This is a genomic window from Rhizobium sp. G21 (assembly GCF_014158035.1).
Classification (GTDB): Bacteria; Pseudomonadota; Alphaproteobacteria; order Rhizobiales; family Rhizobiaceae; genus Rhizobium_E.
The window spans coordinates 1,757,399-1,815,069 of record NZ_JACFXW010000001.1; the positions used below are offsets into that span (position 1 = coordinate 1,757,399).

The window sequence follows — 57,671 nt, forward strand, 5'->3', positions numbered from 1 at the left end:
GTGCTGCCGGTCCTTCTCCGGCGCAACCTCGTCGGCGCGCGGAGCGACACGACGGAGGATCTCGGCCGGCTGGTGCTGATGGTTCGGCGCGGATCGATCTTCGGGGTCATGCTGCTCGGTTATCTCTATTACCGGGCGGCGGGCGCCTCCAACGACCTCGCCTCGATCGGCCTCATCGCTTTCGCCGCGATCGGGCAGATGGCGCCGGCGATGCTGGGCGGGCTGTTCTGGCGGCGCGCCAATGCGCGCGGCGCCATCGCCGGCATCACTTCGGGCTTCATGGTCTGGACCTGGCTCTTGTTCATCCCGTCGCTCGGCGGCACCGACACCTCGCCCGACGCCGGGCTCATTCTCGACGCGATCCTGCCCTCGTCGAAATTCTTTTCAGGACATGGCAGCGATCCCTTCATCAATTCGGTGCTGCTCAGCCTGATCGTCAACACCGCCTGTTTCGTGATCGGCTCCTTGAGCCGCAACGCCAAGCTGATCGAGCGACAACAGGCGGCGGTTTATATTCCACAATCTGAGAATCCACGCCTGTTGATGCGCAGCTGGCGCACGGGGCTGACGGTCGGCGATCTGAAGACCGTCACGGCCGCTATCTCGGCGAGGAGCGGATGCAGCGCTCCTTCGCCAATTTCGAGGCCCGGCGCGGCAAACCGCTCGATCCGCGCCAGGTGGCGGACGCCGATCTCCTGAACTTTTCCGAACAATTGCTGGGCTCGGCGATCGGCTCGTCCTCGGCGCGGCTGGTGATGACGCTGACCATGCGCCGCCACGACGCCCAGCCCGACGACACCGCGCTTCTGCTCGACCAGGCCTCGGAGGCCATCGAGTATAATCAGGGCGTGCTGCAGACCGCGCTCGCGCAGATGGACCAGGGTGTGGCGGTGTTCGACGGCGAAAACCGCCTGTCGATCTGGAACCGGCGGTTCCGGGCGCTCCTCGATCTGCCCGAAAGCGTAGGCCAGGTGGGCTTTCCGCTCTCGGCCATCGTCGCACAACTCGCCGAGCGCGGCGATATCGCCATAGGCAGCGAAGTCGACGTGATGGAGACGATCCTGACGCCCGAGACGAGCTTCGTGCTGCATCTCGATCAGGGCGCTCGCATCGTCGAGCTGCGCTCCAACGCCATGCCGGATCGCGGCATCGTCACCACCGTCACCGACATAACGGCGCAAGTGAAGGCGGCGCGCGAACTCGAAGTCGCCAACGAGACGCTGGAGGCGCGGGTCAGCGCCCGCACCCAGGAACTGACCACGGTCAACCAGCAGCTCGCCGAAGCGCGCGCCGCCGCCGAAGAGGCCAATCTCGGCAAGACCCGTTTCTTCGCCGCTGCGGGCCACGATATCCTGCAGCCCTTGAACGCCGCGCGCCTCTATTCCTCGACGCTGGTGGAGCGGCTCGGCCATTCGCCCAACAGCGACCTCGTGCTCAACATCGATTCCGCGCTGGAATCGGTGGAATCCATTTTGGGCGCGGTGCTCGACATTTCCCGGCTCGACACCGGCGCGATGAAGCCGCGCATGACCGCGCTGCCGCTCGCGCCTTTCCTGAAGCGCATCGAAACGGATTATCAGCCGCTGGCCCAGGCGCGGGCTGACACTCACCTTCATGCCGACTTCGCTGAAAGTGACGTCGGACGGCATGCTGCTGCGCCGGCTTGTGCAGAACCTCGTCTCCAACGCCATCAAGTACACGGTGACCGGTCGCGTTCTGGTGGGCGCGCGCAAGCGTGGTCAGGAAGTGTGGATCGAGGTGCATGACACCGGGATCGGCATTCCCAAATCGAAATTCCGCACCGTGTTCAAGGAATTCGCCCGGCTCGACGAAGGCGCCCGGACGGCGTCCGGGCTGGGTTTGGGCCTGTCGATCGTCGACCGCATCGGTCGCGTGCTCAACCATCCGGTCGAACTCCAGTCCACGCCCGGCAAGGGAACCGTGTTCCGGGTGCGGCTGCCGCTGAGCGAGCAGCTTCCCGACGCGAAAAGGACGGACGCCGGCGACGGCCCGAAGCCGGGTCTGGCGCGGCTCGACCATCTCGCCATTCTCTGCATCGACAACGAGCCGGCCATCCTCGACGGCATGGGGCTGCTTCTGGAGGGCTGGGGCGCGCGCGTGGCCAAGGCCTCGGGCCGGACCGAGGCGGAAGAGCTTCTCGCGCGGCCCGGCGCCGGCGTCGATCTGGTCATCGCCGATTATCATCTCGACGACTCCACCGGCATCGAAGCCATCGAGGCGGTGCGGGCTCGATTGCCGGATCTGCCCGCCATCCTGGTGACCGCCGACCGGACGGCCGAGGTGCGGGCGGCGGCGGACCGGCTGGGCGCGGTCCTGCTCAACAAGCCGGTGAAGCCGGCAGCCCTGCGCGCCAATCTGATGCGCATCCCCATCCGGCAAAAAGACGCGGCCGAGTAGGATTTTGCTTTCGCGGGAGCCGCGAATCCGGGAAAAGGGGCCATGACCATCAAGCTCCTGCCAGAAACGCTGATCAACCAGATCGCCGCCGGCGAGGTGATCGAACGCCCCGCCAGCGCCGCCAAGGAATTGATCGAAAACGCCATCGACGCCGGCGCGACCCGGATCGAGATCGCCACCAGCGGCGGCGGCAAGTCGCTGCTCAGGATCGTCGACAACGGCTCGGGCATGGGGCCGGAGGATCTGGCGCTAGCCGTCAGGCGGCATTGCACCTCAAGCTCGAGCGGGGGCTCGAGGATATCCGCACGCTCGGCTTTCGCGGGGAAGCGTTACCGTCGATCGGCTCGGTGGCCAAGCTGTCGATCGTCTCGCGGCTCAAGGATGCGAGCGACGCGTTCGAGGTCACGGTTCATGGCGGCAGGATGTCGGACATCCGCCCCAAGGCCGCCAATGCCGGCACTGTGGTGGAGGTGCGCGACCTGTTTTTCGCCACGCCGGCGCGTCTGAAGTTCCTGAAGAGCGAGAAAGCCGAGGCCGGCGCGATCACCGAAGTGGTCAGGCGGATGGCCATCGCCTTCCCGCATATCCGCTTCACCCTGTCGGGCACGGACAGGTCTCTCCTCGAGTTTTCCGCGACGCCCGGCGACAAACTGGCGCGCATCGCCCAGGTGATCGGAAAGGATTTCGAGGACAATTCCATTGAAATCGACGCCGAGCGCGAAGGCGTGCGCCTATCGGGTTACGCCGGCGTGCCGACCTTCCATCGCGGCAACAGCGCCCATCAATTCGCCTTCGTCAATGGCCGTCCGGTCAATGACAAGCTGATCATCTCGGCGCTGCGCGGCGCCTATGCCGAAACCGTGCCCTCGGGCCGCTACCCGGCTGCGGTGCTCGACATCGAGCTCGATCCGGCGCTGGTCGACGTCAATGTGCATCCGGCGAAATCCGACGTCCGCTTCCGCGATCCGGGCCTGGTGCGCGGGCTGATCGTCGGGGCGATCCGGCAGGCGCTGCTGCGGGAGGGAGACCGCTCCTCGACGACAGCGACGCGATCGATGATGGACGCATTCCATCCCGGCTTTTCCGGCTATCGCGCGCCGCCCGCGCAGAACTGGACGGCGGCGCAATCGCCCTCACGGCCCTTCGAGCCCATGGGCTTTGCGGAACAGCCAACGGCCTCCCCGTTTCGCCAACAGGGTTTTGCCGACTTCGCCGCGCCGTCCGCCCGCACCGACGCCCCTGTTATGGCTGCAGCCGAGACCGCCCAACCGGACCTGACGCGCCATCCGCTCGGCGCGGCGCGGGCGCAATTGCATGAAAATTATATCGTGGCGCAGACGGAGACTGGCGTCGTCATCGTCGACCAGCACGCCGCCCATGAGCGGCTGGTGTTCGAAGACATGCGAAAGGCGTTGCGCGACCGCGACCTGCCGACCCAGGCGCTGCTGATCCCCGAGATCGTCGATCTGCCCGAAGAGGATTGCGACCGGCTGATGGAGCATGCGGAGGATCTGAAAAGGCTCGGCCTCGTTTATGAACGGTTCGGGCCCGGCGCGATCCTGATCCGCGAGACGCCGGCCATGCTCGGCGAAACCGACATTCAAGGCTTGGTGAAGGATCTCGTCGACGAGATCGGCGAATGGGACACGTCGCGCGGCCTGCATGCGCGGCTCGAACATGTGGCGGCGACGATGGCCTGCCACGGCTCGGTGCGTTCGGGGCGCCGCCTCAGGGTGGAGGAAATGAACGCGCTGCTGCGACAGATGGAGGCGACGCCGGGTTCCGGCCAATGCAATCACGGCCGCCCGACCTATATCGAACTGAAGCTCACCGACATCGAACGGCTGTTCGGCCGAAGCTGATTTTTGTGGCGAAAAGCGGCGCGCCTCTGTATATCGGCGCGACACGGATAATCAGCAGGGTTGCATATGAACCGGTTTGAAGGCAGCGGAAGCCGCGAAGCCAAAATTCGCTATCTCGACGGCGATTTCCAGATCCTGCTGCCGGGCGGCTATGTGGTCTGCGCGGTGACCGGCCGGCAGATTCCTCTCGACGAACTGAAATACTGGAGCGTCGACCGCCAGGAGGCCTATGCGGACGCCGCCGCGTCCCTGGACGCGGAAAAGCGCGCGGGACACATCGCGCAAAACTGAGGCCAATCCCTCATCGCATCCGGAAGCCACGGACGTTCAGGCCAGGATCGCCGTCGCTCCGGTCACCAGCAGTATGGCGACCCCCAAAGCCGCGATGACGACCTTCTTGCTCTTCGCCAGGGCGGCGGTCGCCAGAAGCGCGTAGTAGGACAGGTTGAGACCTGACCAGATCACGATATTCGACAGCGGCCAGCCGTCCGTCACCATCGATATCGCCGGCGGTATCTGGGTCATCAGATTGCTGGCGAGCACGCAGAAGCCTACCTCGCGCCGATGGATCATGATGTGATCGTCGAGCGTATCCGTCTCGCCCGCGCTCGGAAACACCTGTGTCGCAGCGAAATAGTAGAGCAAGGCGACGATCGCCACGGCGAAAGCGACGGCGTAGTTGATCTTTTCCAAGTCGCGATACGCCCAGGCATTCATCCAGAACGTGATGAGATCGACGAGAAGCAGCGCGCCGAACATCGGGGCGACGACCCCGAGCCGCCTGATGCGCCTGTTGGCGTAGGCGCGTGAGAAGCCGGAGGCGATTTCGGCGACGGCCAGGCCGAGCAGGAGCCCGTAAAAGGCGAACATGAATGCGAAGGCGTCACTCATCGCCGGATCCTCGAACGGTCCGGCGCGCCGGGCGCGCCATGCTCGAAAAAGATCCGCGGAGACGGCAGAAGATCGAATTGAATGTCATTATAGCGCGCTCGATTAAATCCAATCCTTGCTTGCCGTAAACGGCTCTGGCTGCAACAGGAGATTTTCCGGCCGTCCAAAAAGCGCCGCGGCGTTGCAAATTTACACGACTGGTTTTGGTCTGACGGCCGACCGCCTTCGTCGCGCAGCCTCAACCGTTTCGCGAATGATCAGCGCCGGCGCTTGGGGATTGTCGAAAGCCATATCGACATCGATCACGCGCAGGCGCTGCGCCAGATGCTCCGCGCGGCCGTGATGGCCGATCAGGCGAACGGCGTCCTTGGCGGTCGTGACGATCAGCAACTGCTCCGCCTCCGCCGTCGACAGGATGTCGTCGATCTCGTCGTCCGTGAGATGCTGGTGGTCGCCGAAGGACCGGGTGGCGACGGGATCGGCGCCGATCTCACGGACGGTGCGGAAGAATTTCTCGGGATCGGCGATGCCGGCGAAGGCCAGCACGCGCTTGCCGGCGAGGTCGTCCGCCTGGCGCGGCGCGATCTTCGCCTCCATCACCGGTTTGCCGATCCGGGCTGCGAGCCGGATGAAGGGATCGGCGGCGGCGCCGTCGCCGACTTTCAGGAGCGCGGTCGCATATTTGAGTTGCAGCGACGTGGGCGCGCGCACCGGGCCGGATGGGACGATCCGGCCGTTGCCGATGCCGCGACGGGCGTCGATCACCATCAGCGCGTAGTCAAAATTGAGGCGCGCGCTCTGGAAGCCGTCGTCCATGATGATGAGATCTACGCCTTCTGCGATCAGGCGGTTCGCGCCGTCGAGGCGTTTGCGGGCGATCACCGTCAGGGCTTCACGCGCAATCAGCAGCGGTTCGTCGCCGACATCGCGGGCGCGATGGTGATGCGGATCGACGACGGTGGTCCTGTCGATGCTGCCGCCATAGCCGCGGCTGAGCACGCCGGGTTTCAGACCAAGCGACGTCGCGGCTTTTGCGAGCGCGATGACCGTCGGCGTCTTGCCGGCTCCGCCGACGGTGAAATTGCCCACGCAGACAACGGGAACAGGAAGAGGCGCGCGCGCGCCGCGACGCAGGTTTCGCGCCGCCACGGCTCCATAGATCCAGGAGATCGGCGCAAGCGCCAAGGCCTCCCATCCGGTCTTCCGCCACCAGAAGGGCGGTGAATCCGATACCATCGCTTCCGTCCCGCGTCGTCGCGAGACCCTGTCTTTCGCGTTGAAGGTGATAAGCGACATCAGAGAACGCGAAAAATTCAGGAAAAGCAAGGATAAGCGGCGCGGTCGAGACGATCTCCGGCATCAGATGCGATCGAGCAGCGCTTCCAGTTCGTCGATGCTCGCCAGGACATGGTCCGCATCGGGCGCGAGCGCGTCGCGACCGCTGGTGCCGGTCAACACGCCCACGGCGAGACCGGCCTTGGCGTTCTGCGCCATATGCAGGTCATGGGTGTTGTCGCCGACCATGACGATCTCGGAAGCGGGAACACCCGCGTGTCGCGCGAAACCCTCGATCATGCCGGGGCCGGGCTTGACGCCGTGGCCGCTGTCATAGCCGGCGATATAGTCGAGCAGATCGATGACGCCCAACCGTTCCGCCATCAGGCGAATGGAGGCTTCATTGTCGGAGGAGGCGACGCCGAGCTTGAGCCCCCTGCCCTTCAGTCGCGCAAACAGCGCGGGAAGATCGGTGACCGGAACGGAATTCGCGGCGCCTTCGAGAAAGAAGCGATCGAGATGACCGGTGAGTTCGTCCGCCTCATAGGGAGAGCCGCCCTGCGCCATGGCGGCGGCGATTTCGCTCGGAGCGGCGGCGGCGAACAGGCTGCCGGCCGAGACCTTGCCGGTCTTGGGGTCCATGCCGCAGATGATCATCAAACGATCCGCCAGCACCGGGTCGCCATCGGCGGCGAACAGGCTGGCGCGCCGGTTGATCGGCTCCCAGGTCTTGTCGAAGTCGAGGAGAGTGCCGTCCTTGTCGAACAGGATCGCTGAAAATCGGGTCATGATGTCATCCGCCATTGGCGCTGGCCCGCGGCATCAGCCGGGCTTTCATGGTCAAGGGATTGATGTATGGCTCGAGCCCGCGCAGCGTCGCCGAGAGCGCGCCGCGCATCTGATGCACCGTCTGCAGGCCGGCATCGATCATCTGGTGCCGCGCCGGCTCGTTGGTGATCAGATAATAGACGCCTTTCGCCAGCATTTCCGTATCCCGCACCATCCGCGCCGAACCGTTGCGCGCCAGCATCTGGTAGCTTTCCCGGAAATTTCCGACATGGCCGCCCGAGAGCACCGCGCAGCCCATCATCGCCGGCTCTAGCGGGTTCTGACCGCCTTCCGCCGTCAGCGAGCGTCCCACGAACGCCACTTCGGTCAATTGCAGATAGAGGCTCATTTCGCCGATCGTATCGCCGAGATACACATCCGTGTCCGCGCCGATCTGTTCGCCGCGGCTTCGTCGGGCCACCGTCAGGCCCTGTTCCTTGAACAGCGCTTCGATGTCGTCGCCGCGTTCCGGATGGCGCGGGACGACGATGCTGAGAAGATCCAGCCGCGGCTTCAGCACCTTGTGCACGTGACCCGCCGCCTTCTCTTCGCCGTCGAAGGTGGAGATGGCCGCCCAGGTCGGGCGCGCGCCGATCTGCTGGCGCAGACGCATCAGCGCCGTGGCGTCCGCCTCGGGCATGTCGCTGTCCGCCTTGAGATTGCCGGACACCAGCACAGGCAGGGCGCCGAGATCCTGAAAACGCGTGGCGTCGAGTTCGGACTGGGCAATCACCAAAGCGAGATTTTCGAACAGCGCCGAAGCGACGTTCGGAAAAGACGACCAACGCCGGAAGGATCGGTCCGACATGCGCGCATTGACGAGGATCTGCGGGATATGACGCTTGCCGAGCGCCATGATCGTATTCGGCCAGATCTCGGATTCGGCGAACAGCGCCAGATCCGGCTGCCAATAATCGAGAAAACGCTCGACCACGGTTTTGAGGTCGAGCGGCACATATTGGTGGATGACATATCCGCCGAGACGGGCGTTCGCCACGCTGGCCGAGGTGACGGTGCCCGTGGTCAGGAGCACCGTGATGCCGCGCCGAGAAATTTCCTTGATCAGCGGAACCATGGCGTTGGTTTCGCCCACGCTCGCGGCATGGACCCAGACCACCGGCCCCTCCGGACGGGCCGCGCTTGGATATCCGTAGCGCTCGGACCGGCGCGCCCGCTCTTCCTTGCCGCGCGCCGAGCGAATGGCCACGAGCGTGTTGATCGCCGGATAGGCCGCCACGCCCGCCCAGCGGTAGGCCCAGAGGGCTGCCCGGGCGCGGAGGCTGCTCATTCGCCTGTTCCCTTGATCATCCCGTCAGCCCTGGGACGGCTCGAGAAGGCGATGCAGATGCACGATGAAATAGCGCATATGCGCATTGTCGACCGTCTGCTGCGCCTTCGATTTCCACGCCGTCAATGCCGAAGCATAATTCGGATAGATGCCGACAATGTCGAGCTCGTCGAGGTTCTTGAACTCTGTCGCGCCAAGCGTGGTGAGTTCGCCGCCGAAAACCAGATGAAGGAGTTGCTTGTTTCCCGCTGCGTCGGACATGGATGCTTCCTTTTTCTTATTGAGTTTTTAAGGACCAAATGGATGCGCACGTGGACATGGAATTGCGGCAATCCGATGCAAAGTCAATGGATGCGCGCCGGGATTTGCGCTCCATCCCACATTGTCTCCGTCAGGAAAGAGAGAGGCGACCACCTGCCGATGCAAATCGACCCGCGCCGCGACCAGCAGATCGTGGCTGGGGTCAGGCCTGTTGTAGACGATGGCGGCTCCCTCGGCGTCGCTCAGCACGCCCCCGCATTGACGAGAATGAGTTCCGCGGCCGCCAGATCCCAGTCATGGGCATGGGGCTTCACCAGGGTCGCATCGAGACGGCCATCTGCGATCATGGCCAGGCGATAGGCGAGCGAGGGAATGCGCCCCACCTTGTCCAGGCGGGCTCGGACATCCGCATCGAGACGCGCCATGGCGTCGTCGGCGGCGCTGATCGTGAAGCGGCCCGCCGGATCGCTCCCGCCGACGCGCAGCGCCGCGCCGTTTTCTCGACGCGACCGCCGGCATCGGCGAGATAGAGTTCATTCAGCGCGGGGGCGAACAGGACGCCGGCCACGGGTCGTCCCGCTTCCACCACCGCCGCGCTCACGGCCCAGGTCTCGCGCCCGGTCATGAAGGCGCGGGTTCCGTCGATCGGATCGATGACGAAGACGCGGGATGCGCCGAGGCGCGATACATCGTCCTCGCTCTCCTCCGACAGCCAGCCGTAATCGGGCCGGGCGGCGAGAAGGCGCGCCTTCAGCACGTCATTGGCCGCATGGTCGGCCGCGGTGACCGGCGAGGCGCCGTCATTCTTCCAGAACACTTCGACATCGTTGCGGAAGAAGCCGAGCGCGACACGGCCGGCGGCAATCGCCGCCTCGCGCAGAAGCTCCAGATCGTCTGCGTGGGAAAATGTCAAAGGACCTTCGCTTTCACTTGCCCGCGATCGTCATGTTCTCGATCAGCACGGTCGGAGCGGCCACGCCATATTTGCGGTCGATATCACTGGCCGGGACCATCGAAAGGAACATGTCCTTCATGTTCGAGGCGATGGTCACTTCCGAGACCGGATATGTCAGTTCGCCATTCTCGATCCAGAACCCGGAGGCGCCGCGCGAATATTCGCCGGTCACCAGATTGGCGCCATGGCCGATCATCTCGGTCACATAGAAACCGGATGCCACGCCCTTGATCAGGTCTTCAGGTGAGACATCGCCGGGCTCGAGCGCCAGATTGGTGGAGGACGGCGAGACCGAGTTGCCGCCGCGCACGCCGCGGCCATTGGTCTTGAGGCCGAGCTCCCGGGCAGCCGAGGTGGCCAGGAACCAATGCTGGAGCACGCCGTCTTCGACCATGACCATGGCGTCGCCGCGCACGCCCTCGCCATCGAAGGGTCGCGACGACGTTCCCTTGTGGATGAGCGGATTGTCGGTGATGTTGAGGCCGCGGGCCAGGATCTGCTGGCCCATCTTGTCCTTGAGGAACGACGTCTTGCGGGCGATCGCCGCGCCGTTGATGGCGGAGGCGATGTGGCCGACGAGACCGCGCGACACGCGTGGATCGTAGATGACGGTGAGCCCGGAACCCGTATCGGCCTTACGCGGATTGAGACGGCGCACCGCCCGCTCGCCGGCCTTGCGGCCGATCTCTTCCGCATCGTCAAGATCGGCGAAATGCAGGCGGCTGTCGCCTTCGTAATCGCGCTGCATGTTGACGCCCTCGCCGGCGATGGCGCTCACGCCCCGGCCGAAGCGGGTGGCCATGTAAGAGCCGGAAAAGCCGTGCGAGGTGACCAGCACCAGCCCGCCCATCGAAGCGGAGGCGCCGGCGCCGCTGGAATTGGTGACGCCGGGGACAGCCAACGCGGCCGCCTCGGCGGCGAGCGCCGCATCGGTCAACGCGGCGGATTCCACCTCGGTCGGATCGAACAGGCCGAGATCCAGCGCGTCATGGGCCAAATCAGCCTCGTCGGCCAAGCAGGCGAAGGGATCCTCGGGCGAGGCCTTGGCCATCGCCACCGCCCGCTCGGCGAGCGTCCTCAGGTCGAAGCCGGGATTGGCCGAGACGCTGGCCACGCGCTTTCCGAGGAAGACGCGCAGGGAGAAATCGTCGCTCTCGGAGGATTCGACGCCCTCGACCTTGCCGAGGCGGACCGAAACCGACCGGGAGCGGGAGCGAACAACCACGGCGTCGGCGGCGTCGGCGCCGGCTTTGCGGGCGAGATCGACGAGCTCCGAAGCGCGTTCGAGTAGATGACGGGAATCAATGGGCTCTTGCATGATCGGCCTTTCTGCTCCGACCCATTTATGGCTGTCGGGCGAAATCATCAAGGGCGGGCAGGCTTATCTTGACGGGGAAGCGCCCAGCCCGGCTATATGGCGGCAACGAATCCCGAACTGGACCCAGTCTTCATGAGCCAATCCCACGCCGTCATCAGCGAAGCGCTTCTGCTCCTCGGCGCCGCCGTCGTCTCCGCACCGCTGTTCAAACGGCTCGGCCTCGGCACCGTGCTCGGCTATCTCGCGGCGGGCGTGCTGATCGGCCCCGTTCTCAACCACATCACCGATGGCGAGGAGATCCTGTCCTTCGCCGAGCTCGGCGTGGTGTTCCTGTTGTTCATCATCGGGTTGGAATTGAAGCCGACACGCCTATGGCAGATGCGGCGAGACATCTTCGGCCTGGGCAGCGCGCAGGTGCTGATTTCCGGCGCGATCCTGAGTTCGCTCGTTCATTGGGCCGGCCTCCTTGGCTGGCAGGGCGCCATCGTCGCCGGCTTCGGCCTGGCCCTATCCTCGACGGCTTTCGCTTTGCAGATTCTGGAAGAGCGCAGCGACCTCAACACCGCGCATGGGCAACGCGCCTTTTCCATTCTGTTGTTCCAGGATATCGCCATCGTGCCGCTTCTGGCGCTGACCAGCTTCATCGCGCCCGACAGCGGCGAAAGCTTCACCTGGACCGGCGCGGCGATCGCCATCGGCGCGGTTGCGGCGCTCATTCTCGCCGGCCGCTATCTCCTGACGCCGCTCTTCCAGATCATCGGCCGCACCGGCGCGCGCGAGGCGATGATCGCGGCCGCTCTCTTCGTCGTTCTCGGCGCCGGCGCTCTCATGGAAATGGCGGGGCTCTCCATGGCCATGGGCGCCTTCCTCGCCGGGCTGATGCTGGCGGAATCCTCTTTCCGGCACGAGCTCGAGGCGGATATCGAACCCTTCCGCGGCATCCTGCTCGGCCTGTTCTTCATGGCGGTCGGCCTGTCGCTCGACCTGAAAGTGGTGCTGGACAACTGGCTGATCATCCTCATCAGCGTGCCGGTGATCATGAGCGTGAAGACGGCGACGATCTATGCGCTCTGCCGTATCGGCCGCTCCTCCTATAATGATAGCGCCAAGATCGGGTTTTTGCTCTCCCAAGGCGGCGAATTCGGCTTCGTGCTGTTTACGACCGCTGCCGGCGCGGCGGTGTTTCCGCAAAGCTCGGCCTCGCTGCTCATCGCCATCGTCACCGTCACCATGGCGCTGACGCCGCTGGTCGCCGCTTTGCCGAAGCTTTTGCCAAAGGGCGAGCGGCGGGAGGAACTGGAAGAAGATTTCGAAGGCGCCGGCGCGGAAGTGTTCATCGTCGGCTTCTCCCGCTTCGCCCAGATCGCCGCGCAGATCCTGCTCGCCGCCGGTCGCGAGGTGACGATCATCGATCATTCCGCCGACCGCATCCGCCAGGCGTCGCGCTTCGGTTTCCGGATCTATTTCGGCGACGGCACGCGCAAGGACGTGCTGGTGTCGGCCGGCATCGCCAAGGCCAAGATCATCGCCATCTGCACGCACAACCGCGAACTCACGGACCGTATCGTCGATCTCGTGCAATCGGAATATCCGGACGCCAAGATCTTCGTGCGCTCCTACGATCGCGGCCACAGCCTGTCGCTGCTCGCCAAAGGCGTCGACTATGAACTGCGCGAGACCCTGGAGTCCGGCCTGCTGTTCGGTCAGAAGACCCTCGAAGCCCTGGGCATGACGGAAGCGGACGCCTCGGCCATCAAGGACGACATCCGCAAGCGCGACGAAATGCGGCTCGCCATCCAGGCGCAGGACGGCATTTCGGCCGGCCGCGAGATGCTGTACTCGAACCAGCCGGTTCAGCCGGAGCCGCTCATCAAGCCCAGGCAGGAAGCGGCCGAATGAGCCGCAAGCCGATAAGCGCATGAATTTTTTTTTGCTTTTTTGTAAGCGCGTTCAATTCGATTAAACTCGAATTAATCTTCATGTGACATTCGTTCAGGTCTTGAAATGATCATGGGCGTCGGCGAAAGCCGATGCGGCGCAGGTTCTGACCGCCAGCTGGGGCGATCGAAGGAGAGTCTGTGCAGAGCCCGTTCAGGCGTCGCCAGCATGCATCGATGACACCGCCGCCAGCGGGAGCCTGACATGGACGATGCCGCGTCCTTCGACGCCCTTTTGCAATGCAATCTGCTCGAGATTTTCTGCGAGGGCCTCGGCGCGGCCTTGTTCGTAACGGACAGGCTCGACAATATCGCTTTCGCCAGCGTTCGCCTGCTGCATTATTTTCCGATGCCGGAAAGCGTGATCCGGCCCGGCTCGAGGGTGCGAGATTTCTACGCCGCCCTATACGACGCCGGATGCCGTTTCGGCGCCCAACACAGCGTCAAGGATGTTCACAAGGAAGACTGGGTGAGCGATCGGGTCGCCACCGGCTGGAAGGAGCGCGTGGACAAGATCGAACATGGGCCCGGCGACCGTTGGTTCCATGTCGTCAGCCGCCGCTTTTCCTCCGGCCTGGGACTAACGGCGCTTCAAGACGTGACTGACCACAAGAAAAAGAACGCATCTGGAACGCGGACAAGGAACGCATGCGGCTGACCGAGGAAATCCTCGACGCCCTGCCGATCGGGGTCGCCGTGAAGGATCGCAACCTGAACTATGCCGCGATCAACAAGCGATTTTCGGAACTGTTCGACCTCAGACCGGAGCGACTGATAGGACGATCCGTGTGGGACGTTTTCGAGCCCGGCATAGCAGGCGCTCTCGAAGAGGCGAACTGGAAACTCCTCAGCAGCGGCGAAGATCAAAAGACGCTCGTCGAAATTCGCGGCGAGGACGAGGCCTTCACCCGTATCCTGCATCGTTCCAGGCGCATCGGGCGTCCCGGAGCGCATTACATCGTCATGACGTTCGAGACGACGACGGAGCCGGAGGTCGATCCGGCGATGATCGCCGATGCGAGCGCCGTTCTCGATCGCGCGCGCGACATGACCGATCTCGGGTCGGCGAAAGGCGATCAACTGCTGCGGGTCGCCCTGGCGACCACGCGCTCTGTCGACGAAAGACGGCTGGTCGCTGGAGCCTCGGATATCGGCGTGGAGCTCTGCGTCATCCGGTCGCCGACCGAACTCGACAAATTCCTGCCGGCGCTGGATGAAGCGGGCGTCCAACTCGACCTCATTCTGCTGGACGAAAGCGCGGTTCAATTCGCCCCGATCGCGGCCAAGGGAAAGACGCCGGTGCGGGTCCTGTCTTCCGTGAGCGCGCTGCTGAGCGACCTCGCGCTGTTCATTGCGGCGCGCGAAAGGCGCCAGGACGAGGAGCAAGGCGACGTGACGGCGCAGGGTCTGCTGGACCAGCCGGTGGATGTGCTCGCGCTCGAAGATCGAGAGGTCAACCGCTTGGCGCTGGCGCAGATCCTGGACAGCCTGGGGCTGACCTATGTTCTGGCGGAAACGGGCCAAGCCGCACTCGACCTCTTGGCGCAGCGCAAGATCCGGGCTGGTTCTCGCAGACATCACGCTGCCCGACATGAGCGCTGCGGACTTCATGAAAAGGGCGCGCGCGCTTCAGGGCGAAACACCGTTTCTCGCCATGACGCCGCCGTCGTCGGGGAGACCGTCGACGAGTTGCTCGCGGCGGGCTTTCTCGACATGGCGGTCAAGCCGATCAGCTCCGAGAGCATCGGCCTTTTGTTGCAAAGACACTATTCGCCGCGCATTTGGCCGGAAAAGGAGCCGGCCAAGACGCCCATCCACGCGAGATCGACGGGATAAGGCTTCCTTTATCGCTGGAAGGCGAAAATCAACGGAAAGCCGGAGGTGTTTGTTAACATTTCGGCGGCAGTCTTAAAGCAACAAGGGCGCATCGAAGTAGGACACACTAATGACCGTTGCTGACACGGGTGATTTGCCAGCCAATCAGAGCGATTTACACCGCTTCGCCTTCACCGACGCCCTGACGGGACTTGGAAACAAGTACAGACTGAGAGAAAAGCTGCGACAACTGATCATGGAGCGCGCTTCGGACCCGGCGCCCTTCACAGTCGGCATCGCCAATCTCGACGGCTTCAAACCCATCAACGACTTGTTCGGCCCCTCGGCCGGCGACCAGATTCTATGTCAGGTGGCCCATCGGCTGAAAGCCTGCATTCCCGACGGCGCGACGGTGGTGCGTTACGAAGGCGACGAATTCGCACTCTTGCTGCCTCTCGTGTTCGAACGTCGAAGCGCCGAGAAAATGGGCTCGATGCTGAAAGAGGTGCTGTCGGCGCCCTATGATCTCGGCGAACGCAATGTCAGGCTTTCCGCTTCGTTCGGTTTCGCCATCCATCCCTTCGCAGGAGCCGAATTCGAGAATCTGCTGAAGAGCGCCGAGACGGCGCTGTATCGATCGAAACGACGCGGACGCGGTCAGATCACCGTCTATTCGACGGAGATGGCCGAACAGATGAAACGGGCGACGCAAATCGAGCAGGCGCTTCGCAACGCCATCATCGCCGACGACGTCGATGTCCACTTCCAGCCCATCGTATCGCTGAAAGACGATTCGGTGCTCGGCTTCGAAGCTTTGGCGCGCTGGCAGGACAAAGATCTCGGCTTCGTGTCGCCGGCGGTGTTCGTGCCGCTCGCGGAAGAACGCGGATTCATCGATTCGCTGTCGGAAACGCTGCTCCGCAAGGCTGCCGAAGCCGCGCTGTCCTGGCCGAAGGAATTGTTCCTGTCCTTCAACTTGTCTTCGGCTCAGCTTCTCGATCCCGCCACCGCGTTCAACATACTCGCCGTCATCAACCGAACCGGCCTCGATCTTCGTCGGCTGGAACTGGAAATCACCGAAACGGCGGTGATGTCCGATCCCGAAACCGCCGACAAGATCATCTCCGAACTCCGGGCCGCCGGCGTGCGCATTTCGCTCGACGATTTCGGGACGGGACAATCGAGTCTCAGCCGGCTCTGCGATTTCCGGTTCGACAAGGTAAAGATCGACCGCGCCTTCGTGTCGCGCATGCTGACCGATTCCGCGTCGGAACACATCGTCAAGGCGATCGTCACGATGTGCCATGGACTGGAATTGACGGTCGTCGCCGAAGGTATCGAGGACTTTGCCGAGGCGCTGAAATTGAAGGGCCTCGGCTGCGACATGGGCCAGGGCTATTTCTACGGCAAGCCCGCCCCTGCGCGCGCGACGCTGGATTACATCAGCCAACGCTACGACGGCGAAGATGGCGTCGAACGCCGTCGCGTCAGCGGGGACTAGGCCCGCCGCTGTCGAGCAGCCAATCCCTGACGCGCCGCGCCGATGCGCCAAGTTCGACGCCGCGCGGCCAGACGACGTAAAAAGCCTGCCCCGTTTCAAGCACGTGCTCGCCCACAGGAACGAGAGCGCCCGAACGGATCTGGGGATCGATGAGGTGGCTCCAGCCCAGGGCGATCCCCTCCCCCGCCAGCACGGCCTGGATGACCAGCACATAGTCATTGATGATCAGCGGACGATAGGGCTTGGCGTAGTCGATGCCGGCGCTCCGGAACCACTCGCGCCAGTCGCAGGCCTCGCGGACCGGCTCTTCGAGATGGATCAGCCTCAGGCTGGGCATGTCGGAGAGCGCCGGCGGCCCGCCGATGGAGTCGACATAGACGGGGCTCGCGACGGCATTCACCACTTCCGGCGCCAGCACGGCCGCATGGTAGGCGGGCCATTGTGACGGATGACCGCCGCGAATCCCCAAAGGAGTTCCTTCTTCCTCGAGATCGAGATCCCGCACCGATGTCTGTATGCGCAGATCGATGTCGGGAAGATCGTCGCGAAGCCGGTTGATCCGCGGCAGCATCCACATCGAAGCGAAGGCGGTGGAGGCGGCGAGAGTGACATTGGCTTCACGACCCTTGGCGCGCACCTGTTCCGCCGATTTCTGGATACGCGCCAGCCCCGCTGAGACATCGGCGTGAAAGCGGGCGCCTGTTTCGCTCAGGCTCACGGCGCGGTGACTGCGGCTGAACAGGGCGACGCCAAGCTGGGTCTCCAGCGTTCGCACCGCATAGGACACGGCGGCCTGCGTCATGCCCAACTCCTCGGCCGCCCGGGTGAAATTCTCATGCCGACCGGCCGCTTCGAACACGATCAGGGCATTGGCCGACGGCAACAGGCGCTTGAGGTTTTGCATAAGGAGATTTTATATCAAGCCCCGAAATTTGGGAAGGATACAATTACGCTGACTGGGCTTAGGCTCGTCTCACACATAAAGGGAACAGACGCATGAGCCAGACCGACGCCGTCCTCGATCAGGAACCCAAAACCAGGCGCGAGCGCGGCAAGCGCCGAGATCCCGCCGCGCGGCCGCTCGGCGTTCCCTACATCGTCAGGAACATCCCGACCTATGACATCCTCGGCGAGGAATCGCTGCTCCGCATCGAGGCGACAGGCCAACGCATTCTCGCCGAGATCGGGATCGAATTCCGCGACGATCCAGACGCGCTGGAGCTCTGGAGAAAGGCAGGCGCCAAGATAGACGGGTTGCGCGTCACATTCGAACCCGGCATGCTGCTGGAAATCGTCTCTTCGGCGCCGTCGTCCTTCACACAGCATGCGCGCAACCCGGCGCGCAATGTCGAGATCGGCGGCCGCAACGTCGTGTTTTCACCCGCGTATGGCTCGCCTTTCGTGATGGATCTCGATCGCGGCCGGCGCTACGGCACGATCGAGGACTTCCGCAACTTCATCAAACTGGCTTATTCCAGTCCCTGGCTGCATCATTCCGGCGGCACGATCTGCGAACCGGTAGACCTGCCGGTCAACAAGCGCCATCTCGACATGGTCTACAGCCATATCAAATATTCCGACCGCGCCTTCATGGGCTCGGTCACGGCGGAATCGCGCGCAGAGGAATCCATCGACATGGCGCGGATCGTGTTCGGCCGCGACTTCGTCGACCAGCATTGCGTGATCCTCGGCAATGTCAACGTCAACTCGCCGCTGGTCTGGGACGGAACCATGACCAAGGCGTTGCGCGCCTATGCCCGCGCCAACCAGGCCGCCGTCATCGTGCCCTTCATTCTCGGCGGCGCGATGGGCCCCGTCACCAATGCCGGCGCGATCGCCCAGGCCTGGGCGGAGACGCTGGCGGGTTGCGCATTGACCCAGCTCGAACGCCCCGGCGCGCCGGTGATCTTCGGCAACTTCCTGTCGTCGATGTCGCTGCGCTCGGGCTCGCCCACCTTCGGCACGCCGGAGCCGGCGATCGGCTCGATGGTGGTGGGACAATTGGCGCGCAGGCTGAAACTGCCGCTGCGCTGCGCCGGCAATTTCTCCAATTCCAAACTGCCGGACGCGCAGGCGATGCAGGAGGGCGTGATGTCGATGATGTCCGCCGTCCATTGCGGCGCAAATTTCATCCTGCATTCCGCCGGCTTCCTCGACGGGCTCCTGTCGATGTCCTATGAGAAATTCGTCATGGACATGGATTTTTGCGGCGCGCTGCACGCCTATCTCAAGGGCGTGGAGGTGGACGACAATGCGCTGGCGATGGACGCCTTCCAGGAAGTCGGACCGGGCAGCCACTTTCTCGGCAGCGGCCATACATTGCGCAACTACCAGACCGCCTTTTGGGACACCGACGTTTCCGACAACGAGCCGTTCGAGAAGTGGTCGGAGGAAGGCGGCTCCACCGATATGGCGACGCGGGCCAACAAGCGCTGGAAGCGCATGCTCGATGAATACCAGGCTCCGCCGCTCGATCAAGCCGTGGACGAGGAACTGCTCGACTTCATGGCGCGCAAGAAGACCGACACGCCCGACGCCTGGCATTGATTTGCAGGTCGGCAGAGGTCACGCAGCCTTTGCCGACCCGTCACCGGCGCTGAAGCTCCGTTCAACAATTCTCATGAGATTTGCATGGCAAATCGGGCTATGAGGGCTGACCCAATGGAGCCTACCTCATGTCCCTGCTTGGAAGCCTGTCGCCGCAATCGCTCGCAGCCCCGGAAAGCGGTATCGTCGAAATCGTCAATTACGCCCGTATGCGAGACAATCTTATCCCGCTCTGGGTGGGTGAAGGCGATAGCCCGACACCACAGTTCATCGCGGACGCGGCCATCGCCTCGCTGAACGCCGGACAGACCTTCTACACCTATCAGCGCGGCATTCCGGAATTGCGCCGGGCGCTGTCGGATTACTACGCCCGGCATTTCAACACGCGGCTGCCGGCCGAGCATTTCTATGTGGTCGGCTCGGGCATGCAGGCGATCAAGCTGGCCATCGAGGCGGTGGTGAAGCCCGGCGACGAAGCGATCTATCTGTCTCCGGCTTGGCCGAATTTCGCCGCAGCCCTTGAAATCTCCGGCGGCAAGGCAGTTCCGGCGGTGCTCGATTTCGTCGACGGCGCCTGGAGCCTCGACATCGCCACGGTCGAGCAGGCGATTACGCCGAAAACGAGGGCGCTGTTCATCAACACGCCGTCCAACCCCTGCGGATGGACGGCGACGCGCGCCGATCTCGAAGCTCTGCTCTCCCTCGCCCGCGCCCATGATCTCTGGATCATCGCCGACGAGATCTATGCGCTCTATTCCTTCTCCGCCGCCCGCGCGCCGTCCTTTCTCGATGTGATGACCGAGAGCGACAAGATCCTGTTCGTCAATTCATTCTCGAAGAACTGGTCGATGACCGGCTGGCGGATCGGCTGGATCGTCGCGCCGCCGGAGACTGGCCAGGTGTTCGAAAATCTGGTGCAATATGCGACCTCGGGCGTCGCCGAATTCGTCCAGCGTGGCGCGGTGATTGCGCTCGACGAGGGTGACCACGTCATCAAAGCAAATTACGAGAAGGCGAAGAGATCGCGAGACATTCTCTGCGACGCCCTGATCGCCACCAATCGCGTCGCAACTCTCAAGCCTGACGGGGCGCTCTACACGTTCCTGAAAATCGATGGGGTGACGGATTCCAGAAAGGCGGCTTTCGACATCGTCGACAAGGCCGGTGTGGGTCTGGCTCCGGGCGCGGCCTTCGGCCCCGGCGGCGAGAGCTTCCTGCGCGCCTGCTTCCTGCGCGATCCCGCCATCGTCGCGCAGGCGGCCGACCGCCTGTCGCGCTATATCCGCAGCCTCTGATCACGACGCCGTCCGCGGGCGCCTTCATACGACTTCGGCATATTCTCTCTTGTGTTCCGCGCCTCATTTTGCGATTTGGGGCGCGGTCGTATTTTCTGGAGAATTGCATGGCAGAGCGCATCGAGTCCCTCCGAGACATCGTCTCGCATTACGACGTGATCCTCTGCGACGTCTGGGGCGTTCTGCACAATGGCGTCAGCCCCTTCCCGGAAGCGCCTTTGGCGCTGAAAGCCGCGCGCGACGCGGGCGCAACGGTGGTGCTGATCACCAATTCGCCGCGTCCCGGCAAGGATGTCGTCGTCCAGCTCGACGCCATCGGCGTGGCGCGCGACGCCTATGACCGGATCGTCAGCTCCGGCGACGTCACCCGCAAGTTGATCTCCGAGGGACCGAAGAACATCGCCTTTATCGGCGCCGAACGCGATACGCCGCTTCTCGATGGCCTCGACGTCAATGTCGTGGCTGATGAAGAGGGCGAAATCGTCGTCTGCAGCGGCTTCAAGGACGACGAAACCGAGACGCCCGACATGTATCGCGACCGGCTTGCGGCGCTCGCCGCGCGCGGGTTGACGATGATCTGCGCCAACCCCGATCTGGTGGTCGAGCGCGGCCACAGGCTCATTCCCTGCGCCGGCGCGCTCGCAGCGCTCTACGCCGACCTCGGCGGCGCCACCAGCATCGCCGGCAAACCCTATGCGCCGATCTACGCCGCATCGCTCGCGGAAGCCGAGGCCGTGCGTGGCGCGGTTGATCGGACCCGCGTGCTGGCTGTCGGCGACGGCATGCCGACCGACGTCAAAGGCGCGATCGGCCAGGGTCTCGATCTGCTCTACATCTCCGCCGGCATCCATGCCCGCGATTACATGACCGGCGATGTGACCGATGTCGACCGGATGAACGCCTTCCTCGCCGCTCACCAGGCCGCACCGCGCTGGTGGATGCCGCGCCTCGCCTGAGAGGGATACGCCGCGCATGACCGTGTTTCACCGAAACGAAAATCGCGGCGAACTGCCCGAATCGCTCGAAGGCGGCGTGCTGGCGATCGGCAATTTCGACGGCGTGCATCGCGGCCATCAGGCTGTGTTGTCGCGCGCGATGGAGATCGCCGGAGCGGATGGCGCGCCGACGCTTGCGCTGACCTTCGAGCCGCATCCGCGCACGGTCTTCAATCCTGACAAGCCTGTCTTCCGGCTCACGCCCGCGCCTCTCAAGGCGCGGCTTCTCGAAGCCATGGGATTCAACGCCGTGCTCGAATACCCCTTCGACCGCGCTTTTTCCGGCCGTTCGGCTGAGGAGTTCATCCAGTCCATCCTCAAGGACTGGATCGGTGTGCGGCATGTCGTGACCGGCTTTGATTTTCATTTCGGCAAGGGGCGCGAAGGCGGCCCGGCGTTTCTGCTGAAGCGGGCGGACGCCACGGTTTCGGCGTGACTTTGGTCGACGCTTTTCGCGACGAGAATACGGAAGTCGTCTCCTCGAGCCGCATCCGGGCGCTGATCGGCGACGGCGACGTCTCCCAGGCGGCGGGGCTTCTCGGCTATCGCTATACGGTCGAGGCGCCGATCATTCATGGCAAGAAGCTCGGCCGGACCATCGGCTTTCCGACCGCCAATATGGCGTTGCCGCCGGAATGCGGCTTGCGGCCGGGCGTCTACGCGGTGCGCTTCCGAAAGGCCGATGGCGTGATCCATGACGGCGTCGCCAGCTTCGGCTATCGCCCGACGGTAACAGACCATGGCGCGGCGCTGCTCGAAACCATGCTGTTCGATTTCTCCGGCGATCTCTATGGGCAGAACTGTTCGGTGTCCTTGTTCGGATTCCTGCGCCCGGAAGAAAAATATGACGGACTCGATCCGCTCATCGCCCAGATGAATCGCGACGTCGAAGAGGCGCGTGCGCTGCTCGCCCGCGTTCAGCCGCTCGGCGACCTCGATCGCGTAACGGCTTTCTGAAGTTTCGGTCCGGCGTCAAGGCTCATGCAAGCCTGCTGAAAAAGCCTAAGCTTCGCTCAAGATAGAGGCCGTACCAACAGCGTCATGGACAGCCGCCACGGCCACAAGCCGCGCGGGAGATGCGAACCGCCTTCGCATCTCTCCAAGGCTGGTCTGTCCTACTTCTTTTTCTGGAGCAGGTTTTGGCCACACTTTCGCTGATCATTCCGGTGGAAACCCGCGACGAAAGTCCGGCCGAACTGCTGTCGTCACTGGCTGAAAACAAAGGCGCGGATCTCGAAATCCTGCTGGCGGCGCCCGATCGGGAGACTGCGATCGCGCTCGACCTCGATGCGCTCGCCGCACAGGACCCGCGGGTGCGTATCTTCACCCCGGCTTCCGCGCCGACCTCTTCGCTGGCGCTCTGGACTTGCGCCGTCGAGGCGACCAAAGGCGCGTGGATCTCGCTGGTCAAGCCGCGTGACGGCTTCGAAGCCGAAGCCGGGCGGATCGCCGATGCGGTGAAGGCCAAAATCGGCAAGGTGGATGCGCTCGCCTGGAACGCCATCCCGATCAGCGCCGACGCAGACTCGTCACGCGAAGAGTCCATCGGCCTGCCGACGGGCTTCGACCCCTTCCCCTATGAGAAAACCAATCTCCTCAAGGCGTTCTTTCTCTGGGAAGGCAGCCTCTCGACGCCGAAGGCGCCGTTCGGCCTCTATCACGGCATCCTGTCGCGCGAGCTTGCGATGAACATCGCCGCGACGATCCGCACGGCCGGACGCGATCATGACCTGCCGCAATGGGAATGGGCGGCGCGCGTCATGCTGATCGGCGAGAGTTTCGTGTTCGGGCCGCGACCGCTCTCGATCGTCGACCAGCGCCCCTATGCGCCTCCGGCCACTTTCACACAGCGTCCCGACTTTCCGTTTCATGCCGGTCTCGGCGTGACGGGAGGGATCATCGAGATCCAGAGCGCGCTGTTCACCGAGATGGGCGCCGCCTGGAGCGGGGCGCCGGAGCATGTGATCCGGGCGATCCTGATCGATTGCGTCGGCGAGACCGACCCTGTCCGCTTCGAGGCCAAATGCGCCGCGTACCGCCAGGCGCTCGCGGCATGGGAGGGCGGACGGCATGCGCATCTTTTCCAGCCCAAGTTCACGGGTCCTCGCCCGCTGGAGCGCCGCCGCGGCCTGCACGGCACGACCCTGATGGTTGATCGCCATATCGGCGGGGCGCGCAACGCCATCGAATTCTATCGGGTGATCCGCAATTTCCTCGCGCCCATCGGCTTGATGTGCGGCGGTGTCGCCGTCTGAGACGCTTCAGCCGACCAGATCGTTCCAGCAGGGATGATCGGGAAAAGCGGCGCGAAAATGGGTGAGCGTGCCCTTCGCAGCGCGTTCGGAGCCCAAGGTTGCGACCGATCCTGCGCCGTGCGTGCTGCGCAGCCAGTCGAGCGGCATCCTGCCAATGATCGCGGCAAAGTCCGGCTTCCGTTTGTCTTCCTCGGCAACGTCGGACCAGAGACGGATAAGCGCATCCGCCGATTTCTCCGGCGCAAAATCACGCGCTCGCTGCGCGGCGGCGCGGCCGAGGTCGTCGCATCGGTCGGGATCGTCCAACAGAGCATCCAGCATGGTCGCGCAATCCTCAATGGCTGCTGCAACGAGGCCATCCTCGCCATGGCTGACGATCGCCTGTTCGGCCGGATTGGCCAGCACGACGGGAGCGAGACCCAGCGACATCGCCTCGATCAGGGCATTCTCGGCGGTGCCATAGTGATCAGGCTGCAGAGGATAGAAGAAGATACGCGAGGCTGTTAGCGCCGCCCGGGGATTGTCGGTCTGGCCCATGAAGACGACCCGATCGGAATGGCGCATGGCGCGGGCGCGGGCCATGACCTCGCCTTGCGGATCGGCAGCGCCCCAGACCGCGACTTGCACGTCATGGCGCATCGCGTCGATCGCATCGAAGAAGCCGGGATGCATCTTCACGAAATCGGCCGTGCCGAGATAGCAGATGGGCGCGCCGCCTGGTGTGGGCTCAGCGCCGGCCGCGAAGCCGAAGCCGCTGCCGATGGCCGAAAGCCGCGCTTTCACATTGTCCGGAAGTCCCTTGCCGAGCGCCAGTGAGGCTGGCGTCGTAAACACGAAGCGATGGGCGGCGGCGAATAGGCGGGGGTCGATCACCGGACGAAACAGGCCTGACACATGCGACCAGAAGACGGACCGCATCAGGGGCAAATGCTCCGACGCCAGGCATTCGTAGAGACGCGGATGATTCCAGAATTCGAACTGGACGATGTCGGCGCCTGCCGCCTGCGCCGCGACATCCTCCATCCCTGTGGCAAAACGCACCTCGGCGCCGCTTTCGGCGATGGCATCCGCATAGCGCCTGTCTCGCGGCTCTTCCAGAAGCAGATAGGTCCGGCGGAGAGACGTCGGCATGGCGGCGCTCAAGGCGGCGTGCGCCTTGCCGACGCCGCCGCCCAGATGGGCCGTTACATGCAGGATGTTCATTCAGCGGCGACGGGCGTCGGCATGTTCAAGCCGCCCGGAGCGGGAACCGCCGGATTGATCGTGACCTTGGCGCGGAAGCGTTCGAGCAGCATTTCGCGGTGATCGTCGATATTGTCCGGCAGGCAGTGGGTGAGTTGGCCGCAGGAGCCGCAGACCTTGTTCTCGCAGCGGCGGCCTTCCAGATGCTGCAGTCGGAGCGCATTCATCTTGTCCGACATCCAGATCTTGGACAGCGGCTCGGTGCGGACATCGCCGATGATCAGCTTGCGGCCCCAATCGAGGAAGCAGGACGATACGAGGCCATCGGCGTTCACGCTCATGGCGTAGAAGATATAGGGGCAGGTGTCGGTGGGGCGCAGCTGCTGCTGATAGATGCCGACATCGCCGATCTTGATGCCGGAGCGTTCCTCGACATTGAACTCGGGCCAGCAAGGCGCGAAATTCTCGATGAAGATGCGGTCGCAATAATCGCCGAACGTGTCGAAGAACTCCTGGCGCTGCGCCTCGGTGATCAGCTCGCCCGGGATCTTGATTGACACTTCCATGTCGCCCTTGTTGTCATAGAGCCATTTCACGCCCTCGACGAATTTCGGGAAATCGAAATTGAAGCCGGTGAACTTCTGATAGGTGTCATTGGTCATGCCGTCGACGGAGATGTTGATCTTGTCGAGGCCGGCCTCGATGACCGGCGCGAGCCGCTCGGGCGTGAGGAAAGTGCCGTTGGTGGTGGTGTCGATATAATCGACATAACCGGACTGCTTGGCGTAACGGATCATGTCGGCGAGGCGCTTGTTCAGGAAGGGCTCGCCATCCTTATACATGCGCAGCACCTTGATCGGCTTGCCGAAGGCGGCGAGGTCGTCGATCACCTTGGTGAAGACCTCGTATTTCATCGCGCCCTGGTAGCGGCCCGTTTCGGCGATCAGATCGCGATGGCCGGTCGGACAAAAGGTGCATTTGAAATTGCAGGAACTCGCGGGATCGACGAATACGATGAACGGCGTCTCGAGCGGGATGACCGTTTCGAGCGGCGTACGCCCTTCCAGATTAATTCTCGGCTTCAGCTGCGCTTTCATCAGACCATCACTCCGGTGAGCGATCCGGTTCAAGGCCGAATCGACCATATGCACTATAATCGTGCGCCATAATGGTTAACCTATTTCACCACAGGGTGGCGCGAGGCTGACCGCGAATTATCCTAAAGCGCCGCCTTTGACAGCAGCCACGATCTCGCCGATCCGCCTGTCGCCCTCATGCTCCGGCTTGCGCGCCCGCACCAGGCAGGCCTCGGAGCGGAGGATGACGCCATCCGAGAGGATCTTGAGGTGATTGGCCTTGAGGGTCGACCCGGTCGAGGTGATGTCGACGATGATGTCGGCCTGGCCGGCCGCCGGCGCGCCTTCGGTGGCGCCGAGGCTCTCCACGATCCGGTAGAGCTGGATGCCATGGGTGCGGGAGAAGAACTGCTGCGTCAGTCGCCAATATTTGGTGGCGATGGCGAGGCGGCGGCCGTGGCGGGCGCGGAAATCGGCGGCGACATCGGCGAGATCGGCCATGGAATCGACATCCAGCCAGATCTCGGGCGCGGCGACGACGACATCGGCATGGCCGAAGCCGAGCCGGACGCAGAATTCGGCGCGCTTGTCGACATCGGCGACGTCTTCGCGCATCAGGTCTTCGCCGGTGACGCCGAAATCGACGGTTCCGGCGCCGATTTCGCGGGCGATTTCGGAGGCCGAGAGAAAGGCGATCTCGACATCGTCGACGCCTTCGACGCGGCCCCGATAGGAGCGGTCATTGCCGACCTGGACGATCTTCATGCCGGCGCGCTCAAAGATCGCCGACGCGTCGTCCTTCATCCGGCCCTTGGAGGGCAGCGCGATGGTGATCATCTCGTCTCTCCCTTCACCGCCTCGATGCGGTCGAGCCAGAGGGCGAAGCCCACGGCGGGAATGTGATCGGCGGCGCCGAGCAGCGTCAGCATGCGGTCATAGCGCCCGCCGCCTGCGAGCACCTGGTGGTCGCCGCGTTCGGTGATCTCGAAGACGAGGCCGGTGTAGTAATCGAGCGGACGACCAAAGGCGGCGCGCCAAGTGATGTCGGCCAAGGACACGCCCGCCTGGGCGAAGGCCGCCACGCGCGCATCGAAGCCTGAGATCGCCTTCTCCAGCGGCAGACCGGCGGCGCGGGCAAAATCGGCCAGCACGCCCGGCGCATAGCGCAGGCTGACATTGAGCGACAGGAATTCCTTGAGCGCATCGAGCTTGGCTGTATCCAGCGAAGCGCCGGCCAACGTGCGCTTTTCCTTGAGGCGCCGAAGAATCTCCGCAGGCGAGCGGCTGGCGTTGGTCAGATAGCCGGTGCGCTCCATCTCCGCTTCGATATGGGCCGCCAGCCCTTCGTCGTCGCCAGCCTCCAGCATCGCCTCGACCTTGGGGTCGAGTCCGGCGATCGGTTCGGGACGGGCGAGCCGGGCGATCATCGCTTCGAGCAGATCCGTTTGACCGAAAGCGCGCACAAGCCGCTTCTGCCAGCCCGTGGGCAGGCCGAGTGCGGCGATAACAGCTTCGAAAACAGCCTGATCGCCGATGGTGACGGCGAAGGCCTTGCCCTTGAGCGTGCGCGTGAGGCAGGCGATGGCGTCGGCGACGGCGCGCGCGTCGGCGCGGGCCGCATCGGTATCGCCGAGATCCTCGATGCCAGCCTGATAAAACTCATTGCCGCCTTCGCGGCGCTGGCGGAAGACTTCGCCGAGATAGGCGTAGCGCTTGGGCGTGCCGGTGGCCGTCTCGATATGCTGGAGACAGACGGGAATGGTGAATTCCGGCCTGAGGCACAGGCTTTCGCCGGTTTCGCTTTCGGTGAGGAATATGCGCCGACGCAGATCCTCGCCGGCCATGTCGAGAAAGGGCGCGGCGGGCTGGATGATCGGCGTGTCGACGCGCTCGGTGCCGAGTTCAGTGAAAAGCGCGAAGAGATCGGCGGCGAAAGCGGGGCTGTTGATCAGGGGCATGCCAGCAGTCCTTCTGCGCAAGCGGCATGCCCCCTCTGTCGCTGCGCGACATCTCCCCCCACAAGGGGGAGAGAGGGAGGCTGCGGCGCTGGCCGCACATCAATCTCCCCCTTGAGGGGGAGATGCCCGGCAGGGCAGAGGGGGTGAGCCGCAAGCATGACGTCAATCGCCCTTCGCCCGACGGCGGTCTTCAGCCTGGGCGGCCAGCATCTCGCGGACCCGCTCGACCAGTTCACCCTCCGGCACGGCCACCTGCGCCACTCGCGCTTCGCGCCAAGCGACATTGTCGGTGATTTCGCCCGACAGACGCTTGCCTTCGATCAGATCCTTGATCTGCACTTCGCCGGCCTCGCGCTCGCTCGAACCCTGGATAAGGGCGAGCGGCGCGCCACGGCGATCGGCATATTTCAGCTGGTCGCCGAAATTCTTCTTGTTGCCCTGATACATTTCGGCGCGGATGCCGGCATGGCGCAGCTCTTGCACCATTTTCTGGTAGCGGCCGAGGCTTTCGACATCGCGATCCATGACGCAGACAACGACCGGCGCAACCACCTCGTCGGCGCCGAGTTTGCCGAGATTCTTCAGCGCCGTCATCAGGCGAGAGACGCCGATGGAAAAGCCTGTGGCCGGCACCGGCTGACCCATGAAGCGCGATACGAGTCCATCATACCGCCCGCCGCCACCGACCGAGCCGAACACGACCTTTTCGCCCTTTTCGTTGGTCACGTCGAAGGTGAGTTCGGCTTCGTAGACGGGGCCGGTATAGTATTCGAGGCCGCGGACGACGGAGGGTGCTATGAAGATACGATCTGTGTAACCGGCAGCGATTACGAGGCTCGCAATAGTATCTAGCTCGGTGAACCCTTCCGTGGCCGTCTTATTGCCCCCTACAATCTGCGAGATCGCTGATAACGTTTCTGCCGGATTCTGTCTTGTGGCCTTCAGCAATTCGACGAGACGCTCTATTCTAGGTTCATCAAGACCAACGCCTTTTGTAAAGTCCCCACTCTCGTCTCGGCGACCAGGCCCAAGAAGGAGTCTGACACCTTCAATTCCGAACTTGTCCAGTTTATCCATTGCGCGCAAGACGTTGAGCCGGCTTGCGGCATTTGACTCACCACCTAGACCAATGATTTCAAGGACTCCGTCCAAGAGCTTCCTATTGTTCACCCGGATCACATAGTCGCCGCGCTTGATGCCGAGGGCTTCCAGCGTATCGGCCATCATCATGCACATTTCGGCGTCGGCCTGCACGCCGGCGGCGCCCACCGTGTCGGCGTCGAACTGCATGAACTGGCGGAAGCGGCCGGGGCCGGGCTTTTCGTTGCGGAACACATAGCCAGCCCGATAGGTGCGGTAAGGCAGCTGGATATCCTGGAAATTCTCTGCGACATGGCGAGCGAGCGGCGCGGTCAGGTCATAACGCAGGCTCATCCACTGTTCGTCGTCGTCCTGAAGCGAAAACACGCCTTCATTAGGCCGGTCGCTGTCCGGCAGGAACTTGCCCAGCGCGTCGGTATATTCGAACAGCGGCGTCTCGATGGGATCGAAACCGTAGCGCTCATAGACCTCGCGGATCTTCGCCGTCATTTCGTTGACAGCCCTGATATCGGCCGCCTCGCGATCGACGAAGCCGCGCGGCAGGCGGGCCTTGAGCTTCTGCGGTTTCTTGGGCTTGTCATTCATGGCGGGCTGATCCGGAGGTCGGTTTTCTCAAGGCCCTCGCTCTAACGGATCATCCGGGGAGCGGCAAGGGGCAGATGGGCCTGACAGAGCGGCCATCGTTGCGGAATGACGGGAATTCGACTATATGTAGAGTGGAAGGAGAGCTTTCGCCCGCCTTCCGTTTCGTTATCTATAAAGTTGGACGCGGATCACGAGGGACCAGCTCGTCCGCGTCCTCTTTATTTCGAACGTTATGCGCACCGGCAAATGCCACGTGACACATATCTCCTGTTCACAGGCGAGGCTCTCGCCACAGCCGGGGAGCCCATCTCCCGCGGTCGCGCCGGCTGGCTCGGCGCTGCTGCTTCCGCTGCAAACGATGGATCTTGTCCTTTTACTTTGATCGCATCGATGACATTCGCGCCATGAGTGCAACGCATCCATTCAAGCGATCCACAATAGTTGCAGTTTCGGTGGGACGGTGATAATCTGACGGAGTGGAAGGCGAGCTCTCGCCCGCCCTCCGTTTGCTCAGAATATGAATTGGACGCGGACAATGAGCTGCCAACTCGTCCGCGTCCTTTTCACTTCTAGCGTGATGCGCACTGGCAATTGCCACATGGCATGCACCTCCTGTTCGCAGGCGAGGCTCTCGCCACAGCCGGGGAGCCCATCTCCCACGGTCGCGCCGGCTGGCTCGGCGCTGCTGCTTTCGCCGTGAACGATACATCATTTCACGGAGATAGGTGCGGCTCAAGATAATTCCCGTATATCGCGCATGTCACTTTGCGGTTTGCGTTGTCTGGAGGGTTGGGATTATGACCATCCTGTCCATGCCGGGCGGGGGATAATCCGACTCATGATATTGGAAGCGCTCAATTTTGCTGCGACCTATCCGTTGACGCCGAGGCGGCGGAGACAGGAGATTGCGTCCTCCGTCAGCCTCTGGGCGCGATCCCGGCGGGCGGCGAGGCATTGGCGACCCCATGAGGAGGCCTGCCACCGAGAGGTCGCGGCGATCGTGTCGACATTATCAAAAAGGCGGTCGGTCGCGGTGCTCGGCTCGGGATTGCTGCGCGATGTGCCGATCTTACTGCTCTCGCGGCAGTTCGACCGGGTCTATCTCTACGATCTGCAGCACCTGGCGAGTGTGCGGTTATGGGCGAGGCTTAATCGTCTCGCCGATCTCGACTTCCAAACCCGAGACCTTTCGGGCGTCGAGCAATTGAGAGAGAAGCCGGGCGTTCAGCCGCGCCCCCTCAATTTCCTCAACGACATCCCCGAACTGGATCTGGTGATCTCGGCCAATCTCCTCAGCCAGATCGGCGTCGGCATCGGCCGGATGGCGGCCGCCGATACGACGCTGCCGGGTGATGCGTCTCCCCGTCTGATCGCCGCGCATGTCGAGGGGTTGAAGAGCCTGACATGCCCCAGCCTGCTCTTGACCGACCGGTCCTACGAAGTGCTCGACAAATCCGGAAGGGTGCTGGAGCGCGACGATCTGATGAAGGGCGTGGAGCTTCCGCCTTCGGGCCGAGAATGGTCCTGGACGGTGGCGCCCTATGGCGAATTGTCGCCGGATTATCAGGCGGTGCACCAGGTCGCGTCGATCCGGATTAACGCGTCCTGAGCGGCCAGCCTTCTGGGCGTTCCGACAACACCGTCACGACATCGCCCACGGTCACCCGGCCCTCGGCGCGCGGCACAGCGTTCCAGCCGAACAGCACGCCCGCCACGCGACGGTCGCCAGACATACGGGTGTGGCGCATGGCCGGCATCGGATCGGGTCCGCCGCGCTCGCCGGTCATCTGGTCCTGCGTGGTCATGATGCAGCGGGTGCAGGGTTTGACGAGATCATAGCGGATGCCGGCGATTTCGATCGCTTCCCAAAAATCATCCGCGAATGGCCGTTCGTCTTCGATGACGATATTGGGGCGGAAGCGATCCATGCCGAACCCCGCGCCGCCCCGGCGTTCCGCCTCTTCGGCCAGAGCCTTCAGCGAACCGGTGGTGGCGACGAGAATGGGATAACCATCCGCGAACCCGGTCTCGACGCCCTCGCCCGACCACACGGGATCGCAGACGCGATGGCTGAGCGCGTCGGCGTGCACCAATCGGACGTCGCGGCCGAGCCATCGGCTGATTTCGGCATCGACCTCCGGGGTCGTCAGGCTGGCGTCGAGAGGATCATCCCAAACCCGCACGACCATACGACGATCGGGGTCGAAGACCGCGGTGATCGGCGCCGCCTCACCCTCTTTCTCGAGCGTCAAACGCCCATGCTCCACCCGTGCGGAGACCTGGGCCAGCGCCTGGACTTCGCGTTGGGTCACCAGCGCTCCCTGGGGATCGCAGACCATGTAGCGGCGGTCGCCCGCGAGGCCCCAGGCTGTGACCGCGACCTCGTCCAGGGTGATCGCACGACCGCTCTTCAGGGGATAAACATGCAGCGAGGCGACATTCATGCGTGGATCTCCTCCAGAAACAGATCACGGAACAGGTGCAGCCGGCGATGACGCTCAGTCGCCATCTGTCGGCCCGTTTTCGTCTTGAACCCATCGGCCAGCGTGAAGAGCTTGGCGGGGAAATGATCCAGCGCGAAGGTTTTGTCGTCGAGCCGCCTGTTCTCGCCGCGCGGATCGCCGGAATCATAGAGCTGCGACCCCATGCGGCCGCCAATATAGAACAACCTGGCAACGCCCACCATGCCGATGGCGTCGAGACGATCGGCGTCCTGCAATATCCTGGCTTCCAGCGTTTCCGGCTCTATGGCGGCCGAAAAACTGTGGGCGGCGATCGCGTGAGCGGAAGCGGCGATCCTCGCCTGGTCCCAACCCAGTTCAACGAGAATTCCGCTCGCCTTCTCAGCCGCCAGCCGCGACGCCTGCGCGCGGAGAGGCGAATTTTTCTCCACCGACACGCAATCATGTAAGAGGACGGCAGCGGCGATCAACTCGCCGTCGCCGCCCTCCCCGGCATGTATGCGCATGGCGTTGGCGAAGACGCGGCCGATATGGGCGATGTCATGGGCGCCGTCGTCGCTCGCAACTGCATGCGGCAACAGCGTCGCGGCGAGCGCCTCATGCGGCGCGAAACGGGATGCGGGATCGGTCATCAGGCGGTTTTATCCGTTTCCGCCTGATCCGCAACCGCGTTTTTGAGATCCGATTCCGTGTCCAGCAACGGCGCTGTTTCCGCCGTGTTCTGCAGTCCCCCAATATCGTCTGGTAGAAGCGGCCGATGCCGATCAACACCACGCCCAGGCCGACGAAGGACAGCACGCGGAACAAGCCCTCGAGATTGGCCATGTCGATCAGGAAGACTTTCAGCACCACCACCAACATCAGACCGGCCGATGCGAGACGGATGCTCTTCGCCCTGAAGCGATAGCCGATGACCAGAAGCACCGCGGCGAGAACCAGCCAGACGGCGGAATAGGTGTAGAGTTCGGGCTGCAGAAAACCCTTCCACTCGGAAATGTCGGCTCCGTGATACAGCCGCCGCACCGACAGCGTCACATAGCCGAACAGCAAGGCCGACCCCGTGAGCGCGAGCGCCATTACGTAGTGCAGCGGGCGCCGCGCTCGCGCGTAGTGCGCCGCTGCGCCATAAGCGAAGCCGGGCAGCAGAAAGGCGAGGAAGAGCAGATTGAAGAACGGGATATCGCCCGTCGGCTCGCCGGTGAAATAAGGGTTGAGGCCGAAAAAATGCGCCGAGAGCACCGACAGCATCGAGATGTAACCCACCGCCATCGATCCCGTGCGGAAGACGATGCTGGGCTGGCGCAGGTCGAGCGCCATCAGCGTCGCGGACGCGCCGATGGTCAGCAGCGTATAGATCGCCTGCTCCGAAAGCGTCGGCACGCTGCTGTCGAGAACGCCGCCGTTCATCGCATGGCGGACGAGAACGCCGAGCGTCAGCAGCGCAAACAGGCTGGCCAGCGCTTCGAGAACGCTGCGCAAGCGGATATCCGTGCTCTTCCGCATCATCCAGGCGGAGAGAATGAGCAGCAGCGCCGGGCCGCCGTAACCGATCAGCAGAGCGTTGAAGATCGGCGTCTTGCCGAGTTGGCTCGCGCCGACGATGGTGGGCTGCCAGGCGATGCGACCGGCGACGAAGACAGCTGATGCGGCCATGGCCCAGGGCAGGATGGGCCAAGGCTTGATCCGCTGGCCCAGGAGATAGGCGAAGCCGATCAGCGCAGCCCCCAGCGTGGTCGCGACGCCTTCGGTGAGCATCGCCAGGGCGAAGAGCAGGGACGCCCAGGAAGCGGCCGTCCAGAGATCGCGATTGATGTGATAGCGGTCTTTGCCGGCTGGGTTGCCCAACCTCCAGGCGACGGAGAGATAAAGGACGGCGAGGAAGAGCCCATAAACGCCATGCGACGGATCGAAGGCGTAATTGCCGAGGAAGACGTAACTCAGACCGGCCAGGGACAACGGCGTGATCGCCGCCACGCCGCTCCACAAGACGGATCTCGGCAGGAGACGCTCGCCCAACCGCCAATTGACCGCGCCGCCGATCAACACGAATATCAAACCGAGGCCGAAGGCGAAGCCGACGACCAGATTGGGCTCGAACGGCGCGTGATAGCTCTCACCGGCGGCGTCGATGGTGGTGGAGACGGCGTTTTCCGCCATGGCGCGGATGGCGCCGAACGCGGCGAGCGCAGAGAGGACGACGGCGTAGGCGCCGTATTTTCGTCCCGCGCCGAGAAGAGCCAGCGCCAAAATGAGCGCGGCGGCTACCCATTCGGCGCTGTCATTGCCCATTCCGGCCGACACCATGGCCATGACATTGGCGAGTATTCCGAGCGAGGCGATCAGGATCGCCGCGCCATGGCTGGGGAAGAGATAGAGTTCCCAGGCCGAGCGGTTCACCCTGACGATGTAGGGCTGCGGCGTCTTGGGTCCCGGCCAGACGAAGGCCATGCCGGCGATCATCACCAGCAGGGCGAAACCCGGAGCGACCATCGTTTCCATCGGATAGAAGACCACATGCCCCATGCACCAGAGCGACAGGCCGGCATTGGCGAGCGCCGGGGCGACGCGCCAGTCGCGCATGCGAGAGGCGACGGCGTTGCTGAGCCAGACGATCGCCAGAAAGCCGAACAGGAACCAGGGGCTCGGCGCGTCGCTATCGACCATCGCAGGCGTTGCAAAGGAGGCGAGCAGGCCCAGGCCCGCGAGACCCTGCCCGTGGATCAGCGCCAGAGCGAGTGTGGCGAGAGACACCAAAGCCAACAGGAAAAAGGCGAAACCCGGTCCGACATATATCCATAGACGGCGTGCGCGACAAAAACGGCGCCGAGAAGGGTCAGGGACCCCGCCGCGGTGAGAACGCCGGGGATGAGCGCGTTCTGAAAGGCGCTCTGGACGAGCGGCGTGGTCCGACGCCGAACCCATTCGCTGGCGGCGACCAGCGCGAGGCCGAACAGAGCCGCGAGCGTGAGACGCACCGCCGGGCTCACCAGTCCCTGTTCTATCGAATATTTGACGGCGAAGACGCCTGCGAAGGCGAGCGCCAGGCCGCCCACCCAGACCGACCAGCGACCCGCGAGCCGGCTTTCGAGGCTTTCGCGGGCGGCGGCAGGCGTGACGTTCTGATGCGGTTCAGGCCCGGCTGGCTCTACCGACGTTTCTTCGATGGGCTCTGCCTGAACCGGCGGATCGATGCCGGCGCCGACATTCGTCGCGGCGCTCGTGCGATCGGATGCCTGGGCAGCGTCCTCGGCCTGCGCTTCGTCGGGGATTGCGGTCGGCGGTTGACGAAGCCGCGCAATCTCTTCGCGTAGGGCGGAGATGTCGCGTTCGAATTTGCGATTGAGATCCTTGATCCTGAACATCGCAAGGACCGCGATGAGAAGCCCGGCCAGGGCCATCAATTCCAACATGCCTGTTTCACCCCGAGGCTGGCAAAAGCGCCGACAGCCGTTACAACGGTTGACGACGCCGCTTTATGCGTTCCGGTGTCACAGAGCCGTCATTGATCCGAGGATAATGCTGACGCGGAATTCAACCGGAGAGAGACAATGAACGAGATCATCGGTCAGGACAACACCGCCTTGTCGCAAACGCCCCAGGAGATCCGGGAAGCGCAGGAAGATTACGGCAGCAACTGTTCCGCCAATCCGACGATGGGCGACATCATCCATCGTCGCTTTTCGCGGCGAGGTTTCCTCGGCGGTTCGCTCGCAGTGGCGGCGATCGCCTCCACCGTAAGCCCGCTGGCGCTCGGCGCGGCCTCCGAGGCGCAGGCTGCGTCACCGAGCTTCAACTTCGACGAAGTCGAGGCCGGCGTCGACGAGACCCATCACGTCGCTCGCGGCTATGACGCCGACATCCTGCTGCGCTGGGGCGACAAGCTGTTCGCCGACAGCCCGGAGTTCGACCCGATGGCCCAAACGGCCGCCACTCAGCTTCGCCAGTTCGGCTACAACAACGACTATGTCGGCTTCGTGCCGCTCGACGGCGCCGCCGACCATGGTCTGCTCGTGGTCAATCACGAATACACCAACGCCGAACTGATGTTCCCGAACTTCGCCAAGGTCGGCAAGCAGATGGTCGACGGCAAGGAAGAAGACGCCGTGATCATGGGCGAGTTCACCAAGGAGCTCGTGGATATCGAGATGGCCGCCCATGGCGGCACCGTCGTCGAGATCCGCAAGGTCGACGGCAAATGGCGGCCGGTGCTGGACGGCAAGTACAACCGCCGCATCACCGCCATGACCGAAATGTCGATCTCCGGCCCCGCCGCCGGTCATGACCGCCTGAAGACCAAGGACGATCCGACCGGAACCCGCGTATTCGGCACGATCAACAACTGCGCCGGCGGCGTCACGCCGTGGGGCACCTGGCTGATGGCGGAAGAAAACATCAACGGTTATTTCGGCGGCGAGATGCCGGAAAGCCACCCGGAGCATGCCGCGTTCAAGCGTTACGGCATTCCGGGCGACAATTACAAATGGCATGCTTTCTATGATCGCTTCGACGTCTCCAAGGAGCCGAACGAAGCCAACCGCTTCGGCTGGGTGGTGGAAGTCGATCCGATGGATCCGACCTCGACGCCGGTCAAGCACACCGCGCTCGGCCGCTTCAAGCATGAAGGTTGCGAATCCATCGTCAACAAGGACGGTCGCGTCGTGGTCTATTGCGGCGACGACGAGCGTTTCGACTATGTCTACAAATTCGTGACCGCCGGGAAGTTCAACCCGGACGACCGCGCCGCCAACATGAAGCTGCTCGACGAGGGCACGCTCTATGTGGCGAAGTTCCATGAGGACGGCGTGGTGGAATGGCTGCCGCTCATTCACGGCCAGGGCCCTCTCACCGAAGCGAACGGCTTCCGCTCGCAGGCCGACGTCGTCATCAATGCCCGCCTCGCCGGCGACGCGCTGGGCGCGACCAAGATGGACCGCCCCGAAGACGTGCAGCCCAATCCGAAGACCGGCAAGGTCTATTGCATGCTGACCAACAATTCCAAGCGCAAGGACGAGCAGGTCGACGCCGCCAATCCCCGCGGCAAGAACAAGTTCGGCCACATCATCGAGATCACCGAAACCGACGGCGATTTCGCCTCGACCAAGTCGACCTGGGAAGTGCTGCTGAAATGCGGCGACCCCTCGGTGGCGGACGTCGGCGCCTCCTTCTCGACAGCCACCACGGCGAATGGCTGGTTCGGCATGCCCGACAATTGCGCCATCGACGTCGACGGCCGTCTCTGGGTCGCCACCGACGGCAACAACAAGAAGGACACCGGCCGCACCGACGGCGTCTGGGCGGTGGAAACGGAGGGACCGATGCGCGGCACCTCCAAGCTGTTCTTCCGCGTGCCGGTGGGCGCCGAAATGTGCGGACCCTGCTTCAACCCGACGTCGGACACGTTCTTCGTCGCGGTTCAGCATCCCGGCGACGCCGGCCTTCCGACCTTCGAAACGCCCGCCACCCGTTGGCCCGATTTCAAGGACGGCATGCCCCCGCGTCCGTCGGTGGTCGCCATCACCAAGCAGGGCGGCGGCAAGATCGCCTGACCGCCGACATATCTGACGCCGCCTTTCGGGGCGGCGTCACCCCGATCGAGCGCCGAAGGCAGCTCGGCGAGCAGGGATTGCACGAAGCCGTCGCGCGCCGAAACCGGCTCCAACCCGCGCGGCTCATAGACATGGCGATGCAGGAAGAACTGCGTCATGCGGAGAGCCTCGATCAGCCCGTCGCGATCGGCCGCGCGCTTCGACTGGGCCTTGAGAAATTCCGGCAGGCGAAACAGCCGATCGGCATAAGGCAGGCCCGCGTCACGGCAAACAGCCCGTCCCGATTTCGGCGAGACGAAATCGAGCTCTTCGCGCAACCCCGTGGCGGCGCATTGCGACAGATCCAGTCCGAAACCGAGATCCTCCAGCACTGCCAATTCGAAACGAACATAGAGTTCGCCGGCCTCCGCCGCCGCGCCGAGATGATCGAGCGTGATGTTGAGCATGTCGTAGAGATGCGGATGCGGATCGCGCTCCGGAAGAAGTCGCAGCAGCGCGCCGATGGCCTGCACCCCGTTGAGGCTGATCGCGTTTTCCATCAGCTGAGCGGCGCGGAAATTGAGCGGCTCCATCAAGAAATGGCCGATATGCTCTTCCAGTCTGGCGCGCCACGTCGCCTCGACGAGATTGCCCGGCTGCAGCAGCGGCTGCATGTTGCGCGAGCGGCCATTGCGCAACACGCCGAGATGGCGACCGCGCGTCCGCGTCATCACCTCGGCGATGACGGAGCCCTCGCCGTGACGCTTGACGCCGAGGATGACGGCTTCATCCGTCCATTGCATGGAGCGACCGTTTCTCTTCGGCGGCGTCGCGGCGCCAGCACCCGTCCATATGATCGTTGACCAGGCCCATGGCCTGCATGAAGGCGTAGATGGTGGTGGGGCCAACGAAACTCCAGCCGCGCTTTTTCAGATCCTTGGAGAGACGAATGGAGGTCGGCGAGGTCGGATTGGCGCGAGCCCATTCGAGCGTCATGATGTCGGGGCGTTCGCTTTCGGGCGGAACAAAGCTCCAGAAATAGGCAGACAGCGAGCCGAATTCGGCCTTCAGGTCCAGCGCGCGGCGGGCATTGTTGATGGCGGAAACGATCTTGCCGCGATGGCGCACGATGCCGGCGTCCGCCAGCAGTCGTTCGATATCGGCCTCGTCGAAAGCTGCCATGCGCTCGGGCTCGAAATTGGCGAAGGCGGCGCGGAAATTGTCGCGCTTGCGCAGGATGGTCAGCCAGGACAGTCCCGACTGGAAGCCTTCGAGACAGATTTTCTCGAACAGCCGCCGGTCATCGCGCACGGGATAGCCCCATTCCTCGTCATGGTAGCGCATATAGTCGTCGAGGCCGCCGCACCAGCTGCATCGATGCCGGCCATCCTCGCCTTCGATCAGGCCCGCGCCCGCCATATCCGCCTCCGAATCCGTTGTTTCCGCCTGTTTAGCATTGCCTAACCATGTTTCAAAACCCGGCGCTAACCCTGACGAAAGGTTTCCCGCTTCGGTCGAATTGGAATGAACGGGCGTTAACCATTCGCTTGCCGGGCGCGCGGATGGTGAAGCTTCTTTCGTCAAACCTTTCCGCGAGTCGCGTTCATGACCAGATCGAGATTGCTTCTGACACTTGCCCTTTCCCTCGTCTCCTCCACGGCGCTGGCGGATGATCGGTATAAGGTGGTGCGCCCCGTCATCATCGAATCCGGCATCGCCGGCCAGTGGATGATGCAACTCGGCGGCCCCGTGCGCGGCCAAGTGGTGCGGCGGGTGCAACAGGGCCAGCCGATGCGCATGACCAAACCGCGTCGCCTGAAGCAACACATGGCGGTCGAACCGCAGGCGCAGATACAGCAGGCCGCCTATCACCCGGACCGCCCGGCCGTGAACGCCATCGAGCCGCAATTCCTGCCGCAGATGGTCGCCTACGAGACCAAGCACAAACCGGGCACGATCATCATCGACACCAACAACCGCTTTCTCTACCTTATCGCGAGTGATGGCCAGGCGCGTCGCTATGGGGTCGGCGTCGGCAAGCCGGGCTTCGAATGGGCGGGCGAACACAAGATCACCCGCAAGGCGGAATGGCCGACATGGCATCCGCCCAAGGAAATGATCGAGCGCGAGGCGGTGAAGGGGCATTATCTGCCTGCCAGCATGGAGGGCGGCGAAGCCAATCCACTCGGCGCCCGGGCGATGTATCTGGGCTCGACCCTCTATCGCATCCATGGCACCAATGCGCCCTGGACGATCGGTTACGCCGTGTCTTCCGGCTGCATCCGCATGCGCAACGAAGACGTGGTCGATCTCTATGAGCGTGTGAAGGTCGGCACGCGGGTCATCGTCATGTGATCTGCGCTTCACGGCATCGTGAAGCCGCGCTGGGCAACCGAACGCGGCCGCAACGCTTGAATTTACCGCGACAACAGGTAGTTTCTCAACAAATTCTAAACTTCGGGGAGTTTCGATGGACTTCAAGACCTTTACCGCCGCCGCTATGGGCGTGGCGATGTCCGCTTTTCTCGCCGCAGGCGCGGCTCAGGCCTTTACGCCGATCCAGAGCGTCCAGCCGGCGCGGGCGGCGAACGACGTGCATCTGGTGGCCGTACAGAAGCAGCCGGCGCAGAAATTCCAGCGCCGCGTCGTCAAGCTCGACACCAATGAAAAACCGGGCACGATCATCATCGACACCAACAACAAGTTCCTCTACCTCGTCGAAAGCAAGGGCAAGGCGACGCGCTACGGCATCGGCGTCGGCCGAGAAGGCTTCGGCTGGTCGGGCGTCGTCAAGGTACAGCGCAAGGCGGAATGGCCGCGCTGGGTGCCGCCGAAGGAAATGATCGCGCGAGAGCGCAAGAAGGGCCATATCCTGCCGGAATTCCAGGAAGGCGGCATCGACAATCCGCTCGGCGCGCGCGCGCTTTATCTCTACAAGGGCAAGTCTGACACCGGCTTCCGCATCCACGGCACCAACCAGCCCTGGACGATCGGCCTCAATATGTCCTCGGGCTGCATCCGCATGATGAACAAGGATGTCGAACATCTCTATTCGCGCGCATCCATCGGCACGAAAGTCATCGTCGTCGGCCCCGGCAACAAGCAGGGCAAAGTGCAGTTCGCCGACAAGGGCGTCGATCATTTCCGCCAACTCTTTGCAGCCTTCGGCGGCTGAGCCTTAGCCTTAAACCATTTCAAACCCGTCACGCTCAGCCGAGCGCGGCGGGTTTTTCGCCGCCATAGGCCCAGTTCAACAGTTCCACCGTGGACAACAGGCGCGCCGGCGGCGTCGGCGATCTGGGTGATGCAGCCGAGATTGCCGGCAGCGATCACGTCGGGCTTGACGGCCTTGAGATTGCGGACCTTGCGCTCCTTCAGCGCCGCCGAAATCTCCGGCTGTAGCATGTTGTAGGTTCCGGCCGAACCGCAGCAGAGATGGCCCTCCGCGGGATCGGCGATGGTAAACCCCGCCTTACGCAGGAGCGCCTTGGGCTGCAGCGTGATCTTCTGGCCGTGCTGGAGCGAACAGGCGGCATGATAGGAGACGCGGGTTCCGCGTGTGTCGAGTTCCGGCAGGTCGAGGAGTTCGAGCATCTCGGTGACGTCGCGCGCGATCGAGGCGACACGGCTCGCCTTGTCGGCATAGGCAGGGTCGGACTTCAGCATATGACCGTAATCCTTGATGGTCGTACCGCAGCCCGAGCCGGTGATCACGATCGCGTCCAGTCCCTCGCCGTCCATTTCAGTGATCCAGGCGTCGATATTGCGGCGCGCCGAGGCGAGAGCCGGCTCCTCATGGCCCATATGGTGGCGGAGCGAGCCACAGCACCCCTCGCCTTTCGCCAGCACGACCTCGACGCCGAAACGGGTCATCAATTCGATCGCCGCCTTGTTGATGCCGGGATCCATCACCGACTGGACGCAGCCGGTCAAAAGCGCGACCCGCTTCCGCTTCTCGCCTTCAGCTGCAAATCGTCCCGGCACCGCGTAAGGTGACGGCGCGGGAAGACGGGCGGGCGCAAGATCGAGCATCGCCCCGAACGGGCGCAGGGCCGGAACGCGCTTCATCACGCCTGCGAAGGGTTTCGCGAGTTTCGCCGCCGTCATGGCGCTGCGGAACAACCGCGGCGACGGCATGACGATGGCCAGCAGCGCGCGCTGCAATCGCGTCATCAGCGGGCGCTTATAGGTTGTCTCGACATGCACGCGCGCATGGTCGATGAGATGCATGTAATCCACGCCTGACGGACAGGTGGTGGTGCAGGCGAGGCAGGAGAGGCAGCGATCGACATGGGTCGCCACCGTCTCGTCGGCCGACCGGTCATTTTCCAGCATGTCCTTGATGAGATAGATGCGTCCGCGCGGGCTGTCGAGTTCGTTGCCGAGCGTCACATAGGTCGGGCAGGTGGCGGTGCAGAAGCCGCAATGCACGCATTTGCGCAGAATCGCCTCGGCCTCGGCCGTCTTGGCATCGGCGAGTTGGGCGAGGGAGAAATTGGTCTGCATCAGGCGGCCCTCGCGCTTGCGGCTGGGCCGGTCATGCGGCCGGGATTGAACAGGCCCATGGGATCGAAGCTCGCCCGCACGCGCTCGGTGAGAGCAGCGAGCGCCGGCGGCTGCGGCTCGAAGACTGGGATTGCATCTCGCTGGGCGTCTGTCGCCCGCATCAGCGTCGCATGTCCGCCGCCGAAATGCTGGATGCCGGCGCGCAGCAGTTCGGCTTCGGGCTCGGCTTCCATTCTCAGCCAGACGAGACCGCCCTGCCAATCGTAATAACCGTCGACGCCGGTCTGCATGCGCAGCATCGACAACAGCTTTTCTCCGGCCATGGGCGCCACGGAGACTTTCCAGACCGGACGCGTCGATCCATCGGCATGGAAGGGTTTGACGTCGCGGATCTCGCGCCAGAGCGTTTCGCTCTGTTCAAGATCCAGTTCGGCTAAGGGACAGAGGCCCGCGAAAGCCGATTTCAGCTTTGCCATTCGCTCGCCGACGGAGAAAGCCAGTCCTTCAAGGCGGAACGCCACCGCCGCGCCTTCCGGAAGCGCGCCAGCCAAAAACCTGTTTTTGCAGCTTTCCGGAAGGTAAGCCGCGCCTGAAATTTCGAGCGGCAGAGCCATGGCTTTTGCCATGGCGGCGGAGGCGGCTTCGTCATCGAGGCCGGACAGAACCAGGCTTGCGCTCGTTTCAGGACGCGGCAACACTTTGAAGGTCAGTTCGGTCATCAGCCCGAGCGTGCCGAAGGAGCCGGACATCAGCTTGACGAGATCGAGGCCAGTGACATTCTTCATCACACGCCCACCGGCCTGGACGGTCTCGCCGCGGCCGTTGACCATGCGAAGGCCGAGCAGATGATCGCGCGCAGCGCCCGACTGAAACCGCCGTGGTCCCGAGAGATTGCAAGCGAACAGGCCGCCGATGCTCGGCTCTCCCGTCGCCCCCAGAAGCGCCCGGTAATCCGGCGGCTCGAAGGCGAGCATCTGGCCTTTGTCCGCCAGCGCCGCCTCGATCTCGGCAAGCGGCGTTCCCGCCTTGGCGGTCATCACCATCTCGGCGGGATTGTAGGAGACGATGCCGGTCATGCCGCGCATGGAGAGCGTCGCGCCCGCATGGATTCGATGGCCTATGCCGCGCTTGGTGGCGCCGCCGGTGATTTCCAGCGTCGTCTTGCCGGAGAGGCAGGCGCGGACCATCTCGACGCATTCGATTTCGTGGCGAGGGTCAAGGCGCATCATCGCTGGCGTCCTTCGAGCGGGAACACTTTGGAGGGGTTCATCAGCCATTGCGGATCGAAGGCGTCGCGCGTGCGCATCTGCTGGATCAGATCGGCCTCGGCATATTGATGGCGCATCAGGTCGCGCTTTTCGACGCCGACGCCATGCTCGCCGGTCAGGCAGCCGCCGTGATCGACGCAGAGCCGGAGAATGTCATTGCCGGCGGCTTCGGCTTTGGCCGCCTCTTCGGGGTCGTTGATGTTGTAGAGGATTAGCGGATGCATATTGCCGTCGCCGGCATGGAAGACATTGGCGACGCGCAGGCCGTAGCGGGCGCAGATCTCATAGGTGCCCTTGAGCACATTGGTGAGTTCCGACAGCGGCACGGTGCCGTCCATGCAGATATAGTCGGCGATGCGGCCGGTGGCGCCGAAAGCGGATTTGCGGCCTTTCCAGATGGCGGCGGCCTCCATGGCCGACTGGCATTCCTTGACGGTCTTGACGCCGTGGCGGCGGGCTATGTCGATGATGCTTTTCAGCATGGCGTCCATCTCGGTCTCGGAGCCCTCGACCTCGACGATCAGCAGCGCCTCGACATCCATGGGATAGCCCGCCTTGGCGAAGGCTTCGCAGATTTCGATGGCCGGCTTGTCCATGAATTCGATCGCGACGGGGATGACGCCCGCGCCGATGATGTCGGAGACGCAGGCCGTCGCCTCCTCCGCGCTCGGAAAGCCGAACAGCACAGGACGCGCCCCTTCGGGCTTGGCCAGCAGCCGCACGGTGGCTTCGGTGACGACGCCCACCTGCCCCTCCGACCCGCAGACCAGGCCGAGGAGATCCAGACCGCCGGCATCCAGCGCCTTGCCGCCGAGTTCGATGACGGTCCCGTCGAACAGCACCAGCCTGACGCCGAGAAGATTGTTGGTGGTGACGCCATATTTCAGGCAATGGGCGCCGCCGGAATTCATGCCGATATTGCCGCCGATGGTGCAGGCGAGTTGCGAACTCGGATCGGGGGCATAGAAAAAGCCGTTGCCGCCAACCGCATCGGAAATCGACAGATTTGTGACGCCGGCCTGCACGCGGGCGCAGCGGTTGGGCAGGTCGATTTCGAGAATGCGGTTCATGCGGGTGAGCGCCACGACCACCGCATCCTGCTGTGGAATGGCGCCGCCCGACAGCGAGGTTCCCGCCCCGCGGGGCACGACCGGCACGGAATAGCGGGCGCAATATTTCATCAGCGCCGCGACATCCTCCGTCGTCCGCGGCAGGGCCACCGCGAGCGGCAGATTGCGGCAGGCGATGAAGCCGTCGGTTTCGAACGGAGTCAGCTCGCGCGGATCGGAGAGGATGCAATCCTTGCCGATGAGATCCTTGAGATCTGCGACGATCATGTCGCGCTTGGACAGCACCGCCGTGTCAGGCGGCAGGAATGCGAGCGATGTCATGGTCGGACCTCCCCTTGTTGCGCCAGTGTCCCGATCCGGCTCTGCGCGTCAACTGCTTCATCGTCGCAATCGACCAGACCATGGTCCAATCCACGACAATGCTCTCTTGCCTCAACTGGAAACAATCGGCTTAAACTATGGCCGACTTGGGGAGAAAGCGATGACCAATCTCAGCGATCTCGAAATCTTCACGCGCGTCGTCGCCTCCGGCTCGATGTCGGAGGCGGCCCGTGAGCTCGGCTTGCAGACGCCGATCATTTCCAAGCGCATCAAGCGGCTGGAGGAACGGCTGGGCGCGCGCCTGTTTCACCGCACCACGCGTCAGATTTCGCTGACGGAGGCGGGAGAAGGATTTCACGAGAGGGTGCTGGCGGCGCTGGCGGGCCTCGAAGACGCGGAAGCCTTTCTCGCCGGACGGTCGAGCGCGGTGACCGGACGCCTGCGTGTTTCCGCGCCGACCTCCTTCGGCCGCATGCATATCGCGCCCTATCTTACCCGCTTCTTTTTGCTCTATCCCGATGTCGAGGTGCAACTGACGCTGACCGACGCTTTCCAGGATCTCGTCGCCGAGGGTTTCGATATCGCCATCCGCATCGGCGAATTGCCGAGTTCCAGCCTGGTGGCACGCAAGCTCGCGGCTGTCAGGCGCATCCTCTGCGCGACGCCAGACTACATCGCCGGCCACGGCGCTCCCGCGGCGATCGAGGATCTGGAAACGCATGTCTGCATCCCCGCCCACAACAACGCCTATTGGCATCTGAGCGGACCGGATGGGCCGGTGGCGCTCAGGCCCGTCGGGCCTTTGTCAACGAACTCCAGTGAAGTGGTGCGCGAGGCGGTTCTGTCGGGCCTGGGAATCGCCTTCAGATCCACCTGGGATATCGGGCCGGATTTGCGCTCCGGCAGACTTGTTCAGGTCTTGCCGGATTGGGAGGGATCGTCGGATGTCGGCCTCTACGCCGTCTACCCTTCTCGCCAATATCTGCCGGCCAAGGTCCGCGCCTTCATCGATTTTCTCGCGGATCTCTACGGTCCGCAGCCCTACTGGGACAGATCCTCGCTATAGAGTCGCGCGTCGCTCAACAGCCGCCAATAGCCGTATTTGCGGGCATGCTTGGTCTCCAGCCCCTCCATGAAATCGTCATGGCTGACGATCGGCGCGTCAGGCGGAAGCTTTTCGTCGAATGCATCGAGGCTGAGCGTCCACATGGCGGCGTCGGCATAGGAATCCATCAGCGAACGATCGAGTACGCTGGTGATGAGCGCCCGGTAAAGCACGGTGGCGGCCAAAGGCGAGCTTTCGCCGAGCTGTTCGGCGGCCGGTTCGAGCGCGCGCTCGCGCCGCCCGTCCCAGGCGCTCCTGTGGCGCAGCACATGCTGTTCCGCCAGATCCAATCGCGGCCAGTCGAGATAGAAGCGCAGCGCCTCGTAGATGCGGTCGCTGGACGCCACGAGTTTCAAAGCCCTGTCCATCTCGTCGAATTCGTCGAAGTCGTCGAGCTTGGCGATGTGCCGACGCAGCATGTCGGCGTCGAAGCTTTCTAGGAAGAATTTCCATCGCGCCTCGCGCGCTTCGTCCTTGCGCTTGAGGCCATCGAGAATGTCGGCTTCCAGCAGACGCAGCTCGCGCAATTGATGATTGCCGGCCACCTGATGGAATTCGCCGTCGGAATAGATCAGCCTCGGACCCTTGATGATCTTGCGCGCCCAGGTCAGCGCCTCCTCGTGGCGCTTGGCCTCATGCAGTAACAGAGCCGTGCCGTAGGGGTCCTGATAGCGCTCCGGCTTTACCGCCTCCAACCGGATATAGCTATCGGCGTCGCGGCGAGCGCGGTAGAGTTGTTGGAGCAGGCGCGGGAGCATGAGGCCGGGCTCCTTGCCCGACATGCTCTTGAGCAGCAGTTGTTCCCAAGCGTCGGAGGCGGGACGCGACAGACCGACCAAAATGGCTTCGAATAGACCGGCGCGTTCGTGATACCGGTCTCGCTTGCGCTCCTGCTCGATCAGCGGAACCAGCGCGACCTGGTCTCTCTCTGGCAAGCCCAGCACGAGATCGCGCGCCGCCGTCTCCGCTTCCGCGATGATCTTCATCAGCCGCACGCTGTCGGACCTGAGCCGTCGCTCGATGCTGACGCGCAAACCCATGATGCGGAACATGCGTTCGGACGCCGCTCTCGGATCGAGCGCGGCGAGCTCGGATTGGACATTGCGGATGAGGCCGGCGATCTCGACGCCGAGATCCTTGGCGCGGGCGCTGTTGATGGATGTTTTGGCCGTTTCCAGCGCCGTCAGGCGCTTGTCGATCAGCGCGGCGATCTCCTCCGGACCCGATGTGCCGGCCAGCGCCGCCTGAAGCCGCGCTTTCAGCGCCTTGTTGGAGCCCGCTTCCTCGAGAAGAATATCGACGAGTTTGTCGATGCCGAGGCTGGAAAGCCCTTTTTGTCCAGCTTCGCCTTCGCCTGTCGCGCCATGCGTCTCGCCTATTCGTCACCGTGTTTCGATCGGATACGCCGCACCATGAGCCATACGGCGAGAATGGCGACGGGCGCAAACAGGCCAGTCAGCACGCTCGCATCGATGGGCACGAGATCATGCCCGAGCGCCTTGGCGACGTAACCGAAGAGGCCGACGATATAATAGGAGATGGCCGCGACCGAAAGCCCTTCGACGGTCTGCTGCAATCGCAGCTGCAATTCCGCCCGCCGGTTCATCGCCGAAAGGAGGTCTGCGTTCTGCCGCTCGAGTTCGACATCGATCCAGGAGCGCACGAGGCCGGTGGCGCGGGAGAGCTTGCGCGACAGGTTGGCCTGTCGCTCCTCGACCGACTGGCAGGTGCGCATGGCGGGCGCCAGGCGGCGTTCGAGGAAAAAGCCGAGCGTTTCGGAGCCGGGCGTGGACGTTTCGGCCAGCATGCGGATGCGTTCCTGCACGATGCCGTAATAGGCGCGCGACGCGCCGAAGCGATAAAGAGACAGCGCGGCATTGGCTTCGAGATCGGCGGCGAGCTTGGTGATTTCGCCGAGCGCGGCGTCGGAGCCCGCGCCTGCGCCGGATTTCATGGTCTGCGTGACGGCAGTCAGTCCGTCCTCGATGCGGCGGATTTCCGGCGATAAAGTCTGGGCGAGCGGCAGGCCGAGCATGGCGAGCGTGCGGTAGGTCTCTATGTCGAGAAGGCGCTGGGCGAGCGCGCCGACGCCGGCGCGGGTGAGGCCGCGATCGACCAGTAGGATCATCGTCAGGCCATCGCCGTTCTGGCGGAAATCGGTATAGATCGCCGCCTGCCCGGTCTTGACCTCGCTGTGGCAGAGGCTCGCAGGATCGAAGCTGGCGATGGCCGCATCCGTCTCCGGCCCTTCAGGACGGATTTCCAGCCGGATGCCGGAGATGAGCGAGCCGGGCGGGCGAAAGCCGTCGCCGAAAGGATGGCCGATGATGTCGCCGCCGAACTTGTCCGGCAGCGGCCCGTCCCAGAACCAAGTCGAAAATTCCGTATGCTGTTCCCAGCGCAGCGTGCCCGGCCCCCAGGGCATGGCATGGTGACGCGCGTCGCGGCCGGGCGGCGACAGCCCTCGCTGGCGGGAGAGATCGGCCATAACGGCGTGATCGACGCCGGAACCGCCGTCCAGCATGAAGGCCAGTTGCACAATGACGCGTGGCGACGGCACGAGCACATAGGGCCGGGCGTGAATCTCGCCCAGCGCCCGCGCCCTGTCCGGCGCCTGTGGAAAGGTGAACGCCCCGCTGCCCATCCCATGTCTCCCCTGTCTGGCGATCCTCCTCCGCCGTCATGCGCTTTGTCAATCGCCGGACGCCGAATGCGACAATCCGACAATCGAGCCAGCGATAATTGGATAATTTATTTGACCACTTGACCACAGAACTGTTACCGCAAGCTCGACAAGGGAATTGACATGCAAGACGACATCTTCAGATCGATCGATCATCGCAATACGGCCGAGGAAGCCGTGCGGCAGATCGAGCTGTTGTTGCTGGATGGCGTGCTGTCGAGCGGAGACCGGCTGCCTGGCGAACGCGAGCTTTCCGAACGCCTGGAAATCTCGCGGCCGGTGCTCCGGGAGGCCTTGAAGACACTGGAAGACCGCGGATTGGTGGTGAGCCGCCACGGCGGCGGCACCTATGTCGCCGATCTCATCGGCCAGATCTTTTCGCCGGCCGTTTCCGAACTCATTTCCCGGCATGAACGGCCGACGCGCGACTATCTGGAATATCGGCGCATGCTGGAGGGTCAGGCGGCTGAGCTTGCGGCCAAGCGGGCGAGCGAAGCCGACAGGAGCCGCCTGACCGCCATTCTCGAGGGCATGACGCAGGCGCGCGCCGAGGAGGATTTCCAGGCCGAGGCTGAACGCGACATCGAACTGCACCACGCCATCGGCGAAGCCGCGCACAACATCATTCTGATGCACACACTGCGCGCCTGCTACAGGCTTCTGAGCCTCGGCATCTTCCACCATCGCCGCCTGATTTTCGATCAGGCCCCGGCGCGTGAGAAACTATTCCGCCAACACCACATGCTCGTCGACGCCATCCTCTCGGGCGATCCCGAAGCGGCGCGGGCCGCGGCGGAGGCGCATATCGATTATGTGGCTGAAACCGCCGTCGAATCCGCCCGCGCCCATGAGCGCCAGCGCATCGCAGAAATGAGAAACGTCCAGCGCGCGGCGACCAAAGCAACCACCCGCCCTGCAAAAGGAAAGACCCCATGAGCATCGACAAGGTCCTCACCATCGCCGAGATGAAGGAAAGGGCGCGGCGGCGCGTGCCAAAGATGTTTTTCGACTATGCCGACAGCGGCGCCTGGACCGAAGGAACCTATCGCGCCAACGAAAGCGACTTCGAGAAGATCAAGCTTCGCCAGCGCGTTCTGGTGGACATGACCGGCCGATCGCTCGAAACGACCATGGCCGGGCAGGCTGCGACCATGCCGGTCGCGCTGGCTCCCACCGGGTTGACTGGCATGCAGCATGCCGACGGCGAAATGCTGGCGGCGCAGGCGGCGGAGGAATTCGGCGTGCCCTTCACGCTGTCGACCATGTCGATCTGCTCGATCGAGGATGTCGCCTCTGTGACCACCAAGCCTTTCTGGTTCCAGCTCTATGTGATGCGCGACCGCGAATTCGTCGAAAACCTGATCAACCGCGCCAAGGCGGCGAAATGCTCGGCTCTGGTGCTGACGCTGGACCTGCAGATCCTCGGCCAACGCCACAAGGACCTACGCAACGGCCTGTCGGCGCCGCCGAAATTCACGCCCAAGCACATCTACCAGATGGCGACGCGGCCGTTATGGTGCCTGGACATGCTGAAGACACAGCGCCGCACCTTCCGCAACATCGCCGGTCACGCCAAGAATGTCTCCGACCTCTCCTCGCTGTCGGCCTGGACCGCCGAACAGTTCGACCCTCGCCTGTCCTGGCAGGATGTCGCCTGGATCAAGGAAAAGTGGGGCGGCAAGCTGATCCTCAAGGGCATTCTGGATGAGGAAGACGCGCGCCGCCGCCGCCGATTCGGGCGCGGACGCGCTGATCGTGTCAAACCATGGCGGTCGCCAGCTCGACGGCGCCCTTTCCTCGATTTCGTGTGCTGCCGCGCATCGTCGACGCTGTCGGCGACCGCATCGAAGTTCACATGGACGGCGGGGTCCGCTCGGGCCAAGACGTCCTGAAGGCCGTAGCCCTCGGCGCCCGGGGCGTCTATGTCGGCCGCCCCTTCCTCTACGGGCTGGGCGCAGGCGGCCGCGCCGGCGTCCGCCGGGTGCTGGATATTCTCTACAAGGAGATGGACGTGACCATGGCGCTGTGCGGAAAAAGGAAGGTCTCGGAACTCGACAGGAGCATTCTGGCAGGCTGAAACATTTATTACAAAGGGAGCGGCCGGTTCGCGAGGCGCAGCCGAACGTCCGGCCGACGAGAGGGAACCATAATATTGCCTTTGTAGCTCCATAAGACCGGTTTCGACGTCGCAGACCGAAAAAATCTGTGAAGCAGCGTTTTCAGAACATCACTATGTCGACCTCCGTCGCCATTCCTTGAAGAATCGCTGATATAGTCTGTCGACGTCTTTATCGATTCGAGCTGGAGGTTCCCATCCGTTGACGATCCTGTCGGGCATCGCGAAGTCGATGCAACTCATGCTACGCCGTCCCCAGCGCCGGCAATATGCCGCGCTGTGCTATCGCGAAACTTCGGTCGGGGAGCTGGAAATCCTGCTTCTGACGAGTCGCGATACCGGCCGATGGGTCATTCCGAAGGGATGGCCGATGGGCTCCAAGGCCGGGCACGAGGTGGCGAGACAGGAAGCGCTGGAGGAAGCGGGCGTCACAGGCGAGGCCGGTGCGGTTCCCCTCGGAATCTACAGCTATCAGAAACGCATGCAGGATGACTTTTGCGTGCCCTGCGGCGTCGAAGTTTTTCCCATGCGGGTTACCGGTTGCGTCGACAGTTTCAAGGAAAAAGGCAAGCGCCAGCTGGACTGGGTTTCGCCCTCGACAGCGGCGGCGCGCGTGGCGGAGCCGGAACTTCGGGATCTCATCCTGCGATTTGCAACGTCGTTTTCCCCTTCGGCCTGAAAGGTCATCATCACGCAAGCGCGGTGACGCATGATCGTCATCCGGGCATGACCACGCTGCAAGGCATTTTGGATGGCGAAATCAACCTATACGAAGCCGACGCTCGACCAGGATCTCGACAAAATCGGGATGATGGAGAGCGCGGCGCAATTTGTGATGAACCGCGCGGCGACCCCAGCGCTGGCCTTCGTCTTCATCGTCTGCGCCGCCAGCGCCGCGGTCAGCATGACCGCGGGAAGCGCCGGAATGCTGTTCATCGCGGTCGCCTCCGTGATGGCCGCCTATATGGCCATGAATATCGGCGCGAACGACGTGACCAACAATGTCGGCGCGGCCGTCGGCGCGCGGGCGATCTCGCTGCGCAACGCGCTCGTGCTGGCGGCCGTCTGTGAAATCGCCGGCGCATTTCTCGCCGGCGACCGGGTGGTGGCGACCATAAAGAACGGCATCGTCAGCGCAAGCCTGACGCCCAATCCGGACATGATCGTGATCATCATGGTCAGCGCGCTGTTTGCCGCCGCCGCCTGGATCAATATCGCCACGTGGCTAAATGCGCCTGTTTCGACCACCCACTCGATCGTCGGCGGCATCATGGGCGCGGGCGCTGCGATCGTGGGCTTCAGGGCGGTGAATTGGGGGCAACTCGCCGAGATCTCTGCGGGCTGGCTGTTTTCTCCCATCGCGGGCGGCCTGATCGCCGTCGCCTTTCTCTGGTTCATCCAGACCGCGATCCTCTATGCGGACGATCGGCTCTCGGCGGCGAAGCGGTGGGTTCCGATACTGCTGGCGGTGATGACCGGTTCTTTCGTCAGTTACCTGCTGTTGCTCGGCTTCGACGACGAACTCGGCCTGAGCGCCTGGCAGGCGATCGCGGCCGGCCCGCTGGTCGGACTGATCGGTTATGTCCCCTATCGCCGCGTCGTCGCCCGTCAGGCAGGCGCACTCGACGCCGTGGATCCATCGATCAAATCGCTGTTTCGAACGCCGCTGGTGTTTTCGGCAGCGCTTCTGTCCTTCGCCCATGGCGCAAACGACGTCTCCAATGCGATCGGTCCGCTCTTTGCGGTGGTGGAGGCCTCCGGCATCCAGTCCGTGACCGCCAATCAGGACGCGCCGTTCTGGGTGATGGCGCTCGGCGCATTCGGTATTTCGGTGGGACTCCTGCTGTTCGGGCCGAGACTCATCCGCATCGTCGGCAGCCAGATCACCAAGCTCAACCCGATCAGAGCCTTCTGCGTCGCGCTCTCGGCCGCGATGACCGTCATCGTCGCTTCGGCGCTCGGCCTGCCTGTCAGTTCCACGCACATCGCCGTCGGCGCCGTTTTCGGCGTCGGCCTGTTTCGTGAATGGCATGTGGCCCATTCCACCCAGCGTCGCCTGTATATCGAAGCCAAGGCGCTGAACGGCGACAAGAAGGCTGCGCGAGAAGTCTTGGCCGGGAAAGCAGCCTCGGAGGAGACGGCGCAGGCTGTGGACAACAGCTATCGCTATCTGGTGCGGCGCTCCTATCTGATGTCCATCCTTGCCGCATGGGTGGTGACGGCCCCCGTTTCCGGCGCGCTCGCCGCCGGCATCGCCGCCGCCCTGCACAGACTGATCCAGTGAGGACGCGATGCGCGCCAATTTCCGAATGCAGAGGCTTTTTCTCGATGCGCCGATCTCGGCGGACAGCCCCATCCCTGCCAATGACGAACAGGTCAACTATCTCGCCAATGTGCTGCGACTTCAGGACGGCGCGGAAATCCTGATATTCAACGGCCGCGACGGGGAATGGAAGGCGCAGCTCACGTTTCCCAGCCGCAAGAAGATCCAGATCGTGCCCGTCGAAGTCACCCGGCCGCAGCCGGAACAGCCGGATCTGCACTATCTCTTTGCGCCGTTGAAGGTCGGCCGGCTCGATTATCTGATCCAGAAATCGGTAGAAATGGGCGCCGGCGTGATACAGCCGGTGATGACCCAGCATGTTCAGGGCAAGATCACTTCGCTGGATCGCCTCAGGGCCAATGCCGTGGAAGCCGCCGAACAGTGCGGCATTTTGGCGATTCCGGAGGTCCGCGAACCCGTCAGGCTGACGGCGCTGATCGAAACCTGGCCGCGCGACCGCCGCATCATCTATTGCGACGAAGGCGCGGACACAAACAACCCGATGAACGCGCTTCGAGCCATAGCTGAGAAAAAACTCGCGCTTCTCATCGGCCCAGAAGGCGGGTTTTCGGAGGAAGAACAGCGGCTTCTGCGCAGTCTAGACTTCGTGACGCCGATTCCGCTCGGCCCACGAATCCTGCGCGCCGACACTGCTGCGGTCGCGGCTTTCGCCGTCATCCAGGCCATGATCGGAGACTGGCGCTGATCAAAAAATCTGAGCCAGCCTTTCATCCTTTTTGCTTGCAAATCCTATAAAGACAGGTCAAGCACTCTGCCCGGCGGCGTGCGGGCGACCGTCGATCTCACCTGCAGAAGAAGCTCATATGGCGCGCGACACTACGGACGACACACTTGTCACCTCGATCGACGATCTGACCGCACATATCGCGGCCGGAGAGAAGCCTGAAAGCGCCTTTCGTCTCGGAACCGAGCACGAGAAATTCGTGTTCCGCACCGCCGACAACAGTCCCGTGCCCTATGAAGGCGAGACGGGCATCAAGGCCATTCTCGACATCATGCAGCACCGGCTCGGCTGGGACGCGATCATCGACAAAGGCAATATCATCGGCCTCGCCTCCCCCTCGGGCATGGGCGCGATCTCGCTCGAACCCGGCGGACAATTCGAATTGTCCGGCGCGCCGCTCGAAACACTGCACGAGACCGCGGCCGAGACGCGTGGACATCTCGATCTGATGCGGGACATCGCCGGCCCGATGGGCATCGGCTTTCTCGGCCTCGGCGGCAGCCCGAAATGGAGCTGGGACGAGACGCCGAAAATGCCGAAATCGCGCTACGGCATCATGTCGCGCTACATGCCCAAGGTCGGAAGCCGCGGCCTGGACATGATGTATCGCACCTGCACGATTCAGGTGAATCTCGATTTTTCGTCCGAAGACGACATGCGCCGCAAGATGCAGGTCGGTTTGAAGCTGCAGTCGCTGGCCACCGCGCTTTTCGCCGCCTCCCCCTTCACCGAAGGCAAGCCGAACGGCTTCAAATCCTGGCGCGGCGATATCTGGCGCGACACCGACAACGCCCGCGCCGGCCTGCTTCCGTTCGCATTCTCCGAGGCGTTCGGTTATCGGGATTACGTCGAATGGGCGCTCGACACCCCGATGTATTTCGTGGTCCGCGACGGCGCCTATCACGATTGCACCCATGTCACCTTTCGTCAGTTCATGGCCGGCGCGCTGAAGGGCGAACTGAAAGAGTGGCAGCCCAATATGGGCGACTGGACCAATCACCTCTCGACGTTGTTCCCCGATGTGCGCCTCAAGCGCTTCCTGGAAATGCGCGGCGCGGATTGCGGACCGGAAAGCCACATCAACGCGTTGCCGGCCTTCTGGGTGGGACTGCTCTATGACTCCAGCAGCGCTGGAAGACGCCGTCCAATTGACGCGCGACTGGAGCTTCGACGCCGTGCAGGCCGCCCGCGACGCCGTTCCGGAACAGGGCCTCGACGCCATGCTCGGCGCGCGGCGTCTCGGCGACATCGCACGCGACGCGCTCGACATCTCGCGCAAGGGTCTCAAAGCCCGCCATGTATTGAACGAGGCCGGCGCCGACGAAACCATCTATCTCTCCCCGTTGGAAGAGATCGTCGCCGGCAAGCCGACATTGGCGGATGAACTTCTGGTCCGTTTCGATGGCGAATGGAACGGCTCGGTCGAACCCGTATTCTCCGACTACAGGTATTGAAGCATCGACCGAAAGCGATGGCGGGTTTCGGGATGACGATATGCGCCAAAGCCGAGAGATAAAGTAAGGGAGCGAATATCGAAATTCGCGATCGCTTTAAGGTCGGTCGGCTTCGACCTTTCCTGTTTCAAGAATGCGAATCCACGTTATAGTGGCATTGACGCAGAGCGCTTCGCTTTCTTGAAAGGACTTCCATGCTGCCTTTGTTCGATCTGATGATGAATGCGCAGAACGGTCAGGCGACGGAGGCCATGGCCCGCCAGTTCGGGCTGGCGCAGGAGCAGATGCAGAAGGCGATGACGGCGTTGATGCCCGCCTTTTCCTCCGGCTTCAAGCGCAGCGCTGCAAATCCTTATGATTTCAACGCCCTGCTCCAATCGGCGATGTCCGGCGGCTACGCCAAATATTTCGAGGACATGGGCAAGGCGTTCACCCCCAAGGCGTGGCTGACGGCAACGCCATCCTCGGCCAGCTGTTCGGCTCCAAGGACGTGTCGCGGGCCATCGCCGCGCAGGCGGCGCAAATGTCCGGCATCGGCCAGGAAGTGCTGAAGCAGATGTTGCCGGTCATGGCCAACGCCATGGTCGGCGGCTTCCTGCGCCAGGTGGCGGACCAGTTCCGCGCCGCTGGCGACGCGATCACCGCCGGCGACGGGGCCAAACTGATGGAGCCGTGGCTGCGCGCCTCCGGAATGGCGCAACAGCCCGAGACGCCAACTTCGTCGTTCCCCAATCCTTTTCTCGACGCCATGCAGGCCATGATGGCGCCGGCGGCGGCCAAGCAGGAAAAGCCGGCGGATCCTTTCGCGGCCAATCCTTTCCTCCAGATGCTCGGCGCGATGAATGCGGCGATGTCTCCGCAGCAGACGAAACCCGCCACGCCGGATCCTGTCGAGACCGCCCCCTCCAGCAATATTTTCAGCCAGATGTTCGAGAGCGGCATCGAGGTGCAGAAGGCTTACCAGTCCAATCTCGATTCTATCCTCAACAGCTATTTTTCCGGCGCAAAGTCACGGGCCGAGTGAGCCCGTCTATCTTGTTGCATGTGGACAATGATCCAAAAAGCGACAGGAACCCTCGAAAGCCATTCCCAATTTGCAGCTCACCCCAGCGCTGGACGCATGGCTTGCCGTTGAAATCCCGACATGTTTTGTGAAGTGTTAAAAAATTGTTTCGCAATGCGCTGCTTTTTAGGGAACTACGCCACATTTTCGCGCGTTTGATGGTCTGAATCGGAGCAGAGCGGGTTGATTTCACTTGGATAATCAACCTTACGACAATGTTAATCCCAGGTGACAAACACGGCCGATTGGTTTATCGCTTTGCCATCCCGTGATCAGGCGCCTCTCATTCAGGTTATCAGTATGAATCCTGGAACACTCAGCACGACCCTGCCCCTTCGCAGCACGACTGCCGCCGCGGGCGCACCGGCCGAACTGGACGCCATTTCGGCGTCTCGAGGCTCCAGCTGGATTCATGGCGCTTTGGACAAACCGTTCCAGTTCGCTCTGAAGAGGGGCATGGACGTCACCGTGTCCGGACTGGCGCTTCTGGTCCTGCTTCCCTTCTTTCTCATGATCGCCGCAGCCATCGTGATCGAAAATCGCGGCCCGGTGTTCTTCAGCCAGCAGCGTTGGGGTCGTGGCGGCAAACTGATCCGCATCTACAAATTCCGCTCCATGCGTACCGACATGTGCGATGTGAGCGGCGTGCGTCAGACGACCGAGAATGATCCGCGCGTGACGCGCATCGGCGCCTTTCTGCGCAAGACCAACCTCGATGAGTTGCCGCAGTTGATCAACATCTTCCTGGGCGACATGTCGATCGTCGGCCCCCGCTGCCATGTCCCGAAAATGCTCGCAACCGGCGTGCTCTATGAAGATCTGGTGCGGGACTATCACATCCGCCACCTCGTCCGGCCCGGCCTGACCGGGCTGGCGCAGATGAACGGCTATCGCGGCCCTACCAATACGGAAGAAGCTGCCCGCGGTCGCGTGGCGTACGACATCGAATACATCAAGACCTTCTCGATCCTGCAGGATATTCGCATCATCATCGGCACGGCCGTACGGGAATTCCGAGGCGGCACGGGTTTCTGATACAAACATTGGATATCATCGATGCGAAGGCGGGGGCTTGCCCTCGCCTTTTTGTTTTTGGCACGTTCCTGTGACGTCATCGCCGACGCAAAATATGTTGACTTCTTTATTCATGTTTAATAGTTGAGTATCGCAATCATGTTTTAGAGAAGGGTAGACCATGGCTCTCACCATTTCCGTCGCCGACGACAACAAGGACGGCAAGGGCGTGAATTTCAACGCCTATATCCAGACGTTCGACACGACCTTCGTGTCTTCCGGCCGCGGCGGGTTCAACAAGCCCGATCCGTCCGACCCTTTCAAGGGCGAGGGCTATGTCACGATGGCGAACGAGGAGGGCAATGGCGGCGCCAGCGTGGTGTTCACGTCCGACGGCGGCTTCACCTATGATCTCAGCACCCATGTGGTCAGCGGCGACCTGAAGTCGATCACCTTCGGAACGGATACATCATACAACGAGGCGACTGAAACCTATTCAAACTCGAAGGACGTCGTCATCTCCGGATTTTCCGATTTCGCGACGTCCACTGAAGACGGCAAGCTGATGGGAGACCTGATGGATTCACGGGTCGGATCGTTGAAGACGCTGCTGGCCTCCGATTCCATCGTCTTCAAAGGCTCGACCGGCAGTGACGTCTTCACCGGCTTTGGC

Annotated in this window: 41 protein-coding genes and 9 pseudogenes (2 of these 50 running past the window's edge); 26 read left to right on the forward strand and 24 right to left on the reverse strand. The window is 63.2% G+C overall.

Features of this window, described 5'->3' with window-relative positions:
- From H2O14_RS09015 to H2O14_RS09025, 3 genes and pseudogenes are all read left to right on the forward strand, one after another.
- A pseudogene (locus H2O14_RS09015) lies at nt 1–2,418 on the forward strand (PAS-domain containing protein) (it extends 1,089 nt beyond the left edge of the window).
- Between the two features lie 42 nt (nt 2,419–2,460).
- Nucleotides 2,461–4,280: pseudogene (gene mutL / locus H2O14_RS09020) on the forward strand (DNA mismatch repair endonuclease MutL).
- A gap of 66 nt (nt 4,281–4,346) precedes the next feature.
- Nucleotides 4,347–4,571, forward strand: coding sequence for a DUF2093 domain-containing protein (locus tag H2O14_RS09025; RefSeq protein WP_182827380.1), 225 nt, complete (start codon nt 4,347–4,349; stop codon nt 4,569–4,571).
- 36 nt (nt 4,572–4,607) lie between these two features.
- Here H2O14_RS09025 and H2O14_RS09030 read toward each other — a convergent pair whose 3' ends face one another.
- From H2O14_RS09030 to H2O14_RS09060, 7 genes and pseudogenes are all read right to left on the reverse strand, one after another.
- A complete protein-coding gene (locus H2O14_RS09030) occupies nt 4,608–5,171 on the reverse strand; it encodes a hypothetical protein (protein WP_182827381.1) in 564 nt (187 codons plus the stop codon).
- A gap of 189 nt (nt 5,172–5,360) precedes the next feature.
- Nucleotides 5,361–6,407, reverse strand: coding sequence for a tetraacyldisaccharide 4'-kinase (gene lpxK / locus H2O14_RS09035; RefSeq protein WP_182827382.1), 1,047 nt, complete (start codon nt 6,405–6,407; stop codon nt 5,361–5,363).
- A 123-nt stretch (nt 6,408–6,530) separates the two neighbouring features.
- Nucleotides 6,531–7,235 carry an HAD family hydrolase gene (locus H2O14_RS09040; RefSeq protein ID WP_246697335.1) on the reverse strand — a complete coding sequence of 235 codons (705 nt, stop codon included), beginning with the start codon at nt 7,233–7,235 and terminating at the stop codon, nt 6,531–6,533.
- 4 nt (nt 7,236–7,239) lie between these two features.
- Complete coding sequence (gene waaA / locus H2O14_RS09045; protein ID WP_182827384.1) at nt 7,240–8,562, reverse strand: lipid IV(A) 3-deoxy-D-manno-octulosonic acid transferase; 1,323 nt, start codon at nt 8,560–8,562, stop codon at nt 7,240–7,242.
- A 24-nt stretch (nt 8,563–8,586) separates the two neighbouring features.
- On the reverse strand, nt 8,587–8,823 hold the full coding sequence (locus tag H2O14_RS09050; RefSeq protein WP_182827385.1) for a DUF4170 domain-containing protein: 237 nt from the start codon (nt 8,821–8,823) through the stop codon (nt 8,587–8,589).
- Nucleotides 8,824–8,997: 174 nt separating this feature from the next.
- Nucleotides 8,998–9,736, reverse strand: a pseudogene (locus H2O14_RS09055) (3'(2'),5'-bisphosphate nucleotidase CysQ); the annotation flags it as partial.
- A 13-nt stretch (nt 9,737–9,749) separates the two neighbouring features.
- The gene (locus H2O14_RS09060; RefSeq protein ID WP_182827386.1) at nt 9,750–11,096 is read right to left on the reverse strand and encodes a TldD/PmbA family protein; all 1,347 of its coding nucleotides are present in this window, start codon (nt 11,094–11,096) and stop codon (nt 9,750–9,752) included.
- A 132-nt stretch (nt 11,097–11,228) separates the two neighbouring features.
- On the opposite strand from H2O14_RS09060, the gene H2O14_RS09065 reads away from it, so the two are divergent.
- The 4 genes from H2O14_RS09065 (at nt 11,229) to H2O14_RS09080 (ending at nt 16,349) form a co-directional block, all read left to right on the forward strand.
- Nucleotides 11,229–12,995, forward strand: coding sequence for a monovalent cation:proton antiporter-2 (CPA2) family protein (locus H2O14_RS09065; RefSeq protein ID WP_182827387.1), 1,767 nt, complete (start codon nt 11,229–11,231; stop codon nt 12,993–12,995).
- 243 nt (nt 12,996–13,238) lie between these two features.
- Entirely contained in the window at nt 13,239–13,691 is a 453-nt protein-coding gene (locus tag H2O14_RS09070; RefSeq protein WP_182827388.1) for a hypothetical protein, read from the forward strand.
- Nucleotides 13,682–14,869, forward strand: coding sequence for a PAS domain-containing protein (locus H2O14_RS09075; protein ID WP_182827389.1), 1,188 nt, complete (start codon nt 13,682–13,684; stop codon nt 14,867–14,869). Before H2O14_RS09070 ends, H2O14_RS09075 begins: the two co-directional genes overlap by 10 nt.
- Before the next feature lie 109 nt (nt 14,870–14,978).
- On the forward strand, nt 14,979–16,349 hold the full coding sequence (locus H2O14_RS09080) for a putative bifunctional diguanylate cyclase/phosphodiesterase (RefSeq protein ID WP_182827390.1): 1,371 nt from the start codon (nt 14,979–14,981) through the stop codon (nt 16,347–16,349).
- Here the strand turns inward: H2O14_RS09080 and H2O14_RS09085 are convergent.
- A complete protein-coding gene (locus tag H2O14_RS09085) occupies nt 16,336–17,253 on the reverse strand; it encodes a LysR substrate-binding domain-containing protein (RefSeq protein WP_182827391.1) in 918 nt (305 codons plus the stop codon). The two genes, H2O14_RS09080 and H2O14_RS09085, sit on opposite strands and share 14 nt — an antisense overlap.
- A gap of 92 nt (nt 17,254–17,345) precedes the next feature.
- Here H2O14_RS09085 and H2O14_RS09090 point away from each other — a divergent pair, with 92 nt between their 5' ends.
- The 5 genes and pseudogenes from H2O14_RS09090 (at nt 17,346) to H2O14_RS09110 (ending at nt 23,441) form a co-directional block, all read left to right on the forward strand.
- Nucleotides 17,346–18,896, forward strand: a complete 1,551-nt coding sequence (locus H2O14_RS09090) for a trimethylamine methyltransferase family protein (RefSeq protein ID WP_182827392.1) — start codon at nt 17,346–17,348, stop codon at nt 18,894–18,896.
- A gap of 128 nt (nt 18,897–19,024) precedes the next feature.
- A complete protein-coding gene (locus H2O14_RS09095; RefSeq protein WP_182827393.1) occupies nt 19,025–20,191 on the forward strand; it encodes a pyridoxal phosphate-dependent aminotransferase in 1,167 nt (388 codons plus the stop codon).
- Nucleotides 20,192–20,298: 107 nt separating this feature from the next.
- Nucleotides 20,299–21,147 carry a TIGR01459 family HAD-type hydrolase gene (locus tag H2O14_RS09100; RefSeq protein WP_182827394.1) on the forward strand — a complete coding sequence of 283 codons (849 nt, stop codon included), beginning with the start codon at nt 20,299–20,301 and terminating at the stop codon, nt 21,145–21,147.
- Between the two features lie 16 nt (nt 21,148–21,163).
- Nucleotides 21,164–22,143, forward strand: a pseudogene (locus H2O14_RS09105) (bifunctional riboflavin kinase/FAD synthetase).
- Between the two features lie 182 nt (nt 22,144–22,325).
- Nucleotides 22,326–23,441, forward strand: coding sequence for a hypothetical protein (locus tag H2O14_RS09110; RefSeq protein WP_182827395.1), 1,116 nt, complete (start codon nt 22,326–22,328; stop codon nt 23,439–23,441).
- Nucleotides 23,442–23,447: 6 nt separating this feature from the next.
- On the opposite strand, the gene H2O14_RS09115 is transcribed toward H2O14_RS09110, so the two are convergent.
- The 5 genes from H2O14_RS09115 to hisS form a co-directional block, all read right to left on the reverse strand.
- Nucleotides 23,448–24,644: a glycosyltransferase gene (locus tag H2O14_RS09115; protein WP_182827396.1), complete on the reverse strand. Its 1,197-nt coding sequence runs from the start codon at nt 24,642–24,644 to the stop codon at nt 23,448–23,450.
- On the reverse strand, nt 24,641–25,720 hold the full coding sequence (locus tag H2O14_RS09120; protein ID WP_182827397.1) for a radical SAM protein: 1,080 nt from the start codon (nt 25,718–25,720) through the stop codon (nt 24,641–24,643). Before H2O14_RS09120 ends, H2O14_RS09115 begins: the two co-directional genes overlap by 4 nt.
- 117 nt (nt 25,721–25,837) lie before the next feature.
- Nucleotides 25,838–26,536 (reverse strand): ATP phosphoribosyltransferase, encoded by a 699-nt coding sequence (gene hisG / locus H2O14_RS09125; RefSeq protein ID WP_182827398.1) that lies wholly within the window; start codon nt 26,534–26,536, stop codon nt 25,838–25,840.
- Nucleotides 26,533–27,657, reverse strand: coding sequence for an ATP phosphoribosyltransferase regulatory subunit (locus tag H2O14_RS09130; protein ID WP_182827399.1), 1,125 nt, complete (start codon nt 27,655–27,657; stop codon nt 26,533–26,535). Before H2O14_RS09130 ends, hisG begins: the two co-directional genes overlap by 4 nt.
- 162 nt (nt 27,658–27,819) lie before the next feature.
- Entirely contained in the window at nt 27,820–29,343 is a 1,524-nt protein-coding gene (gene hisS / locus H2O14_RS09135; protein WP_182827400.1) for a histidine--tRNA ligase, read from the reverse strand.
- 1,000 nt (nt 29,344–30,343) lie between these two features.
- Here hisS and H2O14_RS09140 point away from each other — a divergent pair.
- Nucleotides 30,344–30,952, forward strand: coding sequence for a hypothetical protein (locus H2O14_RS09140; protein WP_246697336.1), 609 nt, complete (start codon nt 30,344–30,346; stop codon nt 30,950–30,952).
- On the opposite strand, the gene H2O14_RS09145 is transcribed toward H2O14_RS09140, so the two are convergent.
- From H2O14_RS09145 to H2O14_RS27310, 4 genes are read right to left on the reverse strand one after another with little or no spacing between them, the layout of a single operon-like run.
- Nucleotides 30,939–31,787 (reverse strand): MOSC domain-containing protein, encoded by an 849-nt coding sequence (locus tag H2O14_RS09145; RefSeq protein ID WP_182827402.1) that lies wholly within the window; start codon nt 31,785–31,787, stop codon nt 30,939–30,941. The genes H2O14_RS09140 and H2O14_RS09145 overlap by 14 nt on opposite strands.
- Nucleotides 31,784–32,437: an HD domain-containing protein gene (locus H2O14_RS09150; RefSeq protein ID WP_182827403.1), complete on the reverse strand. Its 654-nt coding sequence runs from the start codon at nt 32,435–32,437 to the stop codon at nt 31,784–31,786. Before H2O14_RS09150 ends, H2O14_RS09145 begins: the two co-directional genes overlap by 4 nt.
- Complete coding sequence (locus tag H2O14_RS09155; RefSeq protein ID WP_312858580.1) at nt 32,403–34,556, reverse strand: DUF2339 domain-containing protein; 2,154 nt, start codon at nt 34,554–34,556, stop codon at nt 32,403–32,405. Before H2O14_RS09155 ends, H2O14_RS09150 begins: the two co-directional genes overlap by 35 nt.
- A complete protein-coding gene (locus tag H2O14_RS27310) occupies nt 34,526–35,215 on the reverse strand; it encodes a DUF2339 domain-containing protein (RefSeq protein WP_246697338.1) in 690 nt (229 codons plus the stop codon). Before H2O14_RS27310 ends, H2O14_RS09155 begins: the two co-directional genes overlap by 31 nt.
- Nucleotides 35,216–35,353: 138 nt before the next feature.
- Between H2O14_RS27310 and H2O14_RS09160 the strand changes: the two genes are divergently transcribed.
- Nucleotides 35,354–37,351, forward strand: a complete 1,998-nt coding sequence (locus H2O14_RS09160; protein WP_182827404.1) for a PhoX family phosphatase — start codon at nt 35,354–35,356, stop codon at nt 37,349–37,351.
- A 50-nt stretch (nt 37,352–37,401) separates the two neighbouring features.
- Here H2O14_RS09160 and recO read toward each other — a convergent pair.
- Both recO and H2O14_RS09170 read right to left on the reverse strand, forming a co-directional pair.
- A pseudogene (gene recO / locus H2O14_RS09165) lies at nt 37,402–38,133 on the reverse strand (DNA repair protein RecO); the annotation flags it as partial.
- On the reverse strand, nt 38,117–38,749 hold the full coding sequence (locus H2O14_RS09170; protein WP_182827405.1) for a DNA-3-methyladenine glycosylase I: 633 nt from the start codon (nt 38,747–38,749) through the stop codon (nt 38,117–38,119). The pseudogene recO and the gene H2O14_RS09170, both read right to left, overlap by 17 nt.
- Before the next feature lie 186 nt (nt 38,750–38,935).
- Between H2O14_RS09170 and H2O14_RS09175 the strand changes: the two genes are divergently transcribed.
- Both H2O14_RS09175 and H2O14_RS09180 read left to right on the forward strand, forming a co-directional pair.
- Entirely contained in the window at nt 38,936–39,685 is a 750-nt protein-coding gene (locus tag H2O14_RS09175) for a L,D-transpeptidase (protein ID WP_182827406.1), read from the forward strand.
- Nucleotides 39,686–39,800: 115 nt separating this feature from the next.
- Nucleotides 39,801–40,505, forward strand: a complete 705-nt coding sequence (locus H2O14_RS09180; RefSeq protein WP_182827407.1) for a L,D-transpeptidase — start codon at nt 39,801–39,803, stop codon at nt 40,503–40,505.
- Nucleotides 40,506–40,539: 34 nt separating this feature from the next.
- Here H2O14_RS09180 and glcF read toward each other — a convergent pair.
- From glcF to H2O14_RS09195, 3 genes and pseudogenes are all read right to left on the reverse strand, one after another.
- Nucleotides 40,540–41,836 (reverse strand): annotated as a pseudogene (glcF, locus tag H2O14_RS09185) (glycolate oxidase subunit GlcF).
- Nucleotides 41,836–43,065 carry a glycolate oxidase subunit GlcE gene (glcE, locus tag H2O14_RS09190; RefSeq protein ID WP_182827408.1) on the reverse strand — a complete coding sequence of 410 codons (1,230 nt, stop codon included), beginning with the start codon at nt 43,063–43,065 and terminating at the stop codon, nt 41,836–41,838. Before glcE ends, glcF begins: the two are co-directional and overlap by 1 nt.
- The gene (locus H2O14_RS09195) at nt 43,062–44,495 is read right to left on the reverse strand and encodes an FAD-binding oxidoreductase (protein WP_182827409.1); all 1,434 of its coding nucleotides are present in this window, start codon (nt 44,493–44,495) and stop codon (nt 43,062–43,064) included. The genes glcE and H2O14_RS09195 overlap by 4 nt, the downstream gene beginning before the upstream one ends.
- A 160-nt stretch (nt 44,496–44,655) precedes the next feature.
- Between H2O14_RS09195 and H2O14_RS09200 the strand changes: the two genes are divergently transcribed.
- Complete coding sequence (locus H2O14_RS09200) at nt 44,656–45,561, forward strand: LysR family transcriptional regulator (protein WP_182827410.1); 906 nt, start codon at nt 44,656–44,658, stop codon at nt 45,559–45,561.
- On the opposite strand, the gene H2O14_RS09205 is transcribed toward H2O14_RS09200, so the two are convergent.
- Nucleotides 45,537–46,979 (reverse strand): DUF6880 family protein, encoded by a 1,443-nt coding sequence (locus H2O14_RS09205; protein WP_409526947.1) that lies wholly within the window; start codon nt 46,977–46,979, stop codon nt 45,537–45,539. The genes H2O14_RS09200 and H2O14_RS09205 overlap by 25 nt on opposite strands.
- Nucleotides 46,976–48,244, reverse strand: coding sequence for a DUF3422 family protein (locus H2O14_RS09215; protein ID WP_182827413.1), 1,269 nt, complete (start codon nt 48,242–48,244; stop codon nt 46,976–46,978). Before H2O14_RS09215 ends, H2O14_RS09205 begins: the two co-directional genes overlap by 4 nt.
- 162 nt (nt 48,245–48,406) lie before the next feature.
- On the opposite strand from H2O14_RS09215, the gene H2O14_RS09220 reads away from it, so the two are divergent.
- The 9 genes and pseudogenes from H2O14_RS09220 to H2O14_RS09260 all read left to right on the forward strand — a co-directional run.
- Nucleotides 48,407–49,219, forward strand: a complete 813-nt coding sequence (locus tag H2O14_RS09220) for a FadR/GntR family transcriptional regulator (protein ID WP_182827414.1) — start codon at nt 48,407–48,409, stop codon at nt 49,217–49,219.
- A pseudogene (locus tag H2O14_RS09225) lies at nt 49,216–50,360 on the forward strand (L-lactate dehydrogenase). The gene H2O14_RS09220 and the pseudogene H2O14_RS09225 overlap by 4 nt, the downstream one beginning before the upstream one ends.
- Before the next feature lie 241 nt (nt 50,361–50,601).
- Nucleotides 50,602–51,078, forward strand: a complete 477-nt coding sequence (locus H2O14_RS09230) for an NUDIX hydrolase (RefSeq protein ID WP_182827415.1) — start codon at nt 50,602–50,604, stop codon at nt 51,076–51,078.
- Between the two features lie 72 nt (nt 51,079–51,150).
- Complete coding sequence (locus tag H2O14_RS09235; protein ID WP_182827416.1) at nt 51,151–52,683, forward strand: inorganic phosphate transporter; 1,533 nt, start codon at nt 51,151–51,153, stop codon at nt 52,681–52,683.
- Between the two features lie 7 nt (nt 52,684–52,690).
- Nucleotides 52,691–53,428 (forward strand): 16S rRNA (uracil(1498)-N(3))-methyltransferase, encoded by a 738-nt coding sequence (locus H2O14_RS09240; RefSeq protein WP_182827417.1) that lies wholly within the window; start codon nt 52,691–52,693, stop codon nt 53,426–53,428.
- Between the two features lie 118 nt (nt 53,429–53,546).
- Nucleotides 53,547–54,921, forward strand: a pseudogene (locus tag H2O14_RS09245) (glutamate--cysteine ligase).
- 194 nt (nt 54,922–55,115) lie between these two features.
- A pseudogene (locus tag H2O14_RS09250) lies at nt 55,116–55,945 on the forward strand (DUF937 domain-containing protein).
- A 495-nt stretch (nt 55,946–56,440) separates the two neighbouring features.
- Nucleotides 56,441–57,019 (forward strand): sugar transferase, encoded by a 579-nt coding sequence (locus H2O14_RS09255; protein ID WP_246697339.1) that lies wholly within the window; start codon nt 56,441–56,443, stop codon nt 57,017–57,019.
- Between the two features lie 160 nt (nt 57,020–57,179).
- On the forward strand, nt 57,180–57,671 hold the 5' portion of the coding sequence (locus H2O14_RS09260) for a calcium-binding protein (RefSeq protein ID WP_182827419.1). It continues 486 nt past the right edge of the window; 492 of the gene's 978 nt are visible here — the first part of the coding sequence; the start codon lies at nt 57,180–57,182; the stop codon falls past the right edge of the window.

Excerpts from the sequence above, each read along its gene's own strand:
- H2O14_RS09025 (WP_182827380.1), top strand. The coding sequence starts at position 4,347 with ATGAACCGGTTTGAAGGCAGCGGAAGCCGCGAAGCCAAAATTCGCTAT.
- H2O14_RS09030 (WP_182827381.1), bottom strand. The coding sequence starts at position 5,171 with ATGAGTGACGCCTTCGCATTCATGTTCGCCTTTTACGGGCTCCTGCTC.
- lpxK (WP_182827382.1), bottom strand. The coding sequence starts at position 6,407 with ATGGTATCGGATTCACCGCCCTTCTGGTGGCGGAAGACCGGATGGGAG.
- H2O14_RS09040 (WP_246697335.1), bottom strand. The coding sequence starts at position 7,235 with ATGACCCGATTTTCAGCGATCCTGTTCGACAAGGACGGCACTCTCCTC.
- waaA (WP_182827384.1), bottom strand. The coding sequence starts at position 8,562 with ATGAGCAGCCTCCGCGCCCGGGCAGCCCTCTGGGCCTACCGCTGGGCG.
- H2O14_RS09050 (WP_182827385.1), bottom strand. The coding sequence starts at position 8,823 with ATGTCCGACGCAGCGGGAAACAAGCAACTCCTTCATCTGGTTTTCGGC.
- H2O14_RS09060 (WP_182827386.1), bottom strand. The coding sequence starts at position 11,096 with ATGCAAGAGCCCATTGATTCCCGTCATCTACTCGAACGCGCTTCGGAG.
- H2O14_RS09065 (WP_182827387.1), top strand. The coding sequence starts at position 11,229 with ATGAGCCAATCCCACGCCGTCATCAGCGAAGCGCTTCTGCTCCTCGGC.
- H2O14_RS09070 (WP_182827388.1), top strand. The coding sequence starts at position 13,239 with ATGGACGATGCCGCGTCCTTCGACGCCCTTTTGCAATGCAATCTGCTC.
- H2O14_RS09075 (WP_182827389.1), top strand. The coding sequence starts at position 13,682 with ATGCGGCTGACCGAGGAAATCCTCGACGCCCTGCCGATCGGGGTCGCC.
- H2O14_RS09080 (WP_182827390.1), top strand. The coding sequence starts at position 14,979 with ATGACCGTTGCTGACACGGGTGATTTGCCAGCCAATCAGAGCGATTTA.
- H2O14_RS09085 (WP_182827391.1), bottom strand. The coding sequence starts at position 17,253 with ATGCAAAACCTCAAGCGCCTGTTGCCGTCGGCCAATGCCCTGATCGTG.
- H2O14_RS09090 (WP_182827392.1), top strand. The coding sequence starts at position 17,346 with ATGAGCCAGACCGACGCCGTCCTCGATCAGGAACCCAAAACCAGGCGC.
- H2O14_RS09095 (WP_182827393.1), top strand. The coding sequence starts at position 19,025 with ATGTCCCTGCTTGGAAGCCTGTCGCCGCAATCGCTCGCAGCCCCGGAA.
- H2O14_RS09100 (WP_182827394.1), top strand. The coding sequence starts at position 20,299 with ATGGCAGAGCGCATCGAGTCCCTCCGAGACATCGTCTCGCATTACGAC.
- H2O14_RS09115 (WP_182827396.1), bottom strand. The coding sequence starts at position 24,644 with ATGAACATCCTGCATGTAACGGCCCATCTGGGCGGCGGCGTCGGCAAG.
- H2O14_RS09120 (WP_182827397.1), bottom strand. The coding sequence starts at position 25,720 with ATGAAAGCGCAGCTGAAGCCGAGAATTAATCTGGAAGGGCGTACGCCG.
- hisG (WP_182827398.1), bottom strand. The coding sequence starts at position 26,536 with ATGATCACCATCGCGCTGCCCTCCAAGGGCCGGATGAAGGACGACGCG.
- H2O14_RS09130 (WP_182827399.1), bottom strand. The coding sequence starts at position 27,657 with ATGCCCCTGATCAACAGCCCCGCTTTCGCCGCCGATCTCTTCGCGCTT.
- hisS (WP_182827400.1), bottom strand. The coding sequence starts at position 29,343 with ATGAATGACAAGCCCAAGAAACCGCAGAAGCTCAAGGCCCGCCTGCCG.
- H2O14_RS09145 (WP_182827402.1), bottom strand. The coding sequence starts at position 31,787 with ATGAATGTCGCCTCGCTGCATGTTTATCCCCTGAAGAGCGGTCGTGCG.
- H2O14_RS09150 (WP_182827403.1), bottom strand. The coding sequence starts at position 32,437 with ATGACCGATCCCGCATCCCGTTTCGCGCCGCATGAGGCGCTCGCCGCG.
- H2O14_RS27310 (WP_246697338.1), bottom strand. The coding sequence starts at position 35,215 with ATGTTGGAATTGATGGCCCTGGCCGGGCTTCTCATCGCGGTCCTTGCG.
- H2O14_RS09160 (WP_182827404.1), top strand. The coding sequence starts at position 35,354 with ATGAACGAGATCATCGGTCAGGACAACACCGCCTTGTCGCAAACGCCC.
- H2O14_RS09170 (WP_182827405.1), bottom strand. The coding sequence starts at position 38,749 with ATGGCGGGCGCGGGCCTGATCGAAGGCGAGGATGGCCGGCATCGATGC.
- H2O14_RS09175 (WP_182827406.1), top strand. The coding sequence starts at position 38,936 with ATGACCAGATCGAGATTGCTTCTGACACTTGCCCTTTCCCTCGTCTCC.
- H2O14_RS09180 (WP_182827407.1), top strand. The coding sequence starts at position 39,801 with ATGGACTTCAAGACCTTTACCGCCGCCGCTATGGGCGTGGCGATGTCC.
- glcE (WP_182827408.1), bottom strand. The coding sequence starts at position 43,065 with ATGATGCGCCTTGACCCTCGCCACGAAATCGAATGCGTCGAGATGGTC.
- H2O14_RS09195 (WP_182827409.1), bottom strand. The coding sequence starts at position 44,495 with ATGACATCGCTCGCATTCCTGCCGCCTGACACGGCGGTGCTGTCCAAG.
- H2O14_RS09200 (WP_182827410.1), top strand. The coding sequence starts at position 44,656 with ATGACCAATCTCAGCGATCTCGAAATCTTCACGCGCGTCGTCGCCTCC.
- H2O14_RS09215 (WP_182827413.1), bottom strand. The coding sequence starts at position 48,244 with ATGGGCAGCGGGGCGTTCACCTTTCCACAGGCGCCGGACAGGGCGCGG.
- H2O14_RS09220 (WP_182827414.1), top strand. The coding sequence starts at position 48,407 with ATGCAAGACGACATCTTCAGATCGATCGATCATCGCAATACGGCCGAG.
- H2O14_RS09235 (WP_182827416.1), top strand. The coding sequence starts at position 51,151 with ATGGCGAAATCAACCTATACGAAGCCGACGCTCGACCAGGATCTCGAC.
- H2O14_RS09240 (WP_182827417.1), top strand. The coding sequence starts at position 52,691 with ATGCGCGCCAATTTCCGAATGCAGAGGCTTTTTCTCGATGCGCCGATC.
- H2O14_RS09255 (WP_246697339.1), top strand. The coding sequence starts at position 56,441 with ATGGACGTCACCGTGTCCGGACTGGCGCTTCTGGTCCTGCTTCCCTTC.